This window comes from Flavobacterium sp. FG19, from assembly GCF_057809475.1.
Genome location: NZ_JBMDKA010000018.1, coordinates 1 through 57671, shown reverse-complemented (window position 1 = coordinate 57671; position 57671 = coordinate 1). Strand labels below are relative to the sequence as shown.

The following is a 57671-nucleotide window of genomic DNA, read 5'->3' as shown; positions in this document are numbered from 1 at the left end:
GCTGGACAAAGCCAGATATACAATATGGGGCTGAAGCTGCGCTTTTTGTTCATATTCTAAATCACGGTCTGCAATTCCTAAATGAGCCGTACTCAATTCCGGTCTCATGATCCAGTCTCCTACAGCCGGACTGGAATAAAAACAGTCATAACAAAATCCCTGTCTGAATATCTTCTTTTTTTTGTGACAGTTCAGACATTCATACTCTACAAAATTAATCTCAATTTCTTTGTTCAGTAACTGATTAAGATTCAAAAAACTGTCTTCAAAAACTAAATAATACTGAATTGGATTTCCAAGTTCAGTCTGCATTTTTGTGAGTACGCCCTGATATGTCATTGGGTTAAAATTGTAGGTTTTAAAAATATTCAGATTTCAGATTTACGGTTCAAAGTTTTGATTTTTAATTTTTGAAAATCATTTTTTGAATTAAAATCTTTAGTCAATACAACGTGTTTTTTATTACAAAAAACACTATTTTTGATATGACAGCAAAGTTACTATTTGTCTTCTGATATTCAAATTTTAAGTTTCCTGATTTACCAGTAATGGCAAAACTAATATCTAACAACAACCATTATCCATGCCTTTATCAATAATAAATTCTTTCGCTTCCTGGGTGCTGAAACAGAGGATACACCAAATTGAACTTTTTTTAAAATATCCAAATGAGGTTCAGGAGGAACTATTACATAATTTATTAGTAGCATCGGAAAATACGGTTATTGGAAAAAAATATGATTTTGCCTCTATTAATTCTTATCAGACTTTTGCCGAAAGAGTTCCCATTTCTGCTTATGAAGAATTACAGCCTTTAATTGAACGTACCCGTCAGGGTGAGCAGGGTGTTTTTTGGGAATCGCCAATTAAATGGTTTGCCAAATCGAGCGGTACTACCAATGCCAAAAGCAAGTTTATTCCGGTGAGCAGTGAGGCACTGGAAGACTGTCATTATAAAGGCAGTAAGGATTTGCTTTGTTTGTATTTAAATAATAATGAAGATTCAGAATTGTTTTTAGGAAAAAGTCTTCGTTTGGGCGGAAGTTCCCAAATTTATGAAAACAACAATACATTTTTTGGTGACTTATCGGCCATATTGATTGAAAATATGCCTATCTGGGCAGAATTCAGCAGTACTCCCAGCAGTAAAACATCATTAATGAGCGAATGGGAAAGTAAAATCGCTGCGATTATTAATGAAACCAAAAATGAAAATGTAACTAGTTTTGCCGGAGTGCCTTCCTGGATGCTGGTTTTAATGAATAAGGTTCTTGAAAACACCGGCAAACAAAGTTTACTGGAACTCTGGCCTAATCTTGAAGTGTATTTTCACGGAGGTGTCAGCTTTTCTCCGTATAAAGAACAATATAAAAAAATCCTGCCCAGCAAAGATTTCAAATACTACGAAATTTACAATGCTTCCGAAGGTTTCTTTGCCATTCAGGACTTAAACAATTCGAGCGATTTGCTGTTAATGCTTGATTATGGTATTTTTTATGAGTTTATTCCAATGGACACTTTTGGGATGCCTAATCAAAAAATCGTACGTCTCGCCGATGTGGAGCTGAATAAAAACTACGCCATTGTTATTACAACCAATTCCGGTTTATGGCGCTATTTAATTGGCGATACCGTTCGTTTTACTTCATTAAATCCCTACCGAATAAGAGTAACCGGAAGGACTAAACATCATATTAATGTTTTTGGGGAGGAATTAATGGTAGAAAATACCGATCAGGCTATTGCCAAAGCCTGCCAGATAACGCAGACCGAAGTTATTGATTATACGGTTGCTCCTATTTTTATGCAGGACAAGGAAAAAGGTGCCCATGAATGGATGATCGAATTTAAGAAAAACCCTGCCGATGTAGGCCTTTTTCAAAAAGTACTGGACGAAACCCTTCAGACTTTAAACTCTGATTATGAAGCCAAACGTTATAACAATATGACCTTAAACCCTTTAGTAATCAATGTAGCCCGCGAAAATTTGTTTTACGACTGGTTAAAAGAAAGAAATAAACTGGGCGGGCAGAATAAAATCCCGAGACTTTCAAACCAGAGAGATTATCTGGAACAGCTGAAAGAAATGTGTTAAATTATATCTTATCTGAATATAGTTTTGGCTTATAGAACCCTGAAAAAAATACCGTATCAAATTAAAGTTTTAACTCTTATTTTTTTAATCAGCATCTTTAATTCCTGCTCTGAGGTCACTCATCTGAAATTGGGAAAAGAAAACGCTGAAAAGGAATTGAAAAATGCACTTAATGTTAGTGACTCCAAACAGCATAATCTTGTTGATAATAAGAAACTACTAATAAAAGACCATACTACTGCCATAAAAATAGCTGAACCTATTCTTTTTGGGATTTATGGAGAATCACAAATTAAGGATCAGAAACCTTACGAAACCTATCTAATTGATAATTATTGGGTTATCAACGGGACATTATCGTTTGAAAAACTAGGTGGGACATTTTTAATTATTATTGACGCAAAAAACTCAAAAGTTTTAAAAATTACCCATTACAAATAACTCTTTAGTCTTCTCTTATAAAATTATATAAAATGAAAAATACTAAATTCCGTGAAATGAGCAGCGAAGAGCTGATCAAAACGCAGAAATCGCTAAAAACTGTAACTTATATTTTTGGGGTTGTATTGCTGCTGCTCTTTGGGCTTAATATGTTTCTTATTGCCAATAAAGGTTTTAGCGCTTCGAATATTATCCCGATTGCACTGCTTCCTATTTTCATTTTAAATATGAATACTTTAAAAGCAATCAAAAAAGAACTGGAATCCAGAAAATAAAAAAAGTCACTCTTCATGCCCAAAAAAGTCTTTCTCTATTTATTTTTTATCTTTCTGGCACAAAAATCAACTTGTCAGGAGGCTGAACCATTAAGTCATATCCAAAAAAAACTTTATGAATTTGAAACAGTTCAAGTAAAGCCCGAATTTAATGGCGGCAAAGATAAATTTACAGCATTCATTTTAGAGAACTTCAAAAAGACAAAGACAGGCGAAAATTTTAAAGGACCAATTTCTTTAAATTTTGTTGTTGAAATGGATGGCTCGATAACCAATGTTTTTGTTAATAATAAAATGGGAAACAAAGCAAAAAAAGACCTTCAAAAAGTGATCCTGAAATCTCCAAACTGGCTGTGTGGAGAACATGAGGGATATCACGTTAGAACTAAAGTTAATTTAATTTTTGAGATAATTTAAAGACGCTAATTCTATTGGTCCGCATGAGGGATAGTAGTGGAAATCCTTTTATGGTTTCCGATAGCTATCGTAAACCATAAAAGATTGTAACGAATAGCCCGACCCGCCTTTTTCTGGCGGGACATGCCCAAATAAAAAAACCTCAGTTCTTTATTAAAAAGACTGAGGTTTTGTTTTTTTAGTTATGTATGTCATTTCGACATAAGGAGAAATCTTCACTAGAAACTCCGCAATCAAAATTGTCAATCTTTGTCGAGTTACTTGCGAAGATTTCTCCTTACGTCGAAATGACAAAAATCGTAAACAATAATTTTCTACATCATATCAATATATCTATCATGATATCCTAAAAGGTATAAAACACCATCCAATCCTAAACTTGAGATTGAAGTAGAGGCACTTTCTTTTACTTTTGGTTTTGCATGAAAAGCAATTCCTAAACCAGCTAAGTTTAACATTGGAAGATCGTTTGCTCCGTCACCAACCGCAATGGTCTGGTTAATATGAATGCCTTCTTTTTCTGCAATGGCTTTAAGGTATTCGGCTTTCTTTTGTCCGTCTACAATATCTCCTAAATATTTACCAGTTAATTTCCCGTCTTTTATTTCTAACTGATTGGCATGAACATAATCGATTCCAAGTTCTTTCTGCAGGTATTCACCAAAATAGGTGAATCCTCCTGACAGGATTGCGGTTTTATATCCGTAGTATTTCAAAGCTTTCATCAAACGGTGTGCACCTTGTGTAATAGGCAGATTTACTGCCACTTTCTGAAGTACCTCTTCGCTTAAACCTTCCAGCAGCGCCATACGTTTTTTGAAACTTTCGTTAAAATCAATTTCACCATTCATAGCCGATTCTGTAATAGCACGAACCTGATCGCCTACTCCGTTAAGTTCAGCCAGCTCGTCGATAACTTCGGTCTGGATCAATGTAGAGTCCATATCGAAACAAACCAAACGGCGGTTTCTTCTGTAAATATTATCTTCCTGGAATGAAATATCGACATTTAGCGTTCTGGAAATTTCCATAAAACTTGCCGTCATGATAATCTTGTTGACAATTTCTCCCGTTACAGATAGCTGAATACAAGAACGAGGATACTGTTCTTTTTCGACAATAGAAGTTCTTCCTGTTAAACGTATGATAGAATCAATATTTAAATTTTGATCAGACATTATTTTAGTAACGGCTGCCAGTTGTGAAGCCGCCAGTTTTTCGCCTAAAATATTAATGATATAACGCTGCTTAGACTGTGATTTTACCCATTTTTCATAATCCTCAATTGAAATAGGGATAAATTTTACTTTAATTTCCAATTCGTAAGCTTTGAACAACAAGTCTTTCAAAACAGGTGCAGATGAAGAGCCTGCAGCAATTTCAAACAAAATCCCTAAAGAAAGCGTGTCGTGAATATCAGCCTGGCCAATATCTAAGATATTCGCATCATAAGCTGCCAATACGGCTGTTAAACCTGCTGTAACCCCTATTTTATCGTGTCCTGAAACTTTTAATAAAATAATTTCTTTATCCTCTGCTGCCATTTTATCTAAATTGATTTTGAAAGCGACAAAAATCGGTAATCTCCTGATGATAAAAAAGAATAATCCTTGTTTTTTTAAAACGAAAAAGCACATTTTCATGTGCTTTTTCAAGTAATTTAACAATTATGTTTTACTATTGAAATAACATAACTTTTACATTATTTCATTGGTTCATTTTTATCGAAACTTACCATCCAGTTTACCCCGAATTTGTCTTTAAACATTCCGAAATAAGATCCCCAGAAAGTATCATTCATGGGCATTTCTACTTTTCCACCAGCCGAAAGTCCATTAAAGATTTTATCTGCCTCTTCTTTACTTTCTGTATTGACAGAAACAGAGAAATTATCTCCAAAACCTACATCTCCGTATTTCGGATGACTATCACTTCCCATTAAAATAGTATTCCCAATTGGAAGTGAAACGTGCATGATTCGGTTTAAAGCCTCTTCTGAAAGCGGTGCATCTCCTTCTTCTGTTGGAGCATCTTTATATTTTCCGATATATGGAAAATCACCGCCAAAAACTGATTTATAAAACAGGAACGCTGCTTCGCAAGTTCCGTTAAACATTAAATATGGATTTATTGCTGCCATGATGTTTTATGTGTTTTAATGTTAATTGTTTGTTGCTTGTTGTTTACAAAAAATAATTCTTTATTCTATTCTCTTTATTCTATTCTCTTTATTCTATTCTCTATTTTCTCACCCTTCAGCCAACTCCTTAATAATTTCTAAGGCTTTAGGAAAAGCATCTTTAAAATAATCGAGATGTTGTTCAATTACATCTACTTCTACATGAAGATCTACAAAATCGCCTTTTTGATCTAATCTATACGTTTCCATTGAACCGCTCCATTCATTCGCTTTATCATCAATAGGTACTTCTTTAAAATCCTTTATTTCTCCCAAATGTTTAAAAGCCATATATTCATACGGAATTTTCTTTTCAATAATGCTATTCATTCCTCCTCCGCCTGGTCCTAAAAAATAAATTTTGTCCCCTTCGTTCCAATTCGATTCAGCGTAACTCCCTTCTGCAAAAACGCTTGTCCACTTTCTATAGGTGCTATCGTCCCATAAGACTTTCCAAATTTTTTCTTTAGAAGCCTTTATCTCACTATTAAATACTAATTTTTCCATCTTAATCTGGTAATTTACTAAAATCCATAAATAAAACATTCCAACGATGACCATCTAAATCGGCAAAACCGCAGCCGTACATCCAGCCCTGACTTTCAGCGGGAGGAGCAAAAACAGTTCCGCCGGCTTCTTTGACTTTTTCCGCTAATTCGTCAACTTCTTCTCTACTTTCGGCATCGATCGAAATCAATACTTCCGAGCTTAATTTAGTATCGGTAAGGCCGTTTTGAGAAAAACCTGAAAAAAGCATTTCCTCGAAAAGCATTACTACAAAATGTCCTTCACCTACAACCATGCACGTCGAACTTGGCGTATCATGCTGTTCATTAAACGAAAAACCAATTTTCCAGAAAAAGTCTTTCGCTTTTGCCACATCCTTTACAGGAAGATTCAACCATATTTGTTTTGTCATTTTTTGTTTTTTTTGTTGGGTTAGATATTTTTTTTTATTTCTTTTTAAACCATATAAGTAATGTAAGCTAAATTAAGTTTGTATTATTTGAAAAGGTGTTACTTTAAGGTGTCTGATTAATCAGCCTCAACATAACTTTTAAAATTATCCAGAATAGCCTGCCAGCCGGCACGCTGCATTTCTTCGGGGTTTTGGGTTTCCGGATCAAAACGCTCTATTATCTCAACACCATCTGCTGTTTCTGTAAAAGTAATTTCAACTTTTCTTCCGTCAGCCATAACGTACGAAAGCGCTTCGTTTGGTTTTACTAAGGTAAATTCACCTTCAAAATCAAAACTCATACTTCCGTCTTTTGCTGCCATAGTCGATTTGAATTTCCCTCCTTCTCTCAAATCAGCCTCTGCGTAAGGCGTATGCCAGTCAGGAGAAGCGAAGCTCCATTTTGTAATATGTTCCGGAGTATTCCAGAAATTCCAGACTTTATCAGGAGATGCCTTAACTGTGTTTTTAATTGTGATCATTTTTATAGTTTTTGTGATTTGCTTCGTTTTAATTGATTATTTACATGTTCTCCGGAATCTGGCTTTCATCCATAAAGAAAACTTCCCAATGATGCCCGTCTAAGTCCAGAAAAGTTTTTTGATACATCCATCCATAATCCTGCTCTCTTTTATAATCGGTTCCACCAGCCTTAACTGCTTTTTCAAGCATTTCATCTACTTTCTCCCTTGATTCTAACGAAATAGAAATAAGGGCTTCACTGGTTGTATGAGAATTACAGATCTGCTTGTCTGTAAAAGTCTGATAAAACGCTTCTGCCAAAAGCATGACATTGATGTTTTCACCAATGACAATGCAAACTCCTTTTTCATTTGTAAATTTCGGATTCACAGAAAAACCTAATTCGTTAAAAAATTTTATCGCCTTATTCAGCTCTTTTACAGCCAGATTTAAATACATTTTCGTTTCCATAAGATATAAAGTTACAATTATTTAAAAACAAATTTAGTTTTTTAAAGCCTCCTTCCGGATACAATAAAAGTCAACTTTAGGGGCATTTAAGACAAAATACTTACATTTGTTCTGCCATTAATTTTCCAAAAAACCATCCATCATGAGCAAGAAAGTAGGTTTAATCGTTCCTCACGATTACAAATTATTAAGTATAGCCGCCATTTTAGAAGTTTTTGAAACAGCGAATAAATTAAGCAAAAAACCTGAAAAACCTTTCGGAATTACTATTTTTCAGTCGGCTGAACAAATCGATCAGGAAAACTTATTTGGATATGAAGTCAACGCTATTGAAAATTCAGAAGCTTTAGATTTAATTCTGATTCCGGCTTTTACCACTGATAATATGGCCGAAATGATTGCCAAAAACAGGAAATTTATTCCCTGGCTGCAAAAACAGCATAAGGCAGGAGCCGAACTGGCGAGTTTTTGTACGGGAGCTTTTTTGTTTGCGGCTTCGGGCTTATTAAACGAAAAACTGGCCACTACTCATGTTGACGCCTGCAGTGCTTTTACCAAAGCTTTTCCGCTTGTAAAACTAAAACCCGAAGAGACTTTAACAGCAGACGGCAGTTTGTATACCAGCGGCGGTTCAACCTCAACTTTCCATTTATTGATTCTTTTAATTCAAAAATACTGCGGAAATGAAACGGCGGTACAGATTGCCAAGATCTTTTCTATTGATTTAAACCGCTACAAACAGAGTTATTTCAGTACTTTCAGACCCAATCATTTGCATAACGATGCTCTGGTCGCCCAGCTGCAGCAAAAAATAGAAAGCCAGTATCATAGTATCGAAAAACTGGAAGAAATCACTAAAGATATCCCTACAAGCGCCAGAAACATGACACGCCGTTTTAAACAGGTAACCGGAATTCCGCCCATTGAATATCTGCAGAATATAAGAGTAGAAAGTTCAAAAAAATACCTGGAACAAACGCAGCTTTCGATTTCAGAAATTATCGAAAAAACCGGCTACAACGACCCAAAGGCTTTCCGTAAAGTCTTTTATAAAATGGTCGGAATGAAACCTATTGAATACCGCGAGAAATTTAGGGTGCAGTAGTTTTTAGGAGCAGATCGATTCGTTTTTCAAAAGAACCTTTGATTCCTGCTCTCCACTATATCTTTTGTTGTCTCGTTAGAAAAACGAGACAACAAAAGGATGCCGTTTCGATCAGGGCTAATTAGAACGTTTTATTTTCATAACTACCAAAATCAGGACTTGATAATCCACATTAAAACTTTTTTATTCGTTTTCAAAAGTGCATCAATTTCTTTCATGCTTTCGTTTGAAACTGCCGGACAGCCCCAGCCTTCCGGTGTTCCTTCAGGATAAACTTCATTATCCGAAACAGCCTCCCAGGAATGCAGAACGATGGCTCGGCTTCGGGCGTTGGAATTCGTCTTGTCTTTTCCCTGCAGAACATAATTAACTTTGATTCCCCACTGACTCACACCACGATCTAAAATCACATATTTTCCCAGCGAAGAACAATGCGAATCAAATTCATTACTAAGCTGCGGTTTCTCTTTTGAAGAGGTTCTGCCCCATTGATTGTCTCCACAGCCATGACTTACCATATACGATTTAACGGTTTCTTTCTTTTTAAAATCGTATACAAAAAAACGTTTTAATCCGGAATGCAGTCCTAAGTCGATTAGGATAAACTGATTTTTGTTTAAATTATTCGTTATACAGTACTCTGCTGCTGCTTTATAATAATCGCTGTAGTTGATTTCATGCCGGGCTTTTTCTTTTGAAACTATTTCGATTTTATGTTTGTTTTCAGAAACGGTTGTTGTTTTGTTTTCTTTATTACAAGAAAATAAAAAAACAACCAGCACAAGTAAATAATGGTTAATTGCCATGCCCTTCCCTATGAATAAACTGATATCAAAAAAACATTAAATTAATACGTTATAAAAAGTGCCTCTCCTCCTTTTAAAACATAATTAAAAGAAAATATTCTATTCTCTTTCATATACACATAAACAAGAGGAATATTGTTACTGAGAACAATATAAGAATCGTTTGTTTCATGTAAAAACTTTACTTTATCTCCTTTAAAATCTGCGTAATTTACAACTTGAAAATTAGAAGAATCAAATGCTTTAATTTTTTCCTTCCTTAAGTTCGATAATAACATTTCAATAAATTTCATTCTTTCAGTAGAGGAAACTTTAGGGTCGGTAACGGGCTCAAAATAAATATACTGATCGGCGATAAACTGTGCCGATTTATTTTGAATAAAAACGGCCTTTACAAAATCATTGATTACAGCCGTTTTCGCCTGACTGAAAATAGTGGTCACAGAAAACAGCATTAAAAATAACAGACTCCGTTTTATTTTTTTCATAATTCTATTTTTAAACTAATATAGGATTTTTTCTCAGTTTTGTAATTTGTTTCATTCAAAATTAGTTGTTGATAGTCATAAAAAAAACCTGCCCAAATAAATGAACAGGTTTTATAAAATTTGAACTTTTCAAAGTTTAAAACTTAAAAAAGTGTGTTGTACTATATTTTCTTAAGAAGCAATTTCCATTCGCTTCAATAAATTTTTACTTAAGGTATGTTCTGCATAATCTTTATCAATCGATAAAACTTTATCTTCAGAACTTGGCAGTTCGTACATCGCATCTGTTAAGATCGCTTCACAAAGCGAACGTAATCCGCGGGCACCTAATTTGTATTCTAAAGCTTTATCTACAATAAAATCTAAAGCTTCATCGGTAATACTAAATTCAACATCATCCATTAAGAACAATTTCTGATATTGTTTTACCAATGCATTTTTAGGCTGTGTCAGGATAGCACGAAGCGTTTCTTTGTCTAACGGATCCATATGTGTTAAAACCGGTAAACGGCCAATGATCTCCGGAATAAGTCCAAAATCCTTAATATCTTTTGGGATAATATATTGTAACAAATTGTCTTTGTCGATATTATCGGTATTCTTAGAAGTAGAATATCCTACAGCCTGACGGTTTAAACGTTTTGAAATAATACGTTCTACTCCATCAAATGCTCCTCCTGCAATAAACAGTATATTTTGGGTATTTACTTCGACAAATTTCTGGTCCGGGTGTTTACGTCCTCCTTTTGGCGGCACATTTACAACGGTTCCTTCTAATAATTTTAATAACGCCTGCTGTACTCCTTCTCCGGAAACATCACGTGTTATAGACGGATTATCGCTTTTGCGGGCAATTTTATCAATTTCATCTATAAATACAATTCCTCTTTCGGCTTTGGTTACATCATAATCGGCGGCCTGCAGCAAACGGGTTAAAATACTTTCAACGTCCTCTCCTACATAACCGGCTTCTGTTAATACAGTCGCATCTACAATGGCAAGGGGAACATCCAGCATTTTAGCGATCGTTTTGGCAACCAGTGTTTTTCCTGTTCCGGTCTGTCCAACCATGATAATATTACTTTTTTCAATCTCTACCTCATCGTCTAACTGCTGCTGCATTAAACGTTTGTAGTGATTGTAAACGGCAACCGACATTACTTTTTTTGTCTGATCCTGACCAATAACGTACTGATCCAGAAAAGCTCTGATTTCTTTTGGCTTTTTTAGGATTAAATCTCCAACCAGTTTAGAGCTTCCGCTGGATTTTAATTCTTCTAAAACAATTCCGTGTGCCTGCTCAATACATTTATCACAAATGTGTGCATTGATACCGGCTATTAATAAATTAGTTTCTGGCTTTTTTCTTCCACAAAACGAACATTCTAATACTACTTTTGCCATTCTTTATTTAAGTTATTAAGCTGCAAAGATACTAAGTTTCTAAGGTTTTCGATTTAATTAAAACTTAAAAACTTAATCCTTTACAGCTTAAACTTTTATTTTTTGTTTGATTTTCAGGTTAAACAGAAATACCTAGTCCCGATAGCTATCGGGATAATAACCTTAGAATCTTTTAAAATTATCCTCTTGTCAAAACTTCGTCGATCATTCCGTATTCTTTTGCTTCGTCAGCGATCATCCAGTAATCACGCTCACTGTCTTTGTGAACTCTTTCAAAGGACTGACCTGAATGCTGCGAAATGATGTGGTACAATTCATCTTTCAGTTTCAGCATCTCACGTAAGTTGATTTCCATGTCTGTAGCAACACCTTGTGCTCCTCCGGATGGCTGGTGAATCATTACTCTTGAATGCGGCAACGCAGAACGTTTTCCTGCTGCTCCTGCACATAATAAAACGGCTCCCATAGAAGCTGCCATTCCGGTACAAATCGTAGCCACATCCGGCTTGATGTACTGCATGGTGTCATAAATTCCTAAACCTGCGTAAACACTTCCTCCCGGAGAGTTTAAATAAATCTGGATATCTTTTGAGGCATCGGCACTTTCTAAGAATAATAGCTGTGCCTGAACGACATTGGCAATCTGGTCATCGATTCCGGTTCCCAGAAAGATAATTCTGTCCATCATTAATCTGGAAAAAACGTCTAAGATGGAAACGTTTAACTGACGTTCTTCAATAATATTCGGAGTCAAATTCATTGGCGTCATAGCGCTGATGATTTTGTCATAATACATGCTGTTTACCCCGTGGTGCTTTGTAGCAAATTTTTTGAATTCTTTACCGTAGTTCATATGTATGTGTTCTAAGTTTTACGTTTTATTTTGTTGTATACTTTTTCATCTTCTGCAAAGGTCATACCTTTTTATAAAGGATGCCATTATGTCTGAAATGGTTCTTTTATTTGTTTAAAACAGGAAACAAAAAAAGCGTCAGAAGAAAAAATCTCCTGACGCTCAAATATAATTATTTTTCAGAAATTATTCTCCGTAAGAAGCTGCAATAAATTCCTCGTAAGTTACTTCTTTAGTTGTTGGATTTGCTTTTTCTTTAAACAATTCTAACAATTTCTCAGCTACAACCTGCTCAGAAAGTCTTTTCACTTCATCCTGGTTAGATAAGACTCTTGCCACAATTCCTTCTACTTCTTCATTAGTTGGATTTGTCTGACCAAATTGAGCCATTTGCTGTCTGATTGCATTTGAAGTGAAAGCTTTCAGATCTTCAAAAGTAATCTGGATGTTGCTTTGTGCCATTGCTTTTCCTTCGATCAGCTGGAAACGTAAACCTTTTTCAGATCTTGCGTACTCTACTTCAGCTTCTTCGGCAGTTAATTTTTTCTCTCCTACAGTCTGTAACCATTTTTTTAAGAATTCAGCCGGTAAATCGAATTTTGTGTTTTCGATTAAGAAATCCTGAACATCTAATAATAGTTTTTGGTCAGCCTGCTGAGCGAACTGAGCTTCTGCATCTTCTTTAATTTTAGCTTTTAATTCGTCTAAAGAAGCTACTTTTCCTTCACCAAAAAGTCTGTCGAATAATTCCTGGTTTAATTCAGCCGGCTCAGAACCATTGATTGCTTCAATAGTAAAGTTTACCTCAACATCTAAACCATGAACACCTTCATGCCCCACTTTTAAGTAATCCATTAATTGGTGATCGTCGTCAAATAAACCTTTTGTGCTTACTGTAACTACATCTCCAACTTTTTTACCTGTGAATTGTTTTTGAGCTTTTTTACTGAATGCTTCTACAGCAATTGTAGTTGTATTGTTGATTCCGTTTGCTTCGCTTGAAAAAGTTCCGGTTAAGTCAGATTTTGCATCAGATACTTCTTGTGGAATTGCTTTTCCAAATTGTTTTTGGATACGTTCTACTTGTCCGTCGATTAATTTATCGTCAGCTGTAACGATATACTTTACGATATTATTTTTAGCTTCAAGATCAATTTCGAAGTTTGGCACTAAACCAATTTCGTATTCAAAAGTTAACTCTTCTGCATCCCAGTTAAAATTTTCGTTTACTTTAGCAAGAGGAGTTCCTAAAAGATTTAATCTTTCAGACTGAATATAACGCTCTAAAGCCAAATCAACTACTTTTTTAATTTCTTCCTGTTTAATACCTTTTCCGTATTGTTTTTCAACAAGATCTTTAGGCACAGCGCCTTTTCTAAATCCTTTTACCTGAGCCAAAGGCATTTTTTCGTTAATTCTTTTTGCCACTTGACCTTTGTAATCCATATGAACAACGTTCATTACAATTGTCTCGTTTACAGCGTCTATTGCTACTCTTTTAATATCCATCTTCTTCTTTAATTTACATAATAAAATTGGGTTGCAAAATTATAAAATTTTTGCAACCCAACCAAGTTTTTAATGTATTGTATTTGAAGCAGTTTTAATCTGCTTTCCATTTTCTTTTATTTATCGTCTCCTACTATTTTATAAGTAATAGACTGAAGTATAGACAAAATAACACTAAAGATCAGTGCTGTCCAGAACGAATCGACCGCAAATCCTCCGACGATGTTAGTGCACAATAAAATAATAAGGGCGTTGATTACCAGCAGGAATAAGCCCAGCGTTACCACTGTAACCGGAAGCGTGAGTATTACCAGAATTGGTTTTATAAAAACATTCAGCAATCCTAAAACCACAGCAACAATTAAGGCTGTTGCAAAACTGGCCACATGAACCCCTGACAAAATGTTAGACAGTAACAAAACCAAAGCGGCGGTAACAAGGAGTCTGAGTAATAATTTCATAGTTTTTACAATTTAAAATTTACTTTAAAAGTACTAAATTTTTTATCAAAAATTACTACTCTTTCAAAAACTCTGCTGTCATTTCAAAAAACAGTTTAGGGTTTTCGGCATGAAGCCAGTGCCCGGCATTTGGGATTGTTTCCAGTTTAAAATCCGGAAAATGTTTTTTTATTCCGTCCAGATCAGCATCCTGAATATACCCTGAATTCCCTCCTCTGATAAACAATACGGGTTTTGAGAAAGTCAGGTTTTCTGCCAGCGGTTTTCCAATTGCATCCAGATTGTTATTAAACGCCTCTAAATTAAATCGGAATGCCAGTTGTCCGGGTTCTTTCCAATATAAGTTTTTTAATAAAAACTGGCGGGTTCCAAAATCCGGAACATAAGTGGTTAAAACAGCTTCCACCTCATTTCGGCTTGGTTTTACTGAGAAGTCAACCGCATTTAAACCTGCCAGAATATCTCCATGATGCTGTTTGTAAAATCTCGGACCAATATCTGCTACTATAAGCTTATCTACTATTTCCGGATACGTCGCAGCGAAAAGCATGGCCACTTTTCCTCCCATCGAATGTCCCAGCAGATCAATTCGGGTTAACTGACTGGCCCGGCAGTATTCGTAAACATCCTGCACCATTGCTTCGTAACTCCATTCCTCCGAATGAAAACTGCGTCCGTGATTTCGTAAATCAAGAATATGAACCTGAAATCCGGCTTCTACATATTGTCCTGCCAGTGTTTTCCAGTTGTCAGACATTCCTAAAAATCCGTGCATGATGACAAAAGGTTTTCCTTCGCCTTCTATTTTTGAATAAAGCATTACTGTTTTGTTTTAAAAAATTTTAGCACAAATTTAAAAAACTTAATCTATTATTCTTTAACAGAATGTTTTATCGCTACTATTTCTCTTAAAGTCTATTAATAAAAAAAAGTTTACTTTTTTACGGTTTCCCGTAAAGTTTTAAATTTTAAAAAAGGTATCTTGCGGCCTAAAACAGAACCAACAATTTCATTTAATTAAACACAAATCATGATCAGAAAATTCGTTTTATTATCATTAGTTGCGTCGCAGCTTATGGTTTCTTGTTCAAGTGACGACAGCAATGACGAAACTAAACCGGAGACAGAATTAACTTTAGAAGAACAGATTGCTGAAATTCTTAAGCAGCCGTACTCTAATTTAACTCCTTCCCAACAAAAAGTAAAACTGGAAGCCGAAGCCAACGACATGCTTGTTCAGCTGGATAAAACCAAAAGTTCAAGTGCCATTGAAGCTCTTGAAAACTTATCAAAATTACTTACTCAGAGCCCAGTTGATATTTTCGACGGAAAAAGCACAAATGGTGTAGAAGAAATATTAACCGTATCTGGAGTTTACGGTATCTATACCTGGAACAGTACTGAAAAAATCTGGATCAAAACAGCTTCAACTTCTGAACTAAAATTCGTTTTCCCTGCTAAAGAAGGACAAACTACCAACAACGCCGCTTTATCTTCTAAAAGCACTTCTTCTGATATAAAAGTATCGAATACTGACACTTACGGAGAATGGGGATGGGATGAAGAAACTCAAACTTACGGTCCAATTACACCAGACATTCTGGACTGGTATTACTTACCAACCTCTGTTGATGCTGTTTTAACAATAGATGGAACACAAGCAGCTGCATTAACTCAAACAGCTAAATATACCGGCGGAAAAGAAACTCCGACTGACTTTGCCTACAAAGTAACTTTAAATGACGGTTATACCTGGGAAATGAGCAGTGTAAAAGCAGCTCAGAGCACCGCTAAAGCAACACTTACTTACAATGGAAAAACTTTAATTGATTTTAATTCCGGAAGTAATGCTGACATTGACAAATTAATTGAAGGAGAAGAACTTCTTCAATACAGAGGAAAAGCAAATGGTTTATTCCAATTAATGGACAACTTTGTCATTGTTGCCGATATGGATTTAGTTGCTGAAGGAACTGATGAGGCTGCATTAGAAAATTCTTTAAAATCTCCGGAATATCCTGATTACTCAAGTCCAAATACTGACTTTAAAGCTTATTATGCAGCACTAAACAATTATAATAAAAAATATTCTGAAGGAAGTGTCGCTAATTTCAACAAGAACATAAAGCTGATTTTAGTTTCTAAAAAAGACGGAACTAAGATAGCTGATATTATAGATCATACTGAAGAAAACGACAGAAACAGCTATTACACTACAATTCCTGTATGGACAGTTAACCAGTGGTATCCTGACGGTACCTGGATGGAAGGTACTGAGCAGGTTAAGGTACAATACTATAAAGAAAGTTACTATTTAAAATTTGGTGATAACACACAAGCAGCTATGAGCACTTACTTCTCTGAAGGATTTGACGGTTTTATGACTAAATTTGAAGACTTCTTAAGTGGTTTTAACAAAAAACAATAATCGCTTTTAAAGCATTACACTAATAACAGCCGGTTTGAAATATTCAGACCGGCTTTATTTTTTTGGAGGTGTTTTAACGATTAAGGTACTCTGACCGTATCCTGCCCAAATACCAATTCCTCCTTTTATATTTGATTTTAAACTCGTATTAGACGGGTAAATAGGATTTTTACTGTTTACAATTTCATTCTGCCAGCTGTTCCAGAAATCCAGTGCTTCTTTGGTCTGGGTCCGCAGTTTTACATAAATCAAACTTCCATCCTCAAAATACGGATCAAACTGTGTATTAGGAAACAATATTACCCCTCTGTTAACCTTTACCGAAACCGAAGCTGTTTCAAAGTTTTTATCATCTAAATTACCATAAAAAGAAGGCACAAAAACGGGTTCTTCCCCTTCAATTTTTGTCGCTATCTGGTAATAGTTTTTTTCATTGGCCGGATCATCAAACTTTACAAAAATATATCCAGTGGTATCAGTCGGTTTAGTCTTAACATATTCAGCACTTTTAAGCTCTACTGATTTTGGAATAGCCGACACTGCTTCTACCACCCTGTTCAGATATTCAATTTTAATAGAATAAGCTTTCCCGGCTTCTCCTTTTAAAGTATTTCCGTAATACACAAATGGCGGTATTCTGTTTTTATCATTCTTAACTTTTAAAACCTCTGAATTTATACCATCTGAAACTGTAATTTTAGCCGATCTTATAACATGGTTCAACACATTCGTTGTATCCACAACATCGGTAACGGGAATACTGCTGGACAATAATACATTGGCATAATCACCTTCTTCAATCCAGCCCTCTACCACTATTTTTGATTCTGTACTCTGCTTCATACTAAAATCATCGCCCGCACAGCTTAAGAGCAGTAATACAAAAAACAATACACTATAATATTTTTTCATATTCTAAAATTTAAACCTCCAGCTTATCGAAGGCAGAATTCGGTATAACACTTTTTTATCCTGAGTTGTTTCTATTTCATTTGCATTTTCAGTCTTCCTCACATTCAAAACCACATAAATAGGATTGGTAATATTGAAGGTATTATAAATTGAAAAGTTTAAAGCGCTTTCTTTTTTGGCGCTTTTAACAAAGTAATAATTGGCCGAAAGATCTGTTCTGATATAATCCGGCATCTGCGCATTATTATATCCTGAATATTCCTTAACCGGATTGTTATTAATAAAATACCAGGAGGTAGGCATTGTAAACCTGTTGCCTGAACCAAATAACTGTGTCACCCCAAAATTCCATCTGGAGTTTAAATCATACATTACCACTAAGGCCAGATTGTGTCTTCGATCGTATTTTGCAAAATAGGTTTTTCCGTTATTCAGTTCGTCAAAATGACGATTTGACCAGCTTAAGGTATAACTCAGCCAGCCGGTAAATTTTCCGTTGCTTTTCTTCAGCATCATTTCAAACCCGTATGCTTTTCCTTCTCCCACATACAAATCATTTTTAAAAGTGGTAATTTCATTAAACTGAGTAATGCCATATGGATATTCAAGCAGGTTTTTCATAGAACGGTAAAATCCTCCAAAAGAACTGGAAAAACTTCTTGAAATCTTTTGATCTGAACCAATCGAGAATTCATCAGACGACTGCGGCTTTATGCCGTCAGAACTTGCTATCCAGAAGTCGGTCGGGATTCCAACGCTTGAAGTTGTAATCAGACTTAAATACTGGTATTGTTTATTATAGGAAGCATAAAACGAATATTTTTCATTTGCAGCATAATTCACTAAAACTCTCGGCTGAAAATGCAGATAAGCATCCGCTCCTGAGGTATAATAATTCATTCTTAAGCCCAATTCAGCGGTTATATTTTCAGACAGTTTGGGTTTGGCACTCACAAAAAGTGCCGCCTCATTGGCATTAATATTCTGAAGTGAGCTATTATCCGTTGTTGTCAGATTCTCGACACTTACTTTTTGAGGCTGCAGATTATGATATACATATTGTACTCCCGATTCGAAAGGAATGTTTTTTACCCGAAACTGTACTGCATTTTTAAATCCGAAATCTTTTACATAAGAAGCCACATTAAACTGAATCGCTGCCTGTTCCATACGTAAGTCATTAGAATACTGACTAAAATAAACGGAATTAATCATACTGGTTTCAGAAGATAATTTAGTTGTTAACGAAGGAGAAACCGTATAATTACTCCATTTTAAATTAGTACGCAATGCCAGTTCCGGATCGTTTATTTTTAATTTATCGGCACTCAAAAACGCATCAATTGACAGAAGGTGCTTTGGGAAAATTTGAGATAAAAAAGTAAAATTGGCATCCGAAAAACCATATTTCATATCCTGAACATCGTTATCTCCTGAATCAGACTGCAATAATGGCCCTACGACTTCGTCTATATAGGTCTTTCGGCCCGAAATATAAAAACCCGTTTTATCTGTAACAGGAACCGCCAAAGTAAGTTGAGAAGCCAGAATACCTGCATTTCCCTGAACAGAAAATTCGGCTGGTATTTTTTTATTGGTATTAAGCAGTGTAGTCGAACTTAGACGTCCGCCATATTTTGCATTTGAACCTGATTTATCAAATTCGACATTCTTAATATGGTCTGTATTATAAAAAGGAAAAATACCCAGTAAATGTGACATTCCGTATACAGGCGCCTCATTGTAAAAAATCGCATTATGCCCCGGATCTCCGCCGCGTACATACAAATAGCCATTGGCATCTCCAGAATTCTGAACACCCGGAGTTAACTGTAAAAGTTTAATAACATCTGTTGTTCCCGACAGTGTTGGAACAGCAGACAATTCCTTTAAATTAAACGAAAGCCGGCCGCCTGATAAAGTTTTGACTCCTTCTTTCTTATCATTGGAAATAACCACTTCCTGCAGCTGTGCGATATCTCTTTCTAAAACTACAGCAATTACCGTATCTTTTACGGCGTTACAGTAAATGGTTTTTGGGACAAAATCTAAATGACTGATTTTTGTAGTCAAAGCCCCCGGAGGAATGCTTTTGGAAAAATTACCCAGTGAATCGGTAATAGTATAATATTGCTGCTGGTGCCTGTCAAAAGTGATTGTAACACCTTTCAGGTTTAGATTTTCAGAAGATTTGACATTTCCCGAGATTTTTATGTCAGACTGAGCATAAAGACCGGAAAAAGCCGCTAAAAAAAAGAGGGCAAGAGATTTTAACACGTACTTTTAATAAGAGAAGTGCGAAAGTAAACAATTATAACCCAATTACATCAGGTTATAATTGTTTTAATCTAAAATCTTATTTCAATTTATTCAGATACATATTCATCACATTATCCAGTCCCAGATAAAGTGCTTCTGAAATTAAGGCGTGTCCAATTGAAACTTCCAGTAATCCCGGAATATTTTCTTTAAAGAATTTTATATTGTCCAGACTTAAATCATGACCGGCATTGATTCCTAATCCCAGTTCATTAGCCAGTCTGGCCGCTTCAGCATACGGATCAATCCCTTTTTCATTACCCAGACTATATTGATGCGCAAAAGATTCTGTATACAATTCAATTCGGTCAGTTCCTGTTTTTTTTGCCCCTTCGATCATTTCTAAAACCGGATCCACAAAAATAGAGGTTCTGATTCCGTTTCTTTGGAACTCCTGAATAACTTCGGTTAAATAACCTTCATTTTTAATAGTATCCCATCCTGCTGATGATGTAATGGCTCCAATCGCATCCGGAACCAGTGTAACCTGATCCGGTTTACATTCTAAAACCAGATCGATAAAATTGTGCTGTGGATTTCCTTCGATATTATATTCAGTTGTAACCACTGACTTTAAATCACGCGCATCCTGATAGCGGATATGGCGTTCGTCCGGACGCGGATGAATCGTTATACCCTGCCCTCCAAAACGCTGAATATCGGCAGCTACTTTTAATAAATCAGGTACATTTCCGCCTCTGGCATTTCGAAGCGTTGCGATTTTATTGATATTTACACTTAACTTTGTCATATAAATAGATAATTAATTCTGGTAACACTATATTTGTTACGACAAAAATACAAAGTAAAACACAGCTGTTTTTGGTATTTTTTGATTATTTTGCATCAAATATCTTCCATTGATTTATGACAGAAATTACAAACTATATCACAAATGATTTCAGAGCGATTGATAGTCAGGAAACGATAGCCTCGGTTCAGGACTTTTTTATCGATGTGAATTTTTCTCATTTTCCGGTTTTAGAGGACGGTGTTTTTATTGGAAGCATCTCTTCTGATGATGTTGAAACCTTTGACACAGACAAGAAAACAATTGATTACAAATACACTCTGGAACGTTTTTTTGCCAGAAAATCAATGGTATGGCTTGATGTCCTGGAAATTTTCGCAAAAAACCACACCAATGTAATTCCAATTCTTGATGAAAACAACCTTTACATTGGGTATTATGAAATGGAAGACATTATGAAATTCTTTCAGGAAACTCCGTTTTTAAAAGAACAGGGAGGAATTATCATTGTACAAAAAGGTCTTCTGGACTATTCTATGAGCGAAATTACCCAGATTGTAGAAAGTAATAATGGTAAAATCCTGGGATGTTTTATTTCTGAGGCCGATGTTGAAAATGTTCAGATTACGATAAAAATCGGATTAGGGGCTATGAACGAAATCATTCAGACTTATAGAAGATATGGCTACGAAATCATTTCAGAGCATCAGGAAGACACCTATATTAACAGCTTAAAAGAACGCTCTGATTATCTGGACAAATACCTTAATATATAAGTTATGAATGTGCCAATGAGAAAATTAGTTAATTAAACAATTTTCGAATTTGCAAATTATCTAATTGACACATTGACTAATTCTCTAATTTAACAAAGAATGAAAATAGCCATTTACGGACAATATTATCAAAACAGCACAGAACCTATTATTAAAGATATTTTCACCTTTTTCAATACCAATAATGTAGAAATGGTAATTGAAGAAAATTTCCTGAAAATGCTTTATGAAAAAGAGCTAATAAAAAAAGAATATAAAACTTTTTCTCCAAGCACTACACTTGACAGCAGTTTTGAAATGCTGATAAGTATCGGAGGAGACGGAACTATCCTTAGGGCTGCTGCTTTTGTTCGTAATTCAGGCGTGCCCTTATTAGGCATAAATGCAGGAAGATTAGGATTTCTTGCGAAAGTCCAGAAAGAAAACATAGACATCTTACTACAATATGTAATAGACCAAAATTACACCACTTCTGAAAGAACTTTACTAGGACTAAGCTGCGAACCGTATAACAATGCTTTTGAAGAACTAAATTTTGCCATGAACGAAGTTACGGTGAGCAGAAAAGACACTACTTCGATGATTACTGTCGAAACCTATTTAAACAATGAATATCTCAATTCTTATTGGGCAGACGGACTAATTATTTCTACACCGACAGGTTCTACGGGATATTCATTAAGCTGCGGAGGACCTATTCTGACACCGGATGTTAAAAGCTTAGTAATTACGCCTATTGCTCCTCATAACTTAACTGCCAGACCGCTTGTTATCCCGGACGATACTGAAATTATGCTGCGTGTAACAGGACGGGAAGACCAATACTTAGTTTCTTTAGATTCGAGAATTTCTTCTGTAAAAAACGAATCTATTCTTAAAATAAAAAAAACAGATTATAAAATAAAAATGGTTGAAATTCCGGGCGAAACTTTCCTGAAAACACTAAGGAATAAACTGCTTTGGGGTGAAGACAAGAGAAATTAGACTCTTTTCTTATTCATCACTATACGATAATGCCGCATTTTCTCGTTCTGCATGTAGTGAATCATCATTAAATGGCTCAAAATCATAAGGTAAATTGAAAAAAAAGCACATTTAACTAAAGGAACGTTGATTCGTATCGATAATTATTATATTTGCACGCAATTTTGAATTAAATGAAGAAAATTTTTAATTTATTGTTATGTTTTTTCCCTTTTATAACACTAAACGCTCAGATAAACGAGCTTGGTGTTTTTATTGGCGGAAGTAACTTTGTGGGTGATGTGGGAAGTACAACTTACATTAACCCAAACAAGCTGGCCTTAGGTGTTTTGTATAAATGGAACAGGAGCCCAAGACACTCTTACCGTTTTTCTTATACTCAGTCTACTATTACCGGAAACGATTTTGACTCAGAAGAGGCCGGAAGAAACAGACGCGGATATCGTTTCAAAAATGATCTGAAAGAATTCTCGGCTGGTTTAGAATTCAATTTTTTCGATTTCAATCTACACGATTATCATACAAAAGTTACTCCTTATATATATTCTGGTTTGAGCTTTTTTCTTTATGACGGATTATACCGCTACAGAAATAACCTCAATGTAACTCATAAAGTGAATTCAAATTCCATAGCCATTCCGATGACGTTAGGAATAAAATCGAATGTAACGCCCAATTTTGTAATAGGAGCCGAAGTGGGAGCCAGATATACTTTTACCGACAATATTGACGGGAGCAATCCTGACACCAGCAATACAACCGTTCTGAAATTTGGAAATTTAAATAATAATGACTGGTATGTGTTTTCGGGTATTACTTTAACCTATACCTTTGGACAAAAACCCTGCTACTGCGCACAATAATAACAATGAATTTACTAGACTCTATAGATCAATCGAATTTACCTAAACATCTGGCCATTATTATGGACGGAAACGGACGATGGGCCAAACAACAAGGTTTCCTGAGAGCTTTTGGTCATGAAAACGGCACAAAATCTGTAAAAAAAACAATTACAGCCTGTGCACAATTAGGTATCGAATATTTAACCCTTTATGCTTTTTCAACAGAAAACTGGAACCGTCCAAAACTGGAAGTAGAAGCTTTAATGAAAATATTGATTAATTCGTTAAAAAAAGAGCTGGTAACCCTTCAGGAAAACAACATCAGACTTAATGCTATCGGGAATCTTGAAAAATTGCCAAAAACAGCACAAAAAGAACTTTTAGACGTTATTGAAAAAACAAAAAGCAATACAAGGTTAACCTTAACACTGGCTTTAAGTTACGGATCCAGAGAGGAATTAGTAAGCGCTGTGAAGGTAATTAGTGATAAAGTTAAAAATAATATAATTTCAATAGACACTATTGACGATTTAATTATAAATGAGCATCTTTACACGCAAAATTTACCTGACGTAGATTTATTAATACGAACAAGTGGAGAACATAGAATAAGTAATTTTCTGTTATGGCAGATCGCCTATGCGGAATTGTATTTTACTGATGTCTTGTGGCCAGACTTTAAAGATCAAGATTTATATGAGGCTATTATTAGTTATCAAAAAAGAGAACGCAGATTTGGAAAAACCAGTGAACAAATTAAATAATTTCTTAGTGTTACAAAAAAGAATACCACAAATAATCTGTACCCTTTTACTATTGGGTAGTTTTTCACAAGTTAAAGCACAGGACAGAGTTCCTTTTGATCAGGGAAAAAAATACATACTGGGCAAAGTTTCTGTTGTTGGTAAAATAAGCTTCAATGAACAAACCGTTGTTACTTTCTCCGGCCTTCAGAAAGGGCAGGAAATAACCGTTCCTGGTGAAGAAATCAGCGGGGCTATTAAAAAATTAGGAAAACTTGGTCTGTTTGACGAGATTGCCTTTTATATTAACAGAGTCGAAAACGACAGTATTTATCTGGATTTAAATATTGTGGAACTTCCTAAATTAAACGACGTTAAGATAACTGGTGTTAAGAAAAGTAAAGTAGAAGGATTAATAAAGGATAACAATTTAACCAAAAATAAAATTGTAAACGAAAACCTGATTACAACGACTAAAAACTATATTGAAAACAAATATAAAAAAGACGGTTTTTACAACACTAAAGTAGTCATTACCACTACACCGGATACCACTGCTGGTAATCAGGTAAATATGCTGGTAAGGGTAGATAAAGGCGACAAAGTTAAAATCAGTAAAATTGAATTTACAGGAAACAAACAGCTTTCAGGAAGCCAGTTAAGATCAGCGATGAAAGACACGAAACAGAAAAACATACTTCGTGTTTTCAAAGCTTCCAAATTTATTCCGGAAAAATATAAAACTGATTTAGAGAAGGTTATCGCCGCTTATAAAGAAAAAGGATACCGTGATGCCCGTATTATTTATGACTCTGTTACTTATAACAAAGAAAAAAATATGCTTGCCATCAAAATAGATGTTGAAGAAGGAAATAAATACTACTTTGGTAACATCAAATTCTTAGGAAATACGGTTTACTCAGACCAGCAGTTAAACCGTTACTTAGGCATCAAAAAAGGAGAAACTTATAACGGAGTTTTACTTGAAAAAAGAATTGCTGACAACTCTAAACCAGATGGTGAGGATATTACCAATCTTTATCAAAATAACGGTTATTTATTCTCTAAAATCAATGCTGTAGAGGTAAAAACGGTTAATGACACTATCGATTTTGAGATTAGAATTACAGAAGGCCCTATCGCCTATTTCAATAAAATATATGTTACCGGAAACGATAAAACAAATGACCACGTAATTTACCGTGAGTTAAGAACTAAACCAGGAAACAAATACAGCAAGGAAGAACTGGTTAGAACCATTCGTGAGATTGGACAGTTAGGATTCTTTGATCCGGAAGCTATTAAACCGGAATTTAGAAATGTGGACCCTGCAGCCGGAACTGTTGACATCGAATATCAATTAGTAGAAAAAGGATCCAGCCAGGTTGAACTTCAGGGAGGTTACGGAGGCGGAGGTTTCATTGGAACCTTAGGTTTATCTTTCAACAATTTCTCGGCCAGAAAATTATTTGACAAAGAAGCCTACAAACCTCTTCCTATGGGAGACGGACAAAAAGTAGCGCTTCGTTTACAGGGAAGTACTTATTTCCAAACCTATAGTTTATCATTCTCTGAACCATGGTTTGGCGGTAAAAAACCGGTACAATTCAGCTCTTCTATTTCGTATAGTAAACAGTTCAACTACAATTATACTACCAGAACAGCAGATAAAAGCCAAAGTTTTAATATTTTTACCGTTCAGGTTGGTTTAGCAAAACGTCTTACGGTGCCAGATGACTACTTCGTATTATCACAGTCGGTAAGTTATCAGCATTATGATTTGAATAATTATTACACAGGATTGTTTACCTTTGGTAACGGAGCATCAAGAAACCTTGCTTATACAATTGGAATTTCCAGAAGTAATAAAGGGGTTAACCCAATATTCCCGACCTATGGTTCTGAGTTCAGTCTTTCGGCAAAAGTGACTCCTCCTTATTCTTTATTCAACGGAATAAACTATGGAGACCTGGGGAACCAGAAAGAATATAAAATGCAGAATACCGGAGCAGCTTATACAGGCGGAGACAGTAACCCTGTAAATACCGGAGATTATACGAAGACTGTAAACGGGCAAACTGTAAGTGTAGGGTCTGATTACCAGAGTGCCGATGCAGATCCGGCAAAAGTAGATCAGAAAAAATACAATTGGTTAGAATATTATAAAGTTAAATTTAAAGCAGACTGGTATACCAAGATTTATGGTAAATTAGTTTTAAGAACCTTAACAGAATTTGGTTTCTTAGGAGCTTATGATCAGGCAAGAGGAGTGGTTCCATTTGAACGTTTCTATCTTGGAGGTGACGGTATGGCCAACTACTCTATGGATGGTAGAGAAACTATTCAGTTAAGAGGATATCCAAACAACTCACTAACACCAATAATTGAAGATAAAACGAGTTCCCGATACGGACAACAGACCGGAGCTACTATTTATAATAAATTCTCAATGGAATTACGTTATCCAATTACGTTAAAAGCATCTGCCTCTATTTATGCTTTAACATTCTTAGAAGCGGGTTCTTCTTATGACGGGTTTAAAAATTACAATCCATTTGACCTGAGCCGTTCTGCCGGTGCCGGTTTACGTGTATTCATGCCAGCATTTGGATTATTAGGAATTGACTTTGGATATGGTTTTGATGCGCTTCCGGGCACTACAAAACCTAATGGATGGGAAACTCATTTCATCATTGGACAACAATTTTAGAAATAAAACGTTTTTTGGTTAAAAATCTTCAAATAAAGTAATGTTATGAGAAAACAATTTTTATTTATATTTTTAGCCTTGATTGTAGCTAATACAAGTCAGGCACAAGGCAAGACTACCAGAATTGGTTACATTGATATGGAGTATATCCTTGAAAATGTTTCTGACTATAAAGAGGCCAAATCTCAGCTGGAGCTTAAAGCCCAAAAGTGGAAACAGGAAATTGAAGCTAAAAAATTAAATATAAATTCTCTTAAAGAAAGTCTTAAGACCGAAAAAGCTTTATTGACCAAAGAGTTAATTGAAGAAAGAGAAACAGAAATTAAATTTCTGGAAAATGAAATGATGGACTATCAGCAGAAACAATTTGGAGCTGATGGAAATTTAATGAGACAGAAAGCAGCTCTGGCAAAACCTATACAGGATCAGGTTTTTACTGCCGTTCAGGATATTGCCGAAGCTAAAAACTATGATTTCATTTTTGATAAATCAGCAGATTTAACCATGCTGTTTAGTAATAAAAGGTTTGATATCAGCGATCAGGTGCTGCGTGTTTTAAACCGAACAGAGAAAAGAGAGCAATTGACTAAAAAGCAATTGAAAGAGCAGGAAGCTAAAGAAAACCGTGAAAACGAAATGGATGAAAATCCGGCCATGGCAGAGCGTCAAAAAGCATTAGATGAAAGAAAAGCAGCCAGGGAAAAACTTATTGAAGACAGAAGATTAGAGCAGGAAGCCAAGAAGAAAGAATACGACGACAGAAGAAAAGCGTTACAGGCAGAAAGAGATGCTAAAAAAAATGGCACGGTTTCTGAAACTGCCAAAACAACTGAAGCCACTGCCAAAACAACAGAAACTTCAAAAACAGCAGCTGAATCAGCTAAAACGACAAACGAGACAGCTAAACCTGCTGCTGCAACAGAAACTGAAACTCCTGTGGTAGACAAAGCTGCTGAAAGACAAAAGCTGTATGAGCAGCGTAAAAAAGAACTGGAAGAAAGAAGAAAAAAGATACTCGAAGAACGAGAAGCGGCTAAAAAAGCAAAAGAAGCCGAAACACAAAAAACAAATACGACCAATAATTAATTAATATTTTAAAAATGATGAAACAAATCAAAACTTTACTTATTGCTGCAATTCTAGTATTAGGAGCAAGTAACACAATGAACGCACAGGCTAAGGTTGCCCATGTTGATGTTAGTGAGATTATGTCGAAAATGCCTGCTATGCTTGATGCTCAAAATCAACTGCAAAAATTAAGTGGTACATATGATGCTGAATACAAAAAAATGGTTGACGAATATCAAACTAAAATCAAAAAGTACGAAGCTGAAGCTACTACAGTTACTGAAGCTGTAAACACAGACCGTTCTAAAGAAGTTCAGGATATGCAAAAAAGAATTGTGGATTACAGAGATAATGCACAAAAAGAATTACAGCAAAAAGAAACTGACATTGTAAAACCTCTAATGGAAAAAGTAAGAGCTTCTATCCAAAAAATTGGAAAAACTAAAGGTTTCCAGTACATCTTAGATGGTTCTACTCTTTTATTAGCTGATGGTCCAAACATTACAGCTGATGTTAAAAAAGATTTAGGATTCTAAAAAACGAATTCTTTCCTATCAGAGCTGCTCAAATTTTAAAATTTGAGCAGTTTTTTTTTTTACGTTTATTTAAAAATAAAACGAGTATTATATCGTAGTTTTATAGTAAATTCAAATATAATTTTGTCTCAAAAAACATTAATTTTGCACCATGACAAACAATAATCCTATAGGCGTTTTTGATTCCGGCATTGGAGGAACCTCCATCTGGAAAGCCATTCATGATCTTCTTCCTAACGAAAAAACTATTTATCTGGCCGACAGCAAAAATGCGCCTTATGGTCAAAAAACAAAAGAGGAAATTGTTGTATTGAGCAAAAAAAACGTTGAATTTCTACTGGATCATAATTGCAAATTAATTGTGGTTGCCTGCAATACCGCCACAACAAATGCTATTCGCGAACTCCGCAAAGATTATGATATCCCGTTTATAGGAATTGAACCAGCAATCAAACCGGCAGCCAATAATTCTAAAACACAGGTTATCGGCATACTGGCTACCAAAGGAACATTGAACAGTGAATTATTCAATAAAACAGCTGAAATGTTCCAGCACACCACTATTATTGAACAGGTTGGTCATGGCTTAGTTCAATTAATTGAAGACGGGAATTTAAATTCACCGGAGATGACTCAGTTATTAGAATCTTATCTGCAGCCTATGATTGATGCTAATATCGATTATCTGGTTTTGGGATGCAGCCATTACCCCTACTTAATTCCGCAGATCAAAAAAATACTTCCGGAACATATCCAGATAATTGATTCAGGAGAAGCAGTTGCCAGACAAACGCAGAACGTCCTGCGTGAAAAAGTGGGTTTTACAACGGCACAAAAAAGCGAGCCCGAATTTTATGTAAACTCAAATCCGGCCGTTTTAAAATCTATTCTGGAAAACCAATATCCCGTAATCCAAAAAGACTTTTAGAGAAGGACTATTCAAACTTACGTTTAACAAACCAGATTCCGTCTAATGATAAATTAAGAGATATCTTATGATAGTTTTCTTTAATTAAATCATTGGTAATCCTTCCTTTTTGACCATACGAATAGGAAATATTAAGTGAAGAAAAAGTATTTTCGATAGGCAGATTAATTCCCACAGAAACAGATGCATTCTGCACCCTTTTACCATCAACTTCCAAATATCCCGTATCAAAGTTAGCTCCTGCGGAATATTGCACCCTGTCCCAGTATTTTCGAAAATTCTTTTTTTCATTAAAATAAATAAACCCAAGAGCAAACCGGTCCTGATTTACAAATTCGCCATACGAATCAGATTGACGCGTATCTTTCCATAAACTTTTTTCATAATCAAGCGTAACATTTAATGTCTTATTAAAATGTTTACTAAGACCTATTCCTATTTCCAGAGGCATATAATAGTCATCGACATCAGACTTTACATTCGTCTCAATTAATGAAGTAACCTCATCCGAAATTGTTTCCACCGACTGTACTTTTGATCCTTTTATTTGTGCCGGTAATTTAATGGTTGTTCCTATAGTAAAGGTCGAGTCAATTTTATACTGAGAACCTACTGTTGCACGAACTCCGCTATAATCTGTTTTTTTATTAATCAGAGAAATTGAATTCATTACCACATAAGCCCTTTCATCTTTAATATTTCCAAACAATAAAGCAGCAGAAGCTCCAACAGTCAGTTTTTTACCAAAACGATAGCCATACGAAAAATCAAAATTGTTTAGTCCTCCGGAACCTGCAGCGGTAAGAGTATATGATTCTCCGCTGTCCAGAATAGGCAGAACAAGGTTAGAGATTTTATAAGAAGCACTTGAATACGGTCTGAGCGCTACACTAAATGCTGATTTTTTGGTTACAGGAAAAGCAAAAGCCAGATGCGAGAACTGAAAGTTATTACGTTTTTCAGATCTGGAAGAACTTCTGTAAGTAGTTTCAATAGCTTTACCTCCCACATCAAGCATAAAGTGATTGAGCGGCATAAAACCCAATGAAGCGGGATTCAGATTATTAATAAAAGTCCCCGAAGCCAAAGCAATTCCCGAAGATCCAATAGACGGAATTACACCAAAATCAGAATCATACAAACTTCCTACCCCGTACAATGAATAGGGTGAACTCGAAATACTCTGTGAGAACGAAGTCAGCGACATTAAAATGAAGCAGCTTAAATAAACTATTCTATTTTTCATTAATAAGATACGTAATAAATTTTAATTTGAATTTTATTGTCTGCATGTTTTTGATCTCCTAAAACAAGTCTGTCAACTGCTTTAGAAATACTGGGCAGGGTCAATATCAGGGAAGACCTGGAATCGGCTGTTTTCAGCATTTCCTTTTGCAGGAAATAACCAATTGGAATGGTATACCCTATATTTTCATTAAACTCATCGCTTTTCTTATTCAAAATACCGTACACAGTACTTCCCGCAGAATTAGACAAAGAACCGCTGATCCTGTTTAAATTATCTCCAATATAAATTCTTAAAGAATCGGCTAAAGGATATTTCTCCGAATAAGAATTATTAACCGGTTTTACAAAAAGCTGCGCATCTACTATAGCGCCATTATCTGCGATATTCCTGAGCTGTTTAATATTAGGAAAATCAATTCGGCAGGCCACTCCGGTTCCGGACTGAATAAAGCCCTGCTTATTCGTTAAAGTACTCGAAAGTTTACTTGTTGAAACAGGAAGGTTCTGAAGAAGGGTTCCCGTTTTATCAGAAGAAATTGAATTGAATTGTTTGGATACATCTAAGATCGAAAAATCGAGCTGATAGGAATTCTCATCTTCCCCCTGATATTTCGAATAATAAAGCCTGACCTTACTCGTTGAAACATTAAAACCTGTAATACTCGAAGAATTGGATTCAGAAGGTATCAGGACAAGTCCTTTTAAATATTCCGTAAAACTATCAAAATCGGTTATCTCCCTTTTCTTGATCTTTTGAAAAATGGCTTCTCCAAATTCTGCGCTCATTTTAATATTGATAGAATCTTTGCCTACAGGACGGGGTTTATACGAAATTGATCCTAGACTTTCGTCACTGTAAGTTAATGTTGAATTATTATAAAAATTAGAGTCATCAGTATTGGGTTTCACTTTCTTGGTTAGACGGTGAATATCAAATTTCTGTACCTGCGTGGTATCTCCATAATAATAATTATCATATTTTAAAATCATTGAGATAGAATCAAAAACAAAATTAGTCGCTTCTGTATCTGATCCACTGTTATTTAAAGCATAAGTACTGGAAGACAGCTGAAAATAACTGTTTGATTTTACTTTCCCAAAAATCGGATCATCATAATTCCCTATCAAAATCCGGCTTTGACCTGAAGTTACCAGCGAGTCAAAATTTATTGTTGACAGCTCTACTGTTAAAGTGTCGATCATTACAACCTTATTACTTAAAGCCAGATAATCAGACCCCACGACAAACTCACCTGCATCACTATCAGTACCGCATGAAAACAAAGTCAGAGCAAAAAACAGTAATAATAAAATCTTACGCATAATAATTTTTTTGAGCAAATATAAAATGCACTGCCCTGCACTTCACCATAACATATACTATCATGGTTTTTTCGACTATCAATGGCAAAAAAACATCTACAACAGATCAACCTGAAAGAATATTTCATTCACCTGAAAAAAGCACCATTTTGTCTATCAAAAAAAGGCATACATATATATTCTTTTTTTTAAAAGCTCCTCCCGCCTACTTTTGAACCAATAAATAAGTAATGAAAATAAGGTTTATAATTTGTTCCATTTTTTTAGTGTCATGTATGCACATAAAAGCTCAGGAGAGTTTTTCAGTAAACATGAATTTAAAAACAGAGCGCACTGATAAAATTGATTTTATTGAAACTGGTGTCGGAATTCTGTTCAGTAAAAAAGTAAGTTCAAAAGGCCGCTTTAGCAATACATTAGAATATTCGAATCTGAATGTAAATTATGATTTAGGCCTTTATGAACCAGAACAGAATACAGAGCGTTTACAGCAGATTCAAAACAAACTTACATTTTCACAGGAAATCGGTCATTCAGCAAATTTGAATTTTACCCTTACACCAACAATTAATTTTCAGGAAAATCTAAGTATTTCTGATTTGACATTTTTAGGAAGCTTTGAAATAATGCAGCAATTAAATTCAGAAGTAAGTATACACCTTGGAGTCAGCCGTACCCCTGTTTTTGGAAATCCAAAAATACTTCCAACTGCCTCTGTTAACTATAGAGCCAGTGAAAAAGTGAACTTTTTGGTTGGTTTCCCCAATTCGGCTCTTTCCTATTCTAATAACATTAGAAACAAGTTCTTTTTAAACAACAGTTTCAACGGAAATTTTTACAATCTAAACACCGCTGACAATTTAAACAATAGTATTTCAAGGGCCGTATTATCGCAAATGACCACCTCATTTGAGTACGAAAGAAATGTTGACAAAAACTGGTTCTTACATTTTAAAGCCGGTTATGACTTTGATAAAAAATACAAACTAACAGATAGTAACAATCATACCCTTTACGATTTTAATACCGGCAATGGATATGTTTTAGGAATTGGGATCAAATACAAACAATAAATAAATTTAAACACTATGAATAATTTAAAAAAAGGAATATTATTCGCTACCCTGCTTTCCGGCTTATTTTTTATAAGCTGCAGTAACGACGATGACGATGATGATTTAGTAGGAAACTGGATTAAGAAATCAGCGTTCGACGGTCCTGCAAGATCTAGTGCAACAAGTTTTGTAATTGGAGATTATGCGTATGTAGCAACCGGTTATACGGGAGACGAATATTTAAAAGATTTATGGGCTTACAATTCAAACGGAGATTACTGGGAACAGAAAGCAACTCTTCCGGGAGTAGGAAGAAGTTCTGCATCAAGTTTTGCCCTGAATGACAAAGGATATGTAGGACTTGGTTACGACGGAACCAATAAGCTAAAAGATTTTTACCAGTATGATCCTGTAAATAACAGCTGGGCGCAAAAAGCCGACTTTGGAGGAACAGGCCGCTACGGTGCTGTAGGCTTTCAGGCTGGCGGGAAAGCGTATTTTGGAACAGGTTACGACGGGAATTATCTAAAAGATTTTTACCAGTATGATGATCAGGCCAATACCTGGACGCTTGTTAATGGATTTAGCGGTAATAAACGACGTAATGCTACTGTATTTGTAATTTCAGATAAAGCTTATTTAGCAACCGGAATCAACAATGGTGTTTATCAGGAAGATTTCTGGGAATTTGATCCTTCGACTGATGTCTGGACCAGAAAAAGAGATATTGATAAAGATACTGATGATGATTATTCATGGAATGATGATTACGCTATTACAAGATCAAATGCGTCGAGCTTTTCAATGAACGGATTAGGATATATTGTAGGGGGAGAAAATATAAAAACCTGCTGGGAGTATAATCCTTCAACTGATCTTTGGGAAGAAAAAACGCCTATGGAAGGAGCAACCCGAACAGATGCTGTTGGATTTGCCATTAACAATCGTGGTTTTTATATGCTGGGAAGAATTGGTTCTTCTTATTACGATGATGCCTGGGAATTCAGACCACAAGATGAACAAAGCGATGATGACAATTAAAATTACACCTTTCTTCCGGGCTGAAATCCGGAAGAATTTACTGCTTTTATTTCTCGTTCTGCAAATAGTCTCCTGCACCAAAAAAGAAGCGCTGCAAACAGAATCATTCAAAACAAATTCAGGCTGGGGATATACCGTTTCCTATAAAGGGAAAATGATCATTAAACAATCTGTTATTCCCGTTATTAACGACAGTAAAAGTTTTGCCACAGAAGAAGACGCTTTAAAAACAGCTGATTTGGTAGTTGAAAAACTCAAACAGCACTTATCGCCAACGGTAACCAAAAATGAATTAATTTTATTAAAAATAAAATTATAAATGAAGATAGATACCATTAAAAATACGAGTTCAAATAAAATACTGTTCCATTTTATGATCTGGCTTTTCTTTATTCTGACTTCTCTGATTCAGTTTTATGAAAGTCCTTTCAGGATCAGCAATGATTTCTATGTGCAATGGGCAACAGGAATTGCTCTTTTTTATCTGAATTATTTTTATCTGGTACCTGCTTTACTTTTACAAAAAAAATACTGGCAGTATTGTCTTTTTGCTTTTGCCATTATCGTTTTATTTATGGCAATCAGGATTAACTATTTTATTCCTGAATTCAGACACCTGAGGCCTGAAAATACAATTCCGGCCAGAATGATACCGAGAGATCCTAATTTTTTTCCCAGAGGAAGACATTTCAGGGTCGAAATGAGACAGCCGCTTTTCTTTAAAATAGGCCCGTCGTTTTTTTATATTTTAATACTTACTATTAGTGCGATTATCAGAACCCTTACGGAGTTTTATAATAATCAGCAGAATAAATTAATAGCCGAAACCCACAGAACAAATACAGAATTGATTTATCTGCGTAAACAAACCAATCCGCACTTTTTATTCAATTCTTTAAACAGTATTTATTCTCTGGCACATAAGAAATCTGATTTGGTTCCTGATGCCATCGTGACCTTGTCTGAATTAATGCGCTATATGCTCTACGAAACAGACAACAAAACGGTGGCTTTAGAGAAAGAAATAAACTATATTCAGAACTATATCGAACTGCAAAAACTCAGACTTAACAATATTGAAGACATTGTAATAAACGTTCATGGAGACACCCGGAATAAGTTTATTGAACCTTTACTTTTAATCTCTTTTGTTGAAAATGCCTTTAAATACGGAACAGACTATAAAGGAGCAGCTCATGTAAAAATTAAAATTTTCATTTCAGAAAACAATCTGGATTTCTGGATCGAAAATACAATCGAAAACTACGAGAAAGACCCTGACAACTCTGGTATCGGACTTGTAAATATTCAAAATCGTCTGGATTTACTTTACCCCAATGCGCACGAACTGACTATTAAACAGGACAATCAGTTTTATCGTGTTCATTTAAACCTGAAATTAGACGAAATTAAAACTACTGTAAACTAAATATTTATAAGGCATTTTAACATTGAAATAAAAATTATAATTTTGTCTCAGTGTATTTTTTTATGATAATTTTAAAACTTAATTCATTGGTTTAAAACTACTTTTGACTGCCAAAACAATTTAAAACTTAATTTCCAACAGATGAAATGTGTAATTATAGATGATGAACCTTTAGCAGTCGAATTATTAGAAGATTTTGTCAAAAAAGTAGATTCTCTCGAATTGGTCAGCACTTTCAATAATGCAATTGATGCCATCTCTTTTATAAATCAAAACAACATTGATTTAATTTTTCTGGATATTCAAATGCCGCATTTTTCCGGTATCGATTTTATAAATACTATCGAGAAAAAACCTTTGATCATTTTCACTACCGCTTATTCTGATTATGCTGTAGAAGGTTTTAATCTGGGCGCAGTAGATTACCTTGTAAAACCAATTCCGTTTCATCGTTTTTTAAAATCAGTTGTAAGGGCACAGCAGATTACCAATCCGGCCGCGCAGACGCAGACACAGGCTGTTCCCGAAACCGCTCCTGCCGCCGAAATCGAACAGGATTTTATGTTTGTAAGGGCTGAATATGAAAATGTAAAGCTGAATTTCTCCGATATTTTGTTTATCGAAGGCCTAAAGGATTATGTGAAAATTTACACTACAGACAACAAATTTACACTTACCCTGATTAGTTTAATAAAGCTGGAAAACTTACTTTCAAGCAAAGGGTTTTCAAGAATTCACAGATCGTATATCATCAATATAAAACATGTGAAGTCGATACAGAAAAATAAAGTTTTAATAAGCGATAAACGAATCCCCATAAGTGAAAGCTATAAGAATGCTTTCTTTGAAAAAATCAATTTATAACTTTATAAATTCCAAAAAAACAAATTCCAGATTCCAAAAGAGTCAGAAACCTTTTGAAATCTGGAATTTGTTTTTCCGGGCTTTTGAAAAATTTACTTGGCTAATCTTCGTTTTTCAACCAGCCGGAATACATGACGTAATTGTTCGAAATGCGTTCGATCTCACCCGCAAAATCAGACTGATCAATATCTTTCACTTTCTTAGCTGGAACACCGGCATAAATACTTCCGGAAGCAACCACAGTGTTTTGTGTTAAAACGGCTCCGGCCGCAATAATCGAATTACTTTCTATAACACAATTATCCATTACAATAGCTCCCATTCCTATCAAAACATTATCATGTACTGTGCAGCCATGCACAATAGCATTGTGTCCTATCGAAACATTATTCCCTATTATAGTGGGATGTTTCTGATACGTACAGTGAATTACCGCCCCATCCTGAATATTGACTTTGTTTCCAATTTTAATAAAATGAACATCGCCTCTCACCACAGCATTAAACCATACGCTGCAGGAAGTTCCAAAAGTAACATCTCCAATAATTGCAGCATTTTCTGCCACATAACAATCCTCCGGAATAACAGGAGACTTACCGTTTACTGATTTAATAAGCATAACAAATTTTTAATTAATTGCAGGACAATTACAATCGTAACGTTCCTTTCTACAGAATAAATCAATTCCTAAAGTAATCTGGTGATAACCGCCGGTATCGAACTTTACATTTCCTGTAACCTGTGAATACGTATAAGCAAACATAAAATTTTTAAAATTTACTCCTACTATAGGGGTAAAATACTGCAGTTTCTGAGATGAAATGCCGCTTCCCGAACTATATTGGGCTCCGTCAAAACTTCTTCTGTACGACAATGCTGCCCATAAACTTCCAAAATCCATGTTTTTATAGGCTTTCATATTCAGGTCAATCGATTTTTGTTTCGTCTGATCAAACAACTGAAATAAAACTGAAGGCTCCCAGGTAATTTTCTCTCTTTTTCCAAACACATATCCTGCACTAAAAAGAAATTTTCGCAGATTATCACTTTCATAATCCGTGTATAATTGTCTTCTCGTTTCTAAAACTCCCTGAACAGTGGCGTGAGCATAAAAATCCAGATAATTATAAGAAGCTCCAATATCCATATTGAAATACGAATCTTTTTGAATAGAACCGAAAATAACAGGATCAAATGTGTTTCCAAACTTAGTTTCGTCTAACTGACTCTGAATCAAACCGCCGCTGATACCAAAAGAAAGCTGATTTAAATCAATTTCATCCCTTGAAAACATAATATGATGAGCATACGTAAGTTTTACTCCTTTTTGTGAATGATATCCGTTTTTGTCATTAAAAACAATGATTCCCGCTCCGGAACGCTCTCCTACTCTTCCATTAAAACTTAAAGTTTGAAGTGAAGGAGCATCTTCTTGTTCAAACCACTGCTTTCTGGCCGTTAATCTAATTTTTGCACAATTTGCCGCTCCTGCCATCGAAGGATGAATCAGGTAGTAATTATCAGACAGATAATCCGAGTAAACCGGAAGTCCTTCCTGTGAATAAGCAAATAATGTGGTAATTAAAAAAACAAATAAATATTTGATTTTTAATTTCATGATGGTTAGTTAGTTTACGTAATTTTTACACCCTTCTTAATTTCGTACGAAATATTTGAAAAGAGTCTTAATTATTTTATTAAAAAATCAAATATAGGTATTAGTAGAAAATAACTTTAGTAAATTTGCCAAAAATTACTACTACCATGACAAAAATCACTATAAAAGAGACTCAAAATCCAACGATCTTAAAGTTTGAATTTGAAGATTTTATAACTCAGAATCAAAATTTTGAATTTAAAAATATCGACGAGGCACAAGCTTCGCCGCTGGCACAACAATTGTTTTACCTGCCGTTTGTAAAGACTGTTTATATCTCTGGAAATTTTATCGCTGTTGAAAGATACAGTATTGTTGACTGGGATGATGTAAAAGATGCTGTTGCGGATCAGATTGCCGCTTTTGTTGATAAAGGAGGCGTTATTATAAAAGTAGACGAAAACAAACCTAAAAAACAGCCTATTACGGTGTATGGGGAAACTACTCCAAATCCGACTGCTCTTAAATTTGTGGTGAGCAGAATGTTAACCCGAAATGCCGTTGAGTATAAAAATATCGATCAGACTGCTTCTTCTCCGCTTGCACAGGAATTATTTAAATTCCCGTATGTAAAAGAAATTTTTATTGATGAAAATTACATCTCGGTTACCAAATACGAAATTAACGACTGGTCTGAAATTACTCTGGAACTAAGAACGTTTATTAAACAATTTATTGAAAACGGCGGAACTGTTTTAGATGAAAGTTTAATTCAGACTACTGCCAAAAATGATACCGCTAAAGATGAAGCCTTTGATAAGCTGGATGTTACTTCACAGCAGATTATTAATATTTTAGAAGAATATGTAAAACCGGCGGTGGCAGCCGATGGCGGAAACATTGCCTTTGATTCTTACAACGAAGATGACAAAACGGTAAAAGTGATTTTACAAGGTGCCTGCAGCGGATGTCCTTCCTCGACTTTTACTTTAAAAAGCGGTATCGAAAATATGCTGAAAAGCATGCTGAATGATGAAGCTATTAAAGTAGAAGCTTTAAATGCATAACTTTTTACTTTTTAAATACAAAAGCGTCTCTTAAGAGGCGCTTTTTTTTATCCCGTAATTAATGAAAAATTCAATTGTTTTTCTCTAAAAATAAGTAATATTGTAATCTCAACTAATCAATTTATAACCATGGGATTATCATCATTTTTCAGTAATTTATTTGGCTCAGCCAAAGAATCTGTCACGGATCTGGCAGATCAGGCCGAAAACACTTTTGAAGAAGTAAAAGAAGCCTCAGAACCTCTGCTGGATTCCGCAGCAGAATATCTGGAACAAACCAAAGATATCGTAAGTGAGTATGCCGAAAAAGCAGCTGATACCCTCAACGATGTAATTGATTCCATAAAAGAAGTCATTTCGGAAACTCCTGGTGAGGAATATAAATTTGCATCTGAAACCGTAGTAGATGTCAGCGAAGAAGGCATAACAGATACCGATGCTGATGAATCAGATAAATAAGCCGTCTCTAATTCAAAAATAATTATTTTATATATTTGCAGCAATCAATATACCTTCTCTATTGGGAAGGTTTTTTTATTTAAAATAATGTACATCAATCCTGAACAATTAAGTAATTACGCAGCGAAATTCATCAATCTTTTAATTGATTATTCGCCAAAATTAATCTCTGCATTTCTGGTTTTATTTGTTGGTTTATATGCCATAAAATTTATAAACAGAATTATCAGAAAAATAATGGAGAAGAGAAATCTGGATCCTACATTAACTAAATTTCTTGCTGATATTTTACTATGGGCTTTACGAATTTTATTGTTTGTAACTTTTATTTCAAATCTGGGAATCGAAACTTCTTCGTTCGTAGCCATTCTGGGAGCAATGGGACTTGCAGTAGGTTTATCTCTGCAGGGATCTCTTTCTAATTTTGCAGGAGGAATGCTGATTATTGTTTTCAAACCTTTTAAGGTTGGTGACACGATCGAGGCTCAGGGCGTTATTGCCACGGTTTTGGAAATCCAGATTTTTGTAACCAAGATGCTTACAGGAAACAATCAGACGGTTTTTGTTCCAAACGGAGCGTTATCAAACGGAACGATCATCAACTATTCGATGCAGGGAGAAAGAAGAGCCGATCTGACTTTTTCTGTTTCTTATGATTCTGACATTAAAAAAGCAAAGGATATTTTACTGGATGTTTTAAACAAAAACCCAAAAGTTCTGAAGCAGCCGGCACCGGAAGTTTTCGTAAAAAACCTGTCTGCCAGTTCTGTAGATTTTGCAGTACGTCCGTGGGCAAAAAACGCCAATTACGGAGCTGTTTTTTCTGAAACACTGGAAAATTGTAAAACAGCTTTAGATGAAGCCGGAATTTCGGTTCAGCCGTTTACACTTCAAAAATAAAACTGACTTATTGCTTTTTAGGCAGGGTCATCATAAAATCCTTTAAATAATAAGGCTCAAAATAAGCGACATCAACAGTGTCGCTTTTTTGGTATTTATCATAACTGATTTTACTCATCTCATTCGCCGAAGGGTATTTAATGTCTTCTAAAAACACAAAATTATCTCTGGTCAGAACCGTTTTGCATTTATCAGCACAATCCCCTACAAAATAAAGTGTTTCGGTATATTCCGAAAAAGAATCCCCGTTAATAATTTCGGCCTGAATCGCTCTTTCTATTTCAGCTTCAGCATTAAAAACAGCACTGTAAACTTCCATCCTTCTGGCATCAAGCATTGGAATAATCTTTCCTTCGCTAATTACTGCTTTTGAGGCCAGAGTCTGAAGTGTATCAACGGCTATTAATGGAATATTTAAGGCATAACACAATCCTTTGGCAGCCGAAACCCCAATTCGCAAACCTGTATAAGAACCAGGCCCCTGACTTACGGCAACGGCATTTAAATCCTGAACTGAAACTCCGCTTTCAGCGATAACTTCTTCAATAAATACATGAAGCTTTTCAGCATGAGAATATCCCTCTTCAGCAAGTTCACGGCAGAGTATAGTTTCTCCGTCTTTTGCAACAGATACAGAACAATTCTTTGTGGCGGTTTCGATATTAAGAATAAAAGGCAAAATAGTTGTGTTTAAAAATTAGTGTATATTTTATCAGGAAAAAAGAAAAACGCATAATAAAAGCAATAATGGCAGAATACATAAATTAACCATTAAAAAACTAATGTATAAGACAACTCTTTTTGAAGCTGAAAAATGAACATATTCTTCTTTATAATATTTACTGTTATAAACTTTATAATGACTTATAAAAAGAAAAACTGCGGCCATAATTAACCCGGCACCAAATGCCGCGAAAAAACCTGCCGGAGGGCTTCCGCACAATGAAATCATAAGCTGATTATTTTTTAGAAATATCTGCTGTTTTTACTTTTACTTTATCTCCCGAATTTAATTCTTTTGAAACCGTAGTGTAAGGTCCGGTGATTACAACATCTCCTGATTTTAATCCTGACATTACTTCGATATTGGTATCATCCTGAATACCGGTTTTAATGATTCTGATTTTTGCCTTATCACCCACTTTTACAAAAACGCATTCAAATTTTTTATCGCTTTTAGGAGCTGCTTTTTTCTCATTTGGATCATCAACCTTAAAATCTTTTACCGCTGTAGTATCTGATTTTACCACAACAGCACTAATAGGAACTGCAAGTACATTATTTTTGGTTGTGGTAATAATATCAACTGTAGCAGTCATTCCTGGTCTGAAAGGCGAATATGCACTTGGTTTTCCTTCAAGCAAATCCTGATAAGATTCTTTTAATATACGAACTTTAACTTTAAAATTCGTAACCTGATCTGACGTTAATGTCGTACTGGCCGAATTGGAAATGCTGGTTACGATTCCTTTAAACTTCTTTTTTAGATAAGCATCTACTTCTACGTTAGCTTCATCGCCAATCTTAACTTTTACAATATCATTTTCATTAACATCAACTTCAACTTCCATGTTATTAAGATTCGCAACTCTTAAAAGCTCTGTTCCTGCCATTTGCTGCGTTCCCAGAACACGTTCTCCCAATTCTACATTTAATACAGAAATGGTTCCGTCTGCCGGAGCATAAATGGTAGTACGTCCTAAATTATCCCTGGCTTCTGTAACAGAGGCCGAAGCACTTTGTACATTGTAATAAGCGTTTTCTTTTGTTGCTTTGGCTACTTCATAAGTCGAAACCGCTTTATCCCAGTCTGATTTTGAGATTACTCCTTTATCATACAGCGTTTTGTTACGCTCATAATTGGCTTTTGCTTCTTTAAAACTGGCTTCGGACTGTATTAAACCTGCTTTGGTCCCTGACAGGTTCGCCACAGATCTTTCCAGACCAGAAGTATAAAGATCCGGGTTTATTTTTACTAATAAATCCCCTTTCTTAACCACTTGTCCTTCTTTTACATTTAACGCAATAATCTCACCCGAAACCATGGATGAAAGTTTGACTTCTATTTCGGGCTGAATTTTTCCGGTTGCCGAAACGGTTTCAACAATAGTCGAAGCGATTACTTTTGACGTTTCAACTTCTTTTCCTTCTTCTTTATTTCCTATTACTCCTTTTTTGGAAAGCACAATTAAAACTACGATAAGTACTACGGCTGCACCAGCTAAGGAGTAAACTGTTTTTTTTGACATAATGAATTATTTTGTAATAATTGGAACAATTGGAATTCCGAAATAAAATTCAAGTATTTTGATTTTAAACATATAATCGTATTTCGTTCTGATAACGTCTGACTGTGCATTGGTCAGTAAAGTTTGTGCCTGTGTAAAATCAAATGAATTCATTAAACCAACATCATACTTTTCTTTGGCATAATTATAAGCCTGCTGTCTTGCTTCTAAAGTAACAGTAGCCGATTCATAGGTATTTAAAGCTCCTTTTGCATCTGTAAATGCCGTATAAACGTTACGCTGCAAATCTAAACTTTTTTGCTCTAAATCTATTTTAGATTTCTCTAAACTTACTTTGTTTCTTTCAACATTGTTTCGTGTAGAAAAACCGTTAAATATAGGCACCGAGAGCTGTAAACCAAAAGATTGCCCTTTATTATCATTAAACTGATCTAAAATAGGTGCAGAATTCCCTAAAACGGGTGAATAATTATTCTGTAAAACAGCCTGATTGGTTCCTTCTACAAATCCAATTTGAGAAGTTGGATTTGCCGTATTCAAAGTTGATCCGGTAATGATGTCAGAATAACTTGCTCTTGTATTAAAGTTATAAAAAGCACTTAAAGTAGGCTGATAAGCGCCTCTTGCTATGGCTACATTTTTCTCTGCTATTTCAAGATTAGTCTGTGCTAATTTAAGTTCTGTTCTGGTTTCCTTTGCCTTATTGTAAATATCAACCGGACTTTGTGCCATAATATTATTCTCATCCTGGAGATTCGTATTGTCAATTACATCAAAATCAGCAAATTCTTTCAATTGTAAAAGCTGCGCCAGACTTAATTTAGAAATCAATAAATTATTCTCAGAAACCGTAATGTTTTGTTTGTCCGTAGCTACTGTTGCTTTTAGGTCAAACAGATCCCCTCTAGGAATTGTCCCGGCATTTACCATTTCTTCAGAACGGGCCAGTCGTTTTTCATCTATAGTTAACTGTTCTTTTTTAACCTTTAAATCTTCTTTATTTGATAAGATTTGTAAAAAAGCACTGGCAACGTTGAGAGAAATATCTTCCTGCATTTTTAACAACTGGTATTTGGATGCTATGATAGAAAGATTGGCTCTTCGAAGGGTATTTTGGTTTTGAAGCCCTTTATAAATATCAACTCCAACAGAAGCGCCAACAGAAGAATATTGAGTAGTCTGATTCTCAAGTAAACCTGTTGTAATATTTTGGTTCAGACCAATATTCCATGAATGTGATGCATTTGCATTCACTGATGGAAGATAATTGCCAATAGCGCCTTTTTTATCAATTGCAGCTGTTTGTAAATCCAGCTCTGTGAGTTTAATTGTGATATTATTTTCTAATGCATATCTGACACATTCTTCCAGTGTCCATTGTTTTGTTTGTGCCTGACCTGTTAATCCAAAGCCAAATAACATGGCAAAAACAAGACTGTTATATTTATTTATTTTCATATATAGTGAATAAAAGCGCAGTAAACCAATTTACGCAAATTTAACATTTTTAAAACCAAAAAACTTCCTACAATTTTAATTATTTTTTCTCTTTTTCGTCAATTAAGCCCTGATTCCAGATTTTAATTTTATCGGTGCTTTTAATTCCGCTTTTAACCTGAACATAAATTCCGTCGCTGACTCCCAGAACCAAATCCTTTCTTTGGAATTTTTGCGGAGCTGTTTCAACTTCAACGTATGGTTTTTGTGTTTTCTTATCAAACTGCACCAAGGATTCTTTAATAGCCATAACTTTTTCTGCTTTTTCAAGAATAATAGAAGCGTTTGCGCTTAAACCTGCTCTGATAAAAGTTTCGTCTCTGTTTTGTAACGAAGCTTTGATTTCAAACTGAATCGCTCCGTTTTCTGTAACACCTTTTGGAGCTATATAAGTTAAAACCGCATCGAATTTTTTGTTTTCAATAGCGCCGACTGTAATTTCAATTGGCATTTTTTCTTTGATTTTTCCAACCTCAGATTCATCTATTTTTCCAACAAAAATCATTCTTCCCACATCGGCGACACTGGCGATTGTAGTTCCTTCATTAAAGTTGTTACTTTCAATTACCTGGTTTCCTACTTTTACCGGAACGTCTAAAACCATTCCGTTTACTGTTGAACGAATTAAAGTATTGGCATAGTTCCCCAATGAAGTTGTCGTTCCTGTTTTAACAATATCCAGACTCTGCAAAGCAGCCAGATAAGTTTGTTTCGCCTGTTTGTAAGCCACCTGAGCTGCATCAAAATCATTGGCAGAAATAACATCTTTATCAAAAAGTGTTTTTTGTCTCTGAAAAATTCTCTCCTGATTGTCCAAAGCGATTTTGGCGGTCTGCACCTGATTTTGTGTACTGCTTACATTCGATACATTGGCTACCACTCTAATTTTGGCAATCATGTCTCCCGCTTTAATTTTTTCTCCCGCTTTGATATAAACCTGCTCAATAATACCTGAAATGTTTGGTTTGATTAAGACTTCTTCATCAGGCTGAATATTACCGGTAGCAATAGTGTTTTTCACAATGGTTTTAGTCTCTGTTTTTTCTGTTTTAAAAATAACTGGCGATTCCTGATTTTTTGCGTACAAATAATAAAGTGCGCCAAAAAAGACGACAACAATTAAAATTAAAATAGTTACGGTTACTCCTTTTTTCATTTGTTTTTGGTTTAATCGATTATTCTTTTTTGATTGATCATTTTATTCTGCCCTTAAGGCATCTACCGGCTTAACATTGATAGCGGTCTGCGCCGGAATAAATCCTGCCAGCAGACCTGATCCTACTAATATCAGTAAAGCCACGAATACAACTCCTAAATCTACGCTGGGATTAGCAAACATAGTATCATTACCCGGCGGCATAGCATCCAGAGCCATATTTAATAATGCTATAATACTGGTAGCAAATGCAATTCCAAGCATTCCCGAAATAATAGTAAGAAAAATAGACTCGGATAAAATTTGTCCTCTTACTGCTCCGGGAGTAGCCCCCAAGGCTCTTCTTATCCCTATTTCTTTGGTACGTTCTTTCACCACAATCAGCATAATATTGGAGATTCCTATTACACCGGAGATCAACACTAATGTACCAACGAAATAGGCTATAATTTTTAGTATATTAAACAGACTCTGTACTTTATTAAACTGCTCATACAAGTCAAAATTTCCTACCGCTCTGTCGTCTGCAGGATGTACAGAATGAAGTGCTTTTATGATTTCCAAAATCTTAGGTTTCAATTCCGTTATTGAGGTTTCATCTTTAGCCGTAAGAGCCATCCATCCTACTTTATCTCCGTAATTAAAAGCCTGCTGAAAGGTGGTAAACGGGATAAAAATGTTCTTTTGTTCCTGTTCGGCATTACCCCCCTGCTGTTTGGATTTATAAACTCCGACCACCATAAAGTTTATACCGTTAATTTTTATATAGGTTCCAACAGCTTCTTCTTCTTTTCCGTAAAGCTCGCTTATTACTCCTTTTCCAATTATGGCTACTTTTCTTTTATCCTGAATATCCTTCTGATTCACAAACCTTCCTTTTATGATATCCATAGGCTGCTGCTTAATAAGCTCAGGATAATCTCCATAAATGGTAAAAGCAGAAGTTTTTGTTCCTCTTACTACGTTATTTGTTCCATTAAAATCACCAAGTTGATTTCTGGGTGAAACGTATAATAAATCTGGTAAGGCTGCTTTTAAGGCTGTGACATCACTGTTTCTAAAATCATAACGTCGTGTTTTAGGAAGTCCTTTATACGCTTTTGAAGTCGTCTGACTCCACATAAACATTGTATTGGTCGCAATTCCGTCAAATCCTTTTTTAATACCATTTTCGAGACCATTTCCGGCAGCCAGCAGAATTACTAAAATAAAAATCCCCCAGAAAACACCAAAAGCAGTCAGAATGGTCCTGAAAGGATTAGCCGTTAAAGCCTGTAAAATTTCGTCCCAATTATCTTTACTAAACATAATTATTCATCTCTAAGTGCTACAATAGGTTTAATTTTAGCAGCTCTGTAAGCGGGGAAAAAACCAGCAACAGCACCTGCAAACACAAGCAGAAAAAGTGTTGTCAAAGCTACACTGAAATCTACTTCAGGGTTTCTGAAATACTCACTCTGTACCATAGGACCAACAAACTCCAGCAATAATAAACTAGCCAGTAAACCTGTAAATCCCGAGATTGTGGTAATAAATATTGATTCATGCAGGATCATTGAAATAATAGAAAAAGGAGAAGCTCCCAGCGCCTTTCTGATTCCTATTTCTTTTGTTCTTTCTTTTACTATAATCAGCATTATATTACTTACTCCCACTACTCCGGCTATAATGGTAAAAATTCCTACCCACCAGAAAAATAAACGGATATATAGATTTAAATCGTAAAACTGTTTGGCATCTTTTACCGAATTATACACTCCAACACCACTGTCATCTTCGGGAGCTACCATATTTTTACTTTTTAGCAGATCTTTTAAATCCTGTGTAAATTTTTCGGACTGTGCCAAAGCTTCATCATAATTGTTTGTTTTCTTTAAAGTAAAAAACAAATTGCTGATTTTATCTCCGCCGCCAAATGTTCTTTGTACCGTAGTCAAAGGCAGATAGGCTCTGGCTTCCTCTCTTTCTCCTCCCGGATCTGTAAAAATTCCGATTACTTTAAAATTGATATTATTGATTAGAATTTCTTCTCCAAGTGCTTCTTTGTCTTTAAATAAATCTGTTTTTATTTTCATTCCAATTGTCGCGACTTTTTCGTTGTTCTCTAAATCTTTACGATTTACATATCGTCCCTGAACTATAGTAAGGTTCTCTATTCCGCCATAATCGGGTTCTACTCCTCTGTACTGATAATTACCGGATTCTTTTCCATAAGCAAATTGGGCTCCCCAAAAATTATATGTCGAAGCTTTTAATTCCAGTTTATCATCAAACTTCTGAATGGATTGATTATAATCACTATTTCTAAACTGAACCTGTCTTCCCGGATTCAGACCTTTATACTCTTTTGTTGTTGTACCCGACCAAACCTCAATAATTCCGGCTGCATCACGTTCAAACTGCTTTTCAATCCCATTTTGAAGTCCTTTTCCGGCTCCAAGCAGAATTACCAGAATAAAAATTCCGGAGGCTACTGAAATTCCGGTAAGGAATGTTCGGAGTCGGTTCTTTGAAATGGCTTCAAATATTTCCTGCCAGCGCTCGATATTAAACATAAGAGGAAGCTCTAACTTGTTCTACTATTTTATCATCGATAATTAATCCGTCTTTCAGGACCACATTTCTTTTGCACATGGCGGCAATATCGGGTTCGTGTGTAACGATTAGAATAGTTTTACCTTCATCGTTAATTCCTTGTATAAGTTCCATAACTTCATAAGAAGTTTTTGTATCTAAAGCTCCGGTAGGTTCATCGGCCAGCAAAACTTTTGGGTTCGAAGCCAATGCCCTTGCTATGGCAACACGTTGTTTTTGTCCACCCGAAAGTTCGTTTGGCAAATGGTGTGAGTGAGAGCCCAATCCCACTTTTTCAAGGTATTTCATCGCAATTTCATAACGTTCTTTTCTTTTTACACCCTGATAGTATAAAGGCATGGCAACGTTATCTAATGCCGATTTGTAATTTATTAAGTTAAATGACTGGAAAACAAACCCTAAAAATTTATTTCTGTATTTGGAAGCCAGGGTTTCATTTAATTTTTTAATGGGTGTTTTGTCTAAAATATAACTGCCGGAATCGGCTTCATCAAGAATGCCCAGAATATTCAGAAGAGTTGATTTTCCTGATCCCGATGATCCCATAATCGCTACTAATTCTCCTTCTGCAATATTAAAATTGATCCCTTTCAACACATGCAACTGTGAATTTCCCATTTTATAGGATTTGTGTAAATCTTTGATTTCGATCATGGTATTGTTAAATTTTTTAAACAATAATAATATTTTTTATAAGTAATTTATGATAATAAAACGTTAATAATTTTACTACACTATTTAAATAAGACGGTAATGATTATCAAATGTTACAGTTTTTTAAGATAATTTAATTGTTTTCTTAATTTTGCTTCACTTAAGAAAATCATCAATTATGAAATTTTCCTCTACAATCTCTTTATTTACGGCAATTGTCACGCTGGCAGGCTGTTCGACTTCTCAAAAATTAGAAACTTTAAAACCGGAGCCGGATGATGCCAGTCCGCTGGTTTATGATGCCAGTCCGTCTTTTATTAATCTGCCTATTACCGTTAAACTCAACGATATTGAAAATCAGACTAATGCTCTTTTAAACGGAGTAATTTACGAAGACAACAATATTGAGGATGACGATATAGAAATGAAAATATGGAAACAGGCTCCTATTAAAATTCTAAACGATCCTAACAGCCCGGATAAAAAAATTAAAACCATCCTGCCTTTAAAAGCCAATATCAAATACCGAATAGGAACAAAAAAATTAGGCGTTGAACTTTACGATACACGTGAATTTAACTTAAACGGTGTCATAACCTTATCCAGCGATGTAGCTCTGACGAACTGGAAATTAAGCACTAAAACCGAATTCAAATCTCTGGACTGGAGCGAAAGCCCTACGATGACCGTTTTTGGAAAAAACATGCCGATTACGTATCTGATTAATCCGGCCATTTCTATTTTTAAATCGAAACTGGAACACAAGATCGACGAAGCCATAGAAAAATCCATGGATTTTAAACCGAATGTTTTATCTGCTCTGGAGAAAATATGTACTCCGTTTCAAATGAGCGACACTTATGAAAGCTGGCTGAGAATTGTTCCTGTCGAAATTTACTCCACCAATGCCAAACTTAAAAATGATTCTTTTTTAATGGAAATGGGAATGAAGTGTAATATGGAAACTATCGTGGGCAAGCAGCCGGAATCGAAGTTTAATGCCAATAAAATTGTTTTAAAACCGGTAACCAAAATCCCGAATCAAATCTCGGCCAATATAGCTGCTATTTCAAGTTATGTGGAGGCATCCAAAATTATGACAAAGAATTTTGCAGGTCAGGAATTTGGTTCCGGAAGCAAAAAAGTCACTGTTAAAAATGTTTCGATCTGGCATAAAAACGGCAAAATGGTTATTGCCCTGGATGTATTAGGATCTATAAACGGAACACTTTACTTAAATGGGTTCCCGCAATACAACCCGCAGACGAAAGAAATTTATTTTGACAAACTGGATTATGTACTGGATACTAAAAGCAAATTAATGCGAACTGCCAACTGGCTGGCACAAGGATATGTTTTAAGAAAAATGGAAGAAAGCTGCCGTTATTCTATACAGGCCAATTTAGACGAAGGCAAAAAAAATATGGCTGCTTATCTTAAAAACTACTCTCCTATGCCCGGTGTTTTTGTAAACGGAAAAATGGAAGATATCCAGTTCGACAAAATACAGCTTACCAATCAGGCTATTATTGCCTTTATAAAAATAAACGGAACCGTAAATGTTTCGGTTAACGGATTGAAATAAAAAAAGGCTGAATATATATTTATTTTGTTTTGGCCGGAAGATTTATTCTTCCGGCTGTTTTTTATATTTTAAAAATTCTTTTTTCTCTACTCTAAATTAATTATTCTAAATTTAGAAAAAAACGACCAAATAGCACGAAATCTTTGCGTTGGTTATCGAGATAATCTCTAAGCCTTTGACTTTTTTTATTTATTCTGAAAAACTCATTTGTAGTTTTTTCAGAATAAATATTTTCTTTTTTTCAATATTAGATAAATATTCCCCATTTTTTTTCTCTCCATTAAAACTTTATGAAGAGAATTAACTGCACGATTAATTCTAACAAAAACAGGCTTAAAATTTAGTCAAAATATCCAGATAAAAAAGTACATCATAAAAAAATAAGCTTTTTATTATTAATATTTATTTTCATGTAATTGTAATTTTAACAAAAAATTAATTTATACTTGTATTTTCTTACAAAAGTTAATTATTTATAACAAGCCTTTTTTAATTATGTCTAAGTTTACTTTTTTGAAACGAATACTGCTGATTGCATCGTTTTTACCAACCGCAATTTTTTCTCAGGTTACTAAAGATGTACCAAATTATTTTCCTGTTAGTCCAAACGCTGCTTCATTTGCTAAGCAGGGTTTATTTCCAGTAGACTATTCAACGGGGAAAATCAACATTAGTATTCCACTTTATACCATTAAAACTAAAGATTTAACTGTCCCCATAGATGTTAGTTACAATACTTCAGGAATACAATTAAACGATTTGGCCTCTTGGGTTGGTCTAGGCTGGAATTTAAATGCAGGCGGAGCAATTGTGAGAAATGTAAAAGGAATACCAGATGTTGGTGTAGTGCCAGATCTTACAAACCTTGCCTTTACAGATGCTAATTATCGCATTTTATATGACTCGTTTCGCAGTGAAAATGTAGATACAGCCTATGATGAATTTATAGTAAATGCGCCCGGGCTATCTGGAACATTTTATTTTGTAGATAACAAAGCAGTTTTTAGAGATCTTCAAAATACAATTGTAAAAACCTCTTCGGTTAATAATAAACTATTAACAAATACTCCCTCAATCGAAATAACAAAAGATGATGGAACTATTTATAGATTTGGAAGTGATATAAATGGGTATAATGCTTATGAAATGGCTCATAATAGTCTTACTGGCATTCCCAAAAATTATATTTCTACTTGGCATTTAACCGAAATTATTCCAGCAAACAGCAAAAGCCCTTATGATATTATCTATTTTAAATATAAGTCTTTAGATAATGTAAATGATTATGATATAATTATTGGAGAACAATTAGGAAGCAGTGTCACCTCTCAATGTTTAGTCACTCTAAAATCAATCTACCCTGGGAGATCAGGAATTAACAGCTCAAACAAACAATATTTAACCTCTATAAATTTTAATAATGGAATTATAGAGTTTTCTTCAACACAAAACCGAGAGGACCTGGCCGATGATTTTAAATTAGATAAAATAAGTGTATACAGTTTAAGAAATGCTGTAAAAACTTTAATTCAGGAATATAGCTTTAATTACAGTTACTATTATAGATCTGGAGGAAATATAACCAACCCTGAATCTGGGCAAGAAAATAGCTATAATAATGTAAGAAATAAAAACAGCAGAAACAAATCATTAAAACTAAACCACATTACGAACAATATCCTTAATGTAAAACATACTTTTGAATACGATGCCACTCCGTTACCTGAAAGAGGTACTACACGAAAAGATTTTTGGGGATATATAAATGGAAATATGGGGAGTTTATCACCCCCAACACCAGTATCACGTTTATCAAATGGTGGTAACTCAAATGCAACATGTACAGTTGGAAATGGAAATAGATCTGCTGATGAAACTTTAATGAAATCCGGAATTTTAAAAAAAATTACATATCCGGAAGGCGGCTATTCTATTTTTGAATATGAGTCTAACAGATATTTTCAAAATGTAACAACTCCAATTATAAATTATAGATCAGAGACTGCAGCTGCATGGGGATTAAATTGCACTATACAAGGTGGTCCTTCTTCTAAAACTATCACATTTACTCCTGGACCAACTTATATTTCTGGAAGTGGAACAATATCATATACTTTCACGGAAGCAACTCAAGAATCTGGAGGAACGACAAGAGTTGTATATGATGGTACAACCTATAACAGGCCTTTATATTCGGGCGGAAAATTTCCTGGGCAAACCGTTACATTTGCTGCAGACTTTGGAACGTCCACGCATACACTAAGTGCATATGAATACCGTTCTGGTCAAGTAACAGCTTATGGATGTCCAATAACCAATATTAGCGCATCTTGGCAGGAAAGAGCAGGATCCGAAACATCTCTAGTAGCCAAATTAGTAGGCGGCTTACGTATAGCATCTATTAAAAATTATGATGGAAAAAATTCTAACCCTGTTTTTACAAAACTTTACAAATATGAAAATGAAAATGTACTCGTTGAACAAGGTAACGGAAGTTATGTAAGAGGTGTATTTGAGGACAACAGACAAAGTGATGCTGTACCAATTTTCTCAACTTCTTCAGTCTTTGACAATAATATGGGAGGTTCTCCAGCAATAACTTATGGGAAGGTCACTGAAATAGATTCAAACAATGATACACAGAAAAATGGTAAAACAGAATACTATTACGAAAATATACCTGTAACACGCCTTTTTGATTTTTCAGGCGTAAACTTACCAACTATATTTAAAAATCCCGCTTTTAATACTATGCTTTCTTTTAATATAGGTGCTACTCTAAATCTTTTAAATACGTTTGCTTTTTATAAAAATGACCTATGGAACCAAGGTTCTTTACTTAGAACTAACACTTATAAAAATGGCACTGAACCAAACACATTCAAAATAATCAAAAGTGTTGTGAATCAATACACTGTATTAAAGCAATCAACTCTTCCTTACAATGTGGTATTTAACAATTTCCCATCACAACAAAATCCCGGAAGCTATCCTCTTTCATTTGCTGTACCTTACAATCAAAGCAGCGATTATTACTCAGGCCAGTTTTATTATGCAATGGGAAGAACCTCGCAAGGCAAAAAAGTAATAATGAGTACTATTGAGACAGATTATGATAATAATGAGAATCCAACAAATCAGAAAGTAACTACTTACAGCTACGAAAACCCGCTTCATTATCAACTAACCAAAACAGAAACTGTAAACAGTAAAAATGAAACATTAAAAACCCAGTTAAGTTATCCTCATGATTTAGTTTCTACAGGACAAACAACCGAAATGCAGGGATTAATAAACCTAAACAAAATTGACAAACCAATCAAAACCGAAACTTTTATCAATAATGTACAAACATCAGAGTCATTAACTAAATATGAACAGAATACTTTGACTGGTAATCTGCTTCTGCCAAGAGAGATTCATTCTTCTAAAGGGCTGGTTGAAACCTTCCCTTTTAACAATGAAAACCGAAAACTAAACTTTACATTATATGATACTGATGTAGTCGGCGGAATTACACTCGGAAATGGAAATGTTCTGGAGTATTCTCTTGAAAACGGACTTCCAGTTTCCATAATCTGGGGCTACAACAAAACCCAGCCTATTGCCAAGATCGAAAATGCGGCTTACAGCGAAGTTGTTTCGTATGTCGCCAGCCTCCAGAATATTTCCAATACCGGAACCGAAGCCAGTTTGCTCACCGCTTTAAACAATTTAAGAACCGCACTGCCTAATGCCATGGTAACCACCTATACCTATATCCCATTGGTTGGGGTAAGCACCATTACCGATCCTAAAGGAGATAAAATAACTTATACCTATGACTCTTTTGGAAGACTCGAATTTGTAAAAGACAGCGAAGGAAAGATCCTTTCCGAAAACCAATACAATTACAAGCCATAAAAAATAACCGCCATGAAAAAACTAATCCAATTCCTTCTGGTCTTGTTTCCTGTTATGGTAAACAGCCAGACCCAGACCGAAAATTACATTAAAACGATTACCTATAAAACCCCGACTACTGTTAAGATAACAGCCCCTACAATCTCTCAGGCCGCCCAGACCGTGACTTATTTTGACGGACTGGGAAGACCCATCCAGAAAATTGACTGGCAGCAGTCCAAATCCGGAAAAGACATTATTACCCATATTGAATATGACGGTTTTGGAAGACAGGTCGAAGAATACCTGCCTTTTAAAGCCGAAACCACTACTATGGGGTTTGATGCTGCCGCCAAAACCAAAGTCCTGTCCTATTACGGCAGCCCAAACAGCACCGTTAACGGAAACCCGGCACTGGAAGCCACGACAACCCCTTTCAGCCGCAAAGAACTCGAAGCTTCTCCGCTGAACCGTGTCCTGAAACAAGCAGCTCCGGGTAATGACTGGAAGTCAGGCTCGGGACATGAAATAAAAATAGACTATCAGACCAATACAGCCAATGAAGTAAAACTCTTTACTGCCACCACCACATGGAGTGCTGCTTCCGGACTGTATAATATCGCTTTTGTAAACAGCGGCTACTATGCAGCCGGACAGCTTTATAAAACCATCACTTATGACGAAAATACGGCTGCTGTACCTGTAGAATCAGCAGGATCAACCGTTGAATTTAAAAACAAAGAAGGACAGGTTGTCTTAAAAAGAACTTACGATGCTGCAGTAAAACACGACACCTATTATGTTTATGATATTTACGGAAACCTTACCTATGTAGTACCGCCAAAAGCGGACGGCAGTATTACAGCTGCTGTACTAAATGATTTGTGCTACCAGTACAAATACGACAGCCGCAATCGTCTGGTCGAAAAAAAGCTGCCTGGAAAACAATGGGAATTTATGGTGTATGATAAACTAGACAGAGTTGTGGCTGCGGGGCCTGCCAATTCCCCTTTCTCTGACCTGACTTCCGTGGGATGGATCATAACCAAATATGATGTTTTTAACCGCCCGGTTCTTACAGGCTGGTCAACAGGAACTGCCGCAACAGCGGCAGGAAGGATTACCCTGCAGACCGCCCAGAACACTGCCTCTGTAATTAACGAAAGCAAACAGACCAGCGGAACCATAGACGGTATTGCCGCCTATTATACCAATGCTGTGGCACCGACGGCCTTTAAACTTTTGACTGTTACTTATTACGACAATTATACCTTTCCCAGTACACCTGCCATTACAGTACCCACTGCTGTAGAAGCACAGACTGTAAAAACAGCGACGCAGATAAAAGGGCTTCCGTCAGCTTCCTGGACAAGGGTGCCTACCCTGAGTACAGCCGCACTTGGGGAAACTACAGCTACTTTTTATGATACTAAAGCAAGACCCGTCAGGATCTATACCCTAAACCATTTAGGCGGTTATACTTATACCGATACCAAACTGGACTTTTCGGGTAAAACACTCTACAGCATAACAAGACATAAAAGAGTAAGTACAGCTGCCGAGCTTATGACCAAAGATACTTTTACTTACTCATCGCAGGACCGTTTACTGACCCATACCCACCAGATTAATGGAGGCACGGCAGAACTGATGGCCAGTAATACTTATGACGAACTGGGACAGCTCATTTCTAAAAAGGTAGGGAATACAGCAGCAGCTCCGGCACAAAATGTAAATTACACCTATAATATCCGCGGCTGGCTTACAGCCATAAACGATATTAATGCCCTGGCTAAAACAGGAGATCCAAAAGATTTATTTGCTTTTAAACTGCAGTATAACAACACCCCGACTGTGACGGGAGGAAAAGCACTGTATAACGGGAATATCTCGGAGACCCACTGGGCTACAAACTCAGATAATGGTGTGATAAGGGCTTATGGTTATCAGTATGACAATTTAAACCGTTTAAAAACGGCTGTTTATAAAAAAGGAACAGCCGTAACCAATTCTTACAATGAAACCCTGACTTATGATAAAAACGGAAATATCATAAGCCTGCTTAGAAACGGGGGCAGTGAAACAGCAGCCAATCAAATTGATAATCTGGCTTATACATATCTGAATACCTACAGCAACCAGCTGGTAAAAGTAGTGGATAATGCTACAACCTATAAAGCCGGAGGTTTTGTAGACAGTGCGGCCAATACCGTTAACGATTATACCTATGATGCTAACGGGAATATGATTTCTGATAACAATAAAAGCATCACCGCTATTACCTATAACCATTTAAACCTGCCTTCTAAAATAACTTTTGCCTCAACAGGCAATATTAGCTACCTTTACAATGCTGCCGGGCAGAAAGTACAGAAAATTGTAAACGAAACCAGTAAACCAGCTGTAACAACAGATTATATTGCAGGATTTCAGTATGACAATGCTGTCTTGAAATTTTTCCCAACAGCCGAGGGTTATGTGGAACCTGACGCAAGTTCTTACAAATACATTTACCAGTACAAAGACCACCTGGGGAATGTTCGTTTAAGCTATGATAAAACTCTTGCCATAAAAGAAGAAAGCAATTTTTATCCGTTTGGGTTAAAACAGGAAGGATATAATACTATTAAGACAGGTGTTGAGAATAAGTATAAGTACAACGGCAAGGAGCTCCAAGACGAGCTGGGGCTTGGGGTTTACGATTATGGATTTAGAAATTATGACCCTGCTCTAGGTAGATGGTTTAATGTAGATCCATATGCTGAGGTAGCAGATGATGAAACTCCTTATCAGTACGTTCATAATAATCCTATCATCTATGTTGATCCTAAAGGTTTAGTTGGTGAAAAATCTGACGTTAATGGAATTGCGACTAAATATACAGATAGAAGAGGAAACGTACTATTAGATACAAATGATGGAAGTGATGATGTAATTGTTGTTCCAGATTCCCAACTAAAAGATTTCAAAGACCTTGTAAACGTAACTCCATCGTCTATGTCAGACAGGGTTGATTGGAACGAGAACATGAAGGCTAAAATTCTCGGATTTAAGACTGTCAATGAAATGAATAATCTTTTAGGAGGATTCACAAGGCAATGGTCTAGACAAAAGGCAATCAATTATATTCAAAATCCGAGTTATGCTAATGCATTAGCAATGGCTTACAGTGAAGCTTTGACTCAATGGTCAGATCCTCAGCAATTATTGGCGATGGCTTCTATGCTGGCAAGTATTCCTAGTCCAGAAGGTATTGTTTATTTAAGAACAGATAGAACTTTAGGTCTTAAACCTTATGTAGGGCAGGTAAAAAATGAAGCACGATATCTTTCTAGACAAGCTGAACATGCTAGAGCACATCCAGAGGCCGATTTTGAATTTTCAATTATTGATCGCGGTAGCACAAATGGTAAATTTCCAACAAGTTTGGATAGAAAAGAGCAACAGGCTCTAGATAGATTAGGTGGGCCAACTAATAAAGCAAATCCTAAAGGAGGAGCATCAAATAAGAAGAATGTAATAAAAAAATAACAAAAAATGAAATTAAAAAAAGGCGATGTTTTTGAAGTAAATTTTAACGAAAATAGATTATGCTACGGTCAAATTGTAAGTACTCATCAAAAGGATGCTTATACTATTATTTTTTACGAAGGCTTATATAAGTCTAGACCAAGTACAGAAGAAATTTTAGCGGATAATATTTTGTTTTTCGGCAATACATTCGATGCAAAGTTTTATCATAAACACTGGATTGTAATTGATAATAATGTTTCAAATATATCTAGTATAAAATTACCTTTTTATAAATTAGGAACTGAACCTGTTTTCATAGAGGACTTTGCAGGTAACAAATTAAGAAAAGCTAAAAAAGAAGAAGAGTCTAACTTGTATTATAGATCCTTTGTTGCTCCAGTAAGATTCGAATTAGCAATGAAAGCCTATTATAAGCTCATTGAGTGGGATAATGTATATGATGATTTATTGTACCATAATATTATTGATAAATCCGATTTAATACAAATTTAAGTTAGATATCGGACGCAAAAACCGAAAAATAAAAAATGATAAAGGGTGCGTTCAGCACCTTTATCGGTAGTGTCTCACTAACTGTGTAAGTAAAAAATAATGGGGTTTTAATACCTCATT

54 protein-coding genes (1 of these 54 running past the window's edge) are annotated in these 57671 nt (G+C 35.4%); 26 read left to right on the top strand and 28 right to left on the bottom strand.

Annotated features, from left to right (window positions below; genetic code table 11):
* On the bottom strand, positions 1-339 hold the 5' portion of the coding sequence (locus tag ACODST_RS17625; RefSeq protein WP_488933418.1) for a DUF2797 domain-containing protein. It extends 456 nt beyond the left edge of the window; the window shows 339 of its 795 coding nt (coding positions 1-339); it begins with the start codon at positions 337-339; the stop codon falls past the left edge of the window.
* Between the two features lie 244 nt (positions 340-583).
* On the opposite strand from ACODST_RS17625, the gene ACODST_RS17620 reads away from it, so the two are divergent.
* The 4 genes from ACODST_RS17620 to ACODST_RS17605 all read left to right on the top strand — a co-directional run bounded on the left by ACODST_RS17620 (position 584) and on the right by ACODST_RS17605 (position 3228).
* Complete coding sequence (locus ACODST_RS17620) at positions 584-2095, top strand: GH3 auxin-responsive promoter family protein (RefSeq protein WP_488933417.1); 1512 nt, start codon at positions 584-586, stop codon at positions 2093-2095.
* Positions 2096-2224: 129 nt separating this feature from the next.
* On the top strand, positions 2225-2536 hold the full coding sequence (locus ACODST_RS17615) for a YbbC/YhhH family protein (protein ID WP_488933416.1): 312 nt from the start codon (positions 2225-2227) through the stop codon (positions 2534-2536).
* Between the two features lie 32 nt (positions 2537-2568).
* Complete coding sequence (locus tag ACODST_RS17610; protein ID WP_488933415.1) at positions 2569-2811, top strand: redox-active disulfide protein 2; 243 nt, start codon at positions 2569-2571, stop codon at positions 2809-2811.
* A gap of 15 nt (positions 2812-2826) precedes the next feature.
* Positions 2827-3228 (top strand): hypothetical protein, encoded by a 402-nt coding sequence (locus ACODST_RS17605; RefSeq protein ID WP_488933414.1) that lies wholly within the window; start codon positions 2827-2829, stop codon positions 3226-3228.
* Positions 3229-3542: 314 nt separating this feature from the next.
* Here ACODST_RS17605 and serB read toward each other — a convergent pair whose 3' ends face one another.
* The 6 genes from serB to ACODST_RS17575 all read right to left on the bottom strand — a co-directional run bounded on the left by serB (position 3543) and on the right by ACODST_RS17575 (position 7298).
* Entirely contained in the window at positions 3543-4772 is a 1230-nt protein-coding gene (gene serB, locus ACODST_RS17600) for a phosphoserine phosphatase SerB (RefSeq protein WP_488933413.1), read from the bottom strand.
* Between the two features lie 158 nt (positions 4773-4930).
* Positions 4931-5368: a VOC family protein gene (locus ACODST_RS17595; protein ID WP_488933412.1), complete on the bottom strand. Its 438-nt coding sequence runs from the start codon at positions 5366-5368 to the stop codon at positions 4931-4933.
* A 108-nt stretch (positions 5369-5476) separates the two neighbouring features.
* A complete protein-coding gene (locus ACODST_RS17590) occupies positions 5477-5914 on the bottom strand; it encodes an SRPBCC family protein (protein WP_488933411.1) in 438 nt (145 codons plus the stop codon).
* A gap of 1 nt (position 5915) precedes the next feature.
* Positions 5916-6326, bottom strand: coding sequence for a VOC family protein (locus tag ACODST_RS17585; protein WP_488933410.1), 411 nt, complete (start codon positions 6324-6326; stop codon positions 5916-5918).
* 116 nt (positions 6327-6442) lie between these two features.
* Positions 6443-6847, bottom strand: a complete 405-nt coding sequence (locus ACODST_RS17580) for an SRPBCC family protein (protein ID WP_488933409.1) — start codon at positions 6845-6847, stop codon at positions 6443-6445.
* A 40-nt stretch (positions 6848-6887) separates the two neighbouring features.
* Positions 6888-7298 (bottom strand): VOC family protein, encoded by a 411-nt coding sequence (locus ACODST_RS17575; protein WP_488933408.1) that lies wholly within the window; start codon positions 7296-7298, stop codon positions 6888-6890.
* A gap of 142 nt (positions 7299-7440) precedes the next feature.
* On the opposite strand from ACODST_RS17575, the gene ACODST_RS17570 reads away from it, so the two are divergent.
* On the top strand, positions 7441-8403 hold the full coding sequence (locus ACODST_RS17570; RefSeq protein WP_488933407.1) for a GlxA family transcriptional regulator: 963 nt from the start codon (positions 7441-7443) through the stop codon (positions 8401-8403).
* A gap of 152 nt (positions 8404-8555) precedes the next feature.
* Here ACODST_RS17570 and ACODST_RS17565 read toward each other — a convergent pair whose 3' ends face one another.
* From ACODST_RS17565 to ACODST_RS17535, 7 genes are all read right to left on the bottom strand, one after another.
* A complete protein-coding gene (locus tag ACODST_RS17565; protein ID WP_488933406.1) occupies positions 8556-9209 on the bottom strand; it encodes a murein L,D-transpeptidase catalytic domain-containing protein in 654 nt (217 codons plus the stop codon).
* Positions 9210-9250: 41 nt separating this feature from the next.
* On the bottom strand, positions 9251-9697 hold the full coding sequence (locus ACODST_RS17560) for a hypothetical protein (RefSeq protein WP_488933405.1): 447 nt from the start codon (positions 9695-9697) through the stop codon (positions 9251-9253).
* Positions 9698-9868: 171 nt separating this feature from the next.
* Positions 9869-11101: an ATP-dependent Clp protease ATP-binding subunit ClpX gene (gene clpX / locus ACODST_RS17555; RefSeq protein ID WP_488933404.1), complete on the bottom strand. Its 1233-nt coding sequence runs from the start codon at positions 11099-11101 to the stop codon at positions 9869-9871.
* A gap of 178 nt (positions 11102-11279) precedes the next feature.
* Entirely contained in the window at positions 11280-11954 is a 675-nt protein-coding gene (gene clpP, locus ACODST_RS17550; RefSeq protein ID WP_488933403.1) for an ATP-dependent Clp endopeptidase proteolytic subunit ClpP, read from the bottom strand.
* A gap of 186 nt (positions 11955-12140) precedes the next feature.
* A complete protein-coding gene (locus ACODST_RS17545; protein ID WP_488933402.1) occupies positions 12141-13463 on the bottom strand; it encodes a trigger factor in 1323 nt (440 codons plus the stop codon).
* Between the two features lie 116 nt (positions 13464-13579).
* A complete protein-coding gene (locus tag ACODST_RS17540; protein ID WP_488933401.1) occupies positions 13580-13924 on the bottom strand; it encodes a phage holin family protein in 345 nt (114 codons plus the stop codon).
* Between the two features lie 55 nt (positions 13925-13979).
* Positions 13980-14744: an alpha/beta fold hydrolase gene (locus ACODST_RS17535; protein ID WP_488933400.1), complete on the bottom strand. Its 765-nt coding sequence runs from the start codon at positions 14742-14744 to the stop codon at positions 13980-13982.
* Positions 14745-14954: 210 nt separating this feature from the next.
* Between ACODST_RS17535 and ACODST_RS17530 the strand changes: the two genes are divergently transcribed.
* A complete protein-coding gene (locus ACODST_RS17530; RefSeq protein ID WP_488933399.1) occupies positions 14955-16352 on the top strand; it encodes a hypothetical protein in 1398 nt (465 codons plus the stop codon).
* Between the two features lie 54 nt (positions 16353-16406).
* Here the strand turns inward: ACODST_RS17530 and ACODST_RS17525 are convergent, their stop codons facing one another.
* From ACODST_RS17525 to ACODST_RS17515, 3 genes are all read right to left on the bottom strand, one after another.
* Positions 16407-17264 (bottom strand): DUF4249 domain-containing protein, encoded by an 858-nt coding sequence (locus ACODST_RS17525; protein ID WP_488933398.1) that lies wholly within the window; start codon positions 17262-17264, stop codon positions 16407-16409.
* A gap of 3 nt (positions 17265-17267) precedes the next feature.
* On the bottom strand, positions 17268-19541 hold the full coding sequence (locus ACODST_RS17520; protein ID WP_488933397.1) for a TonB-dependent receptor: 2274 nt from the start codon (positions 19539-19541) through the stop codon (positions 17268-17270).
* 79 nt (positions 19542-19620) lie between these two features.
* Positions 19621-20334 carry a pyridoxine 5'-phosphate synthase gene (locus tag ACODST_RS17515; RefSeq protein WP_488933396.1) on the bottom strand — a complete coding sequence of 238 codons (714 nt, stop codon included), beginning with the start codon at positions 20332-20334 and terminating at the stop codon, positions 19621-19623.
* 116 nt (positions 20335-20450) lie between these two features.
* Here ACODST_RS17515 and ACODST_RS17510 point away from each other — a divergent pair, with 116 nt between their 5' ends.
* From ACODST_RS17510 to murI, 8 genes are all read left to right on the top strand, one after another.
* Positions 20451-21110 (top strand): CBS domain-containing protein, encoded by a 660-nt coding sequence (locus tag ACODST_RS17510; protein WP_488933395.1) that lies wholly within the window; start codon positions 20451-20453, stop codon positions 21108-21110.
* A 99-nt stretch (positions 21111-21209) separates the two neighbouring features.
* On the top strand, positions 21210-22094 hold the full coding sequence (locus ACODST_RS17505; RefSeq protein ID WP_488933394.1) for an NAD kinase: 885 nt from the start codon (positions 21210-21212) through the stop codon (positions 22092-22094).
* A gap of 173 nt (positions 22095-22267) precedes the next feature.
* A complete protein-coding gene (porG, locus tag ACODST_RS17500; protein ID WP_488933393.1) occupies positions 22268-22957 on the top strand; it encodes a type IX secretion system protein PorG in 690 nt (229 codons plus the stop codon).
* 5 nt (positions 22958-22962) lie between these two features.
* Entirely contained in the window at positions 22963-23703 is a 741-nt protein-coding gene (uppS, locus tag ACODST_RS17495; protein ID WP_488933392.1) for an undecaprenyl pyrophosphate synthase, read from the top strand.
* Positions 23636-26392: an outer membrane protein assembly factor BamA gene (gene bamA, locus ACODST_RS17490; protein WP_488933391.1), complete on the top strand. Its 2757-nt coding sequence runs from the start codon at positions 23636-23638 to the stop codon at positions 26390-26392. Before uppS ends, bamA begins: the two co-directional genes overlap by 68 nt.
* 45 nt (positions 26393-26437) lie before the next feature.
* Positions 26438-27478, top strand: a complete 1041-nt coding sequence (locus tag ACODST_RS17485; RefSeq protein ID WP_488933390.1) for an OmpH/Skp family outer membrane protein — start codon at positions 26438-26440, stop codon at positions 27476-27478.
* A 14-nt stretch (positions 27479-27492) separates the two neighbouring features.
* Positions 27493-27996 carry an OmpH/Skp family outer membrane protein gene (locus ACODST_RS17480; protein WP_488933389.1) on the top strand — a complete coding sequence of 168 codons (504 nt, stop codon included), beginning with the start codon at positions 27493-27495 and terminating at the stop codon, positions 27994-27996.
* Positions 27997-28147: 151 nt separating this feature from the next.
* Positions 28148-28924, top strand: coding sequence for a glutamate racemase (gene murI, locus ACODST_RS17475; protein WP_488933388.1), 777 nt, complete (start codon positions 28148-28150; stop codon positions 28922-28924).
* A gap of 7 nt (positions 28925-28931) precedes the next feature.
* Here murI and bamG read toward each other — a convergent pair whose 3' ends face one another.
* Together bamG and ACODST_RS17465 are read right to left on the bottom strand one after the other, a co-directional pair.
* Positions 28932-30170 (bottom strand): BamG family beta-barrel-assembly machinery protein, encoded by a 1239-nt coding sequence (bamG, locus tag ACODST_RS17470; RefSeq protein WP_488933387.1) that lies wholly within the window; start codon positions 30168-30170, stop codon positions 28932-28934.
* Positions 30170-31495 carry a DUF4270 family protein gene (locus ACODST_RS17465; protein ID WP_488933386.1) on the bottom strand — a complete coding sequence of 442 codons (1326 nt, stop codon included), beginning with the start codon at positions 31493-31495 and terminating at the stop codon, positions 30170-30172. Before ACODST_RS17465 ends, bamG begins: the two co-directional genes overlap by 1 nt.
* A gap of 311 nt (positions 31496-31806) precedes the next feature.
* Between ACODST_RS17465 and ACODST_RS17460 the strand changes: the two genes are divergently transcribed.
* The 5 genes from ACODST_RS17460 to ACODST_RS17440 all read left to right on the top strand — a co-directional run bounded on the left by ACODST_RS17460 (position 31807) and on the right by ACODST_RS17440 (position 35884).
* Positions 31807-32568 (top strand): DUF6268 family outer membrane beta-barrel protein, encoded by a 762-nt coding sequence (locus ACODST_RS17460; protein ID WP_488933385.1) that lies wholly within the window; start codon positions 31807-31809, stop codon positions 32566-32568.
* A gap of 15 nt (positions 32569-32583) precedes the next feature.
* The gene (locus tag ACODST_RS17455) at positions 32584-33591 is read left to right on the top strand and encodes a Kelch repeat-containing protein (protein ID WP_488933384.1); all 1008 of its coding nucleotides are present in this window, start codon (positions 32584-32586) and stop codon (positions 33589-33591) included.
* Positions 33578-33910 (top strand): DUF4907 domain-containing protein, encoded by a 333-nt coding sequence (locus ACODST_RS17450; RefSeq protein ID WP_488933383.1) that lies wholly within the window; start codon positions 33578-33580, stop codon positions 33908-33910. Before ACODST_RS17455 ends, ACODST_RS17450 begins: the two co-directional genes overlap by 14 nt.
* Positions 33911-35020, top strand: a complete 1110-nt coding sequence (locus tag ACODST_RS17445) for a sensor histidine kinase (protein ID WP_488933382.1) — start codon at positions 33911-33913, stop codon at positions 35018-35020.
* Positions 35021-35161: 141 nt separating this feature from the next.
* Complete coding sequence (locus ACODST_RS17440) at positions 35162-35884, top strand: LytR/AlgR family response regulator transcription factor (protein ID WP_488933381.1); 723 nt, start codon at positions 35162-35164, stop codon at positions 35882-35884.
* Positions 35885-35984: 100 nt separating this feature from the next.
* Here the strand turns inward: ACODST_RS17440 and ACODST_RS17435 are convergent, their stop codons facing one another.
* Positions 35985-36503, bottom strand: coding sequence for a gamma carbonic anhydrase family protein (locus ACODST_RS17435; protein WP_488933380.1), 519 nt, complete (start codon positions 36501-36503; stop codon positions 35985-35987).
* Between the two features lie 9 nt (positions 36504-36512).
* The gene (locus ACODST_RS17430; protein ID WP_488933379.1) at positions 36513-37502 is read right to left on the bottom strand and encodes a PorP/SprF family type IX secretion system membrane protein; all 990 of its coding nucleotides are present in this window, start codon (positions 37500-37502) and stop codon (positions 36513-36515) included.
* 146 nt (positions 37503-37648) lie between these two features.
* On the opposite strand from ACODST_RS17430, the gene ACODST_RS17425 reads away from it, so the two are divergent.
* The 3 genes from ACODST_RS17425 (at position 37649) to ACODST_RS17415 (ending at position 39907) form a co-directional block, all read left to right on the top strand.
* Complete coding sequence (locus tag ACODST_RS17425; protein WP_488933378.1) at positions 37649-38548, top strand: NifU family protein; 900 nt, start codon at positions 37649-37651, stop codon at positions 38546-38548.
* A 129-nt stretch (positions 38549-38677) separates the two neighbouring features.
* The gene (locus ACODST_RS17420) at positions 38678-39007 is read left to right on the top strand and encodes a YtxH domain-containing protein (protein ID WP_488933377.1); all 330 of its coding nucleotides are present in this window, start codon (positions 38678-38680) and stop codon (positions 39005-39007) included.
* 87 nt (positions 39008-39094) lie between these two features.
* On the top strand, positions 39095-39907 hold the full coding sequence (locus ACODST_RS17415) for a mechanosensitive ion channel family protein (protein WP_488933376.1): 813 nt from the start codon (positions 39095-39097) through the stop codon (positions 39905-39907).
* A 7-nt stretch (positions 39908-39914) separates the two neighbouring features.
* Here ACODST_RS17415 and tsaB read toward each other — a convergent pair whose 3' ends face one another.
* The 7 genes from tsaB to ACODST_RS17380 all read right to left on the bottom strand — a co-directional run bounded on the left by tsaB (position 39915) and on the right by ACODST_RS17380 (position 48058).
* Positions 39915-40586 (bottom strand): tRNA (adenosine(37)-N6)-threonylcarbamoyltransferase complex dimerization subunit type 1 TsaB, encoded by a 672-nt coding sequence (gene tsaB, locus ACODST_RS17410; protein WP_488933375.1) that lies wholly within the window; start codon positions 40584-40586, stop codon positions 39915-39917.
* Positions 40587-40866: 280 nt separating this feature from the next.
* Positions 40867-42156 carry an efflux RND transporter periplasmic adaptor subunit gene (locus ACODST_RS17405; RefSeq protein ID WP_488933374.1) on the bottom strand — a complete coding sequence of 430 codons (1290 nt, stop codon included), beginning with the start codon at positions 42154-42156 and terminating at the stop codon, positions 40867-40869.
* A gap of 6 nt (positions 42157-42162) precedes the next feature.
* Entirely contained in the window at positions 42163-43614 is a 1452-nt protein-coding gene (locus tag ACODST_RS17400; protein ID WP_488933373.1) for a TolC family protein, read from the bottom strand.
* A gap of 79 nt (positions 43615-43693) precedes the next feature.
* A complete protein-coding gene (locus ACODST_RS17395; protein ID WP_488933372.1) occupies positions 43694-44809 on the bottom strand; it encodes an efflux RND transporter periplasmic adaptor subunit in 1116 nt (371 codons plus the stop codon).
* A 42-nt stretch (positions 44810-44851) separates the two neighbouring features.
* Positions 44852-46117, bottom strand: coding sequence for an ABC transporter permease (locus tag ACODST_RS17390; protein ID WP_488933371.1), 1266 nt, complete (start codon positions 46115-46117; stop codon positions 44852-44854).
* A 2-nt stretch (positions 46118-46119) separates the two neighbouring features.
* A complete protein-coding gene (locus ACODST_RS17385) occupies positions 46120-47364 on the bottom strand; it encodes an ABC transporter permease (RefSeq protein WP_488933370.1) in 1245 nt (414 codons plus the stop codon).
* Complete coding sequence (locus tag ACODST_RS17380) at positions 47357-48058, bottom strand: ABC transporter ATP-binding protein (protein WP_488933369.1); 702 nt, start codon at positions 48056-48058, stop codon at positions 47357-47359. Before ACODST_RS17380 ends, ACODST_RS17385 begins: the two co-directional genes overlap by 8 nt.
* Positions 48059-48236: 178 nt before the next feature.
* Between ACODST_RS17380 and ACODST_RS17375 the strand changes: the two genes are divergently transcribed.
* From ACODST_RS17375 to ACODST_RS17360, 4 genes are all read left to right on the top strand, one after another.
* Positions 48237-49643: a DUF4403 family protein gene (locus ACODST_RS17375; protein WP_488933368.1), complete on the top strand. Its 1407-nt coding sequence runs from the start codon at positions 48237-48239 to the stop codon at positions 49641-49643.
* Between the two features lie 513 nt (positions 49644-50156).
* Entirely contained in the window at positions 50157-53546 is a 3390-nt protein-coding gene (locus ACODST_RS17370) for an RHS repeat domain-containing protein (RefSeq protein WP_488933367.1), read from the top strand.
* Between the two features lie 12 nt (positions 53547-53558).
* Entirely contained in the window at positions 53559-57056 is a 3498-nt protein-coding gene (locus ACODST_RS17365) for a DUF6443 domain-containing protein (protein WP_488933366.1), read from the top strand.
* Between the two features lie 6 nt (positions 57057-57062).
* Complete coding sequence (locus tag ACODST_RS17360) at positions 57063-57551, top strand: Imm26 family immunity protein (RefSeq protein WP_488933365.1); 489 nt, start codon at positions 57063-57065, stop codon at positions 57549-57551.
* The last annotated feature ends 120 nt before the right edge of the window (positions 57552-57671 follow it).

What these genes read in the sequence shown, in the direction of transcription:
- ACODST_RS17620 (WP_488933417.1), top strand. Translation starts at nt 584, where the DNA reads ATGCCTTTATCAATAATAAATTCTTTCGCTTCCTGGGTGCTGAAACAG.
- ACODST_RS17610 (WP_488933415.1), top strand. Translation starts at nt 2,569, where the DNA reads ATGAAAAATACTAAATTCCGTGAAATGAGCAGCGAAGAGCTGATCAAA.
- ACODST_RS17605 (WP_488933414.1), top strand. Translation starts at nt 2,827, where the DNA reads ATGCCCAAAAAAGTCTTTCTCTATTTATTTTTTATCTTTCTGGCACAA.
- serB (WP_488933413.1), bottom strand. Translation starts at nt 4,772, where the DNA reads ATGGCAGCAGAGGATAAAGAAATTATTTTATTAAAAGTTTCAGGACAC.
- ACODST_RS17595 (WP_488933412.1), bottom strand. Translation starts at nt 5,368, where the DNA reads ATGGCAGCAATAAATCCATATTTAATGTTTAACGGAACTTGCGAAGCA.
- ACODST_RS17590 (WP_488933411.1), bottom strand. Translation starts at nt 5,914, where the DNA reads ATGGAAAAATTAGTATTTAATAGTGAGATAAAGGCTTCTAAAGAAAAA.
- ACODST_RS17585 (WP_488933410.1), bottom strand. Translation starts at nt 6,326, where the DNA reads ATGACAAAACAAATATGGTTGAATCTTCCTGTAAAGGATGTGGCAAAA.
- ACODST_RS17580 (WP_488933409.1), bottom strand. Translation starts at nt 6,847, where the DNA reads ATGATCACAATTAAAAACACAGTTAAGGCATCTCCTGATAAAGTCTGG.
- ACODST_RS17575 (WP_488933408.1), bottom strand. Translation starts at nt 7,298, where the DNA reads ATGGAAACGAAAATGTATTTAAATCTGGCTGTAAAAGAGCTGAATAAG.
- ACODST_RS17570 (WP_488933407.1), top strand. Translation starts at nt 7,441, where the DNA reads ATGAGCAAGAAAGTAGGTTTAATCGTTCCTCACGATTACAAATTATTA.
- ACODST_RS17565 (WP_488933406.1), bottom strand. Translation starts at nt 9,209, where the DNA reads ATGGCAATTAACCATTATTTACTTGTGCTGGTTGTTTTTTTATTTTCT.
- ACODST_RS17560 (WP_488933405.1), bottom strand. Translation starts at nt 9,697, where the DNA reads ATGAAAAAAATAAAACGGAGTCTGTTATTTTTAATGCTGTTTTCTGTG.
- clpX (WP_488933404.1), bottom strand. Translation starts at nt 11,101, where the DNA reads ATGGCAAAAGTAGTATTAGAATGTTCGTTTTGTGGAAGAAAAAAGCCA.
- clpP (WP_488933403.1), bottom strand. Translation starts at nt 11,954, where the DNA reads ATGAACTACGGTAAAGAATTCAAAAAATTTGCTACAAAGCACCACGGG.
- ACODST_RS17545 (WP_488933402.1), bottom strand. Translation starts at nt 13,463, where the DNA reads ATGGATATTAAAAGAGTAGCAATAGACGCTGTAAACGAGACAATTGTA.
- ACODST_RS17540 (WP_488933401.1), bottom strand. Translation starts at nt 13,924, where the DNA reads ATGAAATTATTACTCAGACTCCTTGTTACCGCCGCTTTGGTTTTGTTA.
- ACODST_RS17535 (WP_488933400.1), bottom strand. Translation starts at nt 14,744, where the DNA reads ATGCTTTATTCAAAAATAGAAGGCGAAGGAAAACCTTTTGTCATCATG.
- ACODST_RS17530 (WP_488933399.1), top strand. Translation starts at nt 14,955, where the DNA reads ATGATCAGAAAATTCGTTTTATTATCATTAGTTGCGTCGCAGCTTATG.
- ACODST_RS17525 (WP_488933398.1), bottom strand. Translation starts at nt 17,264, where the DNA reads ATGAAAAAATATTATAGTGTATTGTTTTTTGTATTACTGCTCTTAAGC.
- ACODST_RS17515 (WP_488933396.1), bottom strand. Translation starts at nt 20,334, where the DNA reads ATGACAAAGTTAAGTGTAAATATCAATAAAATCGCAACGCTTCGAAAT.
- ACODST_RS17510 (WP_488933395.1), top strand. Translation starts at nt 20,451, where the DNA reads ATGACAGAAATTACAAACTATATCACAAATGATTTCAGAGCGATTGAT.
- ACODST_RS17505 (WP_488933394.1), top strand. Translation starts at nt 21,210, where the DNA reads ATGAAAATAGCCATTTACGGACAATATTATCAAAACAGCACAGAACCT.
- porG (WP_488933393.1), top strand. Translation starts at nt 22,268, where the DNA reads ATGAAGAAAATTTTTAATTTATTGTTATGTTTTTTCCCTTTTATAACA.
- uppS (WP_488933392.1), top strand. Translation starts at nt 22,963, where the DNA reads ATGAATTTACTAGACTCTATAGATCAATCGAATTTACCTAAACATCTG.
- bamA (WP_488933391.1), top strand. Translation starts at nt 23,636, where the DNA reads ATGAGGCTATTATTAGTTATCAAAAAAGAGAACGCAGATTTGGAAAAA.
- ACODST_RS17485 (WP_488933390.1), top strand. Translation starts at nt 26,438, where the DNA reads ATGAGAAAACAATTTTTATTTATATTTTTAGCCTTGATTGTAGCTAAT.
- ACODST_RS17480 (WP_488933389.1), top strand. Translation starts at nt 27,493, where the DNA reads ATGATGAAACAAATCAAAACTTTACTTATTGCTGCAATTCTAGTATTA.
- murI (WP_488933388.1), top strand. Translation starts at nt 28,148, where the DNA reads ATGACAAACAATAATCCTATAGGCGTTTTTGATTCCGGCATTGGAGGA.
- bamG (WP_488933387.1), bottom strand. Translation starts at nt 30,170, where the DNA reads ATGAAAAATAGAATAGTTTATTTAAGCTGCTTCATTTTAATGTCGCTG.
- ACODST_RS17465 (WP_488933386.1), bottom strand. Translation starts at nt 31,495, where the DNA reads ATGCGTAAGATTTTATTATTACTGTTTTTTGCTCTGACTTTGTTTTCA.
- ACODST_RS17460 (WP_488933385.1), top strand. Translation starts at nt 31,807, where the DNA reads ATGAATTTAAAAACAGAGCGCACTGATAAAATTGATTTTATTGAAACT.
- ACODST_RS17455 (WP_488933384.1), top strand. Translation starts at nt 32,584, where the DNA reads ATGAATAATTTAAAAAAAGGAATATTATTCGCTACCCTGCTTTCCGGC.
- ACODST_RS17450 (WP_488933383.1), top strand. Translation starts at nt 33,578, where the DNA reads ATGATGACAATTAAAATTACACCTTTCTTCCGGGCTGAAATCCGGAAG.
- ACODST_RS17445 (WP_488933382.1), top strand. Translation starts at nt 33,911, where the DNA reads ATGAAGATAGATACCATTAAAAATACGAGTTCAAATAAAATACTGTTC.
- ACODST_RS17440 (WP_488933381.1), top strand. Translation starts at nt 35,162, where the DNA reads ATGAAATGTGTAATTATAGATGATGAACCTTTAGCAGTCGAATTATTA.
- ACODST_RS17435 (WP_488933380.1), bottom strand. Translation starts at nt 36,503, where the DNA reads ATGCTTATTAAATCAGTAAACGGTAAGTCTCCTGTTATTCCGGAGGAT.
- ACODST_RS17430 (WP_488933379.1), bottom strand. Translation starts at nt 37,502, where the DNA reads ATGAAATTAAAAATCAAATATTTATTTGTTTTTTTAATTACCACATTA.
- ACODST_RS17425 (WP_488933378.1), top strand. Translation starts at nt 37,649, where the DNA reads ATGACAAAAATCACTATAAAAGAGACTCAAAATCCAACGATCTTAAAG.
- ACODST_RS17420 (WP_488933377.1), top strand. Translation starts at nt 38,678, where the DNA reads ATGGGATTATCATCATTTTTCAGTAATTTATTTGGCTCAGCCAAAGAA.
- ACODST_RS17415 (WP_488933376.1), top strand. Translation starts at nt 39,095, where the DNA reads ATGTACATCAATCCTGAACAATTAAGTAATTACGCAGCGAAATTCATC.
- ACODST_RS17405 (WP_488933374.1), bottom strand. Translation starts at nt 42,156, where the DNA reads ATGTCAAAAAAAACAGTTTACTCCTTAGCTGGTGCAGCCGTAGTACTT.
- ACODST_RS17400 (WP_488933373.1), bottom strand. Translation starts at nt 43,614, where the DNA reads ATGAAAATAAATAAATATAACAGTCTTGTTTTTGCCATGTTATTTGGC.
- ACODST_RS17395 (WP_488933372.1), bottom strand. Translation starts at nt 44,809, where the DNA reads ATGAAAAAAGGAGTAACCGTAACTATTTTAATTTTAATTGTTGTCGTC.
- ACODST_RS17390 (WP_488933371.1), bottom strand. Translation starts at nt 46,117, where the DNA reads ATGTTTAGTAAAGATAATTGGGACGAAATTTTACAGGCTTTAACGGCT.
- ACODST_RS17385 (WP_488933370.1), bottom strand. Translation starts at nt 47,364, where the DNA reads ATGTTTAATATCGAGCGCTGGCAGGAAATATTTGAAGCCATTTCAAAG.
- ACODST_RS17380 (WP_488933369.1), bottom strand. Translation starts at nt 48,058, where the DNA reads ATGATCGAAATCAAAGATTTACACAAATCCTATAAAATGGGAAATTCA.
- ACODST_RS17375 (WP_488933368.1), top strand. Translation starts at nt 48,237, where the DNA reads ATGAAATTTTCCTCTACAATCTCTTTATTTACGGCAATTGTCACGCTG.
- ACODST_RS17365 (WP_488933366.1), top strand. Translation starts at nt 53,559, where the DNA reads ATGAAAAAACTAATCCAATTCCTTCTGGTCTTGTTTCCTGTTATGGTA.
- ACODST_RS17360 (WP_488933365.1), top strand. Translation starts at nt 57,063, where the DNA reads ATGAAATTAAAAAAAGGCGATGTTTTTGAAGTAAATTTTAACGAAAAT.